Annotated in this window: 52 protein-coding genes and 1 pseudogene (1 of these 53 running past the window's edge); 31 read left to right on the top strand and 22 right to left on the bottom strand. The window is 31.8% G+C overall.

The window, feature by feature from the left end; all coding sequences use genetic code 11:
* A pseudogene (locus tag FOF46_RS32575) lies at window positions 1–108 on the top strand (IS982 family transposase); the annotation flags it as partial.
* Between the two features lie 28 nt (window positions 109–136).
* Here the strand turns inward: FOF46_RS32575 and FOF46_RS17845 are convergent.
* From FOF46_RS17845 to FOF46_RS17870, 6 genes are all read right to left on the bottom strand, one after another.
* The gene (locus tag FOF46_RS17845) at window positions 137–2,683 is read right to left on the bottom strand and encodes a TonB-dependent receptor domain-containing protein (protein WP_244299650.1); all 2,547 of its coding nucleotides are present in this window, start codon (window positions 2,681–2,683) and stop codon (window positions 137–139) included.
* Window positions 2,625–3,989: an HTTM domain-containing protein gene (locus tag FOF46_RS17850; RefSeq protein WP_143917402.1), complete on the bottom strand. Its 1,365-nt coding sequence runs from the start codon at window positions 3,987–3,989 to the stop codon at window positions 2,625–2,627. The genes FOF46_RS17845 and FOF46_RS17850 overlap by 59 nt, the downstream gene beginning before the upstream one ends.
* The gene (locus tag FOF46_RS17855) at window positions 3,979–5,121 is read right to left on the bottom strand and encodes an imelysin family protein (protein WP_143917403.1); all 1,143 of its coding nucleotides are present in this window, start codon (window positions 5,119–5,121) and stop codon (window positions 3,979–3,981) included. Before FOF46_RS17855 ends, FOF46_RS17850 begins: the two co-directional genes overlap by 11 nt.
* Window positions 5,122–5,232: 111 nt before the next feature.
* Window positions 5,233–6,546: a DUF4856 domain-containing protein gene (locus tag FOF46_RS17860; RefSeq protein WP_143917404.1), complete on the bottom strand. Its 1,314-nt coding sequence runs from the start codon at window positions 6,544–6,546 to the stop codon at window positions 5,233–5,235.
* 132 nt (window positions 6,547–6,678) lie between these two features.
* Window positions 6,679–7,140, bottom strand: a complete 462-nt coding sequence (locus FOF46_RS17865) for a heme-binding domain-containing protein (RefSeq protein ID WP_143917405.1) — start codon at window positions 7,138–7,140, stop codon at window positions 6,679–6,681.
* Window positions 7,141–7,156: 16 nt separating this feature from the next.
* Entirely contained in the window at window positions 7,157–8,023 is an 867-nt protein-coding gene (locus tag FOF46_RS17870; RefSeq protein WP_143917406.1) for a hydroxymethylglutaryl-CoA lyase, read from the bottom strand.
* A 275-nt stretch (window positions 8,024–8,298) separates the two neighbouring features.
* Here FOF46_RS17870 and FOF46_RS17875 point away from each other — a divergent pair, with 275 nt between their 5' ends.
* From FOF46_RS17875 to FOF46_RS17905, 7 genes are all read left to right on the top strand, one after another.
* Entirely contained in the window at window positions 8,299–11,271 is a 2,973-nt protein-coding gene (locus tag FOF46_RS17875) for a hybrid sensor histidine kinase/response regulator transcription factor (protein WP_143917407.1), read from the top strand.
* Window positions 11,272–11,620: 349 nt separating this feature from the next.
* Window positions 11,621–11,974, top strand: coding sequence for a hypothetical protein (locus FOF46_RS17880; RefSeq protein WP_143917408.1), 354 nt, complete (start codon window positions 11,621–11,623; stop codon window positions 11,972–11,974).
* Between the two features lie 33 nt (window positions 11,975–12,007).
* Window positions 12,008–13,045, top strand: coding sequence for an OmpA family protein (locus FOF46_RS17885; protein ID WP_143917409.1), 1,038 nt, complete (start codon window positions 12,008–12,010; stop codon window positions 13,043–13,045).
* Window positions 12,997–13,263: an OmpA family protein gene (locus FOF46_RS17890; protein ID WP_244299653.1), complete on the top strand. Its 267-nt coding sequence runs from the start codon at window positions 12,997–12,999 to the stop codon at window positions 13,261–13,263. The genes FOF46_RS17885 and FOF46_RS17890 overlap by 49 nt, the downstream gene beginning before the upstream one ends.
* 9 nt (window positions 13,264–13,272) lie before the next feature.
* Entirely contained in the window at window positions 13,273–14,526 is a 1,254-nt protein-coding gene (locus FOF46_RS17895) for a hypothetical protein (RefSeq protein ID WP_143917411.1), read from the top strand.
* A gap of 51 nt (window positions 14,527–14,577) precedes the next feature.
* Window positions 14,578–15,261 (top strand): TapB family protein, encoded by a 684-nt coding sequence (locus FOF46_RS17900; RefSeq protein WP_109438030.1) that lies wholly within the window; start codon window positions 14,578–14,580, stop codon window positions 15,259–15,261.
* Between the two features lie 24 nt (window positions 15,262–15,285).
* A complete protein-coding gene (locus FOF46_RS17905; RefSeq protein ID WP_109438029.1) occupies window positions 15,286–15,765 on the top strand; it encodes a hypothetical protein in 480 nt (159 codons plus the stop codon).
* Between the two features lie 281 nt (window positions 15,766–16,046).
* On the opposite strand, the gene FOF46_RS17910 is transcribed toward FOF46_RS17905, so the two are convergent.
* Entirely contained in the window at window positions 16,047–17,984 is a 1,938-nt protein-coding gene (locus FOF46_RS17910; protein ID WP_143917412.1) for a histidine kinase, read from the bottom strand.
* A 57-nt stretch (window positions 17,985–18,041) separates the two neighbouring features.
* Here FOF46_RS17910 and FOF46_RS17915 point away from each other — a divergent pair, with 57 nt between their 5' ends.
* Window positions 18,042–18,779 (top strand): LytR/AlgR family response regulator transcription factor, encoded by a 738-nt coding sequence (locus FOF46_RS17915; protein ID WP_143917413.1) that lies wholly within the window; start codon window positions 18,042–18,044, stop codon window positions 18,777–18,779.
* A gap of 175 nt (window positions 18,780–18,954) precedes the next feature.
* Window positions 18,955–19,134, top strand: coding sequence for a hypothetical protein (locus tag FOF46_RS17920; RefSeq protein WP_109438026.1), 180 nt, complete (start codon window positions 18,955–18,957; stop codon window positions 19,132–19,134).
* A 58-nt stretch (window positions 19,135–19,192) separates the two neighbouring features.
* On the opposite strand, the gene FOF46_RS17925 is transcribed toward FOF46_RS17920, so the two are convergent.
* A complete protein-coding gene (locus FOF46_RS17925) occupies window positions 19,193–19,825 on the bottom strand; it encodes a LysE family translocator (protein ID WP_407933701.1) in 633 nt (210 codons plus the stop codon).
* Window positions 19,826–20,854 (bottom strand): quinone-dependent dihydroorotate dehydrogenase, encoded by a 1,029-nt coding sequence (locus tag FOF46_RS17930; RefSeq protein ID WP_143917414.1) that lies wholly within the window; start codon window positions 20,852–20,854, stop codon window positions 19,826–19,828. It abuts the gene before it with no gap.
* Window positions 20,855–20,943: 89 nt separating this feature from the next.
* Here FOF46_RS17930 and pepT point away from each other — a divergent pair, with 89 nt between their 5' ends.
* Window positions 20,944–22,179: a peptidase T gene (gene pepT, locus FOF46_RS17935; RefSeq protein ID WP_143917415.1), complete on the top strand. Its 1,236-nt coding sequence runs from the start codon at window positions 20,944–20,946 to the stop codon at window positions 22,177–22,179.
* A 126-nt stretch (window positions 22,180–22,305) separates the two neighbouring features.
* Window positions 22,306–23,184 carry a mechanosensitive ion channel family protein gene (locus FOF46_RS17940; RefSeq protein ID WP_109438023.1) on the top strand — a complete coding sequence of 293 codons (879 nt, stop codon included), beginning with the start codon at window positions 22,306–22,308 and terminating at the stop codon, window positions 23,182–23,184.
* Between the two features lie 84 nt (window positions 23,185–23,268).
* Here FOF46_RS17940 and yajC read toward each other — a convergent pair whose 3' ends face one another.
* The 4 genes from yajC to FOF46_RS17960 all read right to left on the bottom strand — a co-directional run bounded on the left by yajC (window position 23,269) and on the right by FOF46_RS17960 (window position 26,336).
* Complete coding sequence (gene yajC / locus FOF46_RS17945) at window positions 23,269–23,562, bottom strand: preprotein translocase subunit YajC (protein WP_109438022.1); 294 nt, start codon at window positions 23,560–23,562, stop codon at window positions 23,269–23,271.
* 4 nt (window positions 23,563–23,566) lie between these two features.
* Window positions 23,567–24,046 carry a DUF1573 domain-containing protein gene (locus tag FOF46_RS17950; RefSeq protein WP_109438021.1) on the bottom strand — a complete coding sequence of 160 codons (480 nt, stop codon included), beginning with the start codon at window positions 24,044–24,046 and terminating at the stop codon, window positions 23,567–23,569.
* A 49-nt stretch (window positions 24,047–24,095) separates the two neighbouring features.
* The gene (nusB, locus tag FOF46_RS17955; RefSeq protein ID WP_109438261.1) at window positions 24,096–25,007 is read right to left on the bottom strand and encodes a transcription antitermination factor NusB; all 912 of its coding nucleotides are present in this window, start codon (window positions 25,005–25,007) and stop codon (window positions 24,096–24,098) included.
* Between the two features lie 231 nt (window positions 25,008–25,238).
* A complete protein-coding gene (locus FOF46_RS17960; RefSeq protein WP_109438020.1) occupies window positions 25,239–26,336 on the bottom strand; it encodes a Glu/Leu/Phe/Val family dehydrogenase in 1,098 nt (365 codons plus the stop codon).
* 141 nt (window positions 26,337–26,477) lie between these two features.
* Between FOF46_RS17960 and FOF46_RS17965 the strand changes: the two genes are divergently transcribed.
* The 3 genes from FOF46_RS17965 (at window position 26,478) to FOF46_RS17975 (ending at window position 31,308) form a co-directional block, all read left to right on the top strand.
* The gene (locus tag FOF46_RS17965) at window positions 26,478–28,235 is read left to right on the top strand and encodes an ABC transporter ATP-binding protein (RefSeq protein WP_109438019.1); all 1,758 of its coding nucleotides are present in this window, start codon (window positions 26,478–26,480) and stop codon (window positions 28,233–28,235) included.
* A 78-nt stretch (window positions 28,236–28,313) separates the two neighbouring features.
* Entirely contained in the window at window positions 28,314–28,703 is a 390-nt protein-coding gene (locus tag FOF46_RS17970; RefSeq protein WP_109438018.1) for a PUR family DNA/RNA-binding protein, read from the top strand.
* Window positions 28,704–28,794: 91 nt separating this feature from the next.
* Window positions 28,795–31,308: a M14 family metallopeptidase gene (locus FOF46_RS17975; RefSeq protein WP_143917416.1), complete on the top strand. Its 2,514-nt coding sequence runs from the start codon at window positions 28,795–28,797 to the stop codon at window positions 31,306–31,308.
* Window positions 31,309–31,329: 21 nt separating this feature from the next.
* Here the strand turns inward: FOF46_RS17975 and FOF46_RS17980 are convergent, their stop codons facing one another.
* Complete coding sequence (locus FOF46_RS17980; RefSeq protein ID WP_143917417.1) at window positions 31,330–32,196, bottom strand: alpha/beta fold hydrolase; 867 nt, start codon at window positions 32,194–32,196, stop codon at window positions 31,330–31,332.
* A gap of 151 nt (window positions 32,197–32,347) precedes the next feature.
* On the opposite strand from FOF46_RS17980, the gene FOF46_RS17985 reads away from it, so the two are divergent.
* Together FOF46_RS17985 and FOF46_RS17990 are read left to right on the top strand one after the other, a co-directional pair.
* Window positions 32,348–32,905 (top strand): thioredoxin family protein, encoded by a 558-nt coding sequence (locus tag FOF46_RS17985; protein ID WP_109438015.1) that lies wholly within the window; start codon window positions 32,348–32,350, stop codon window positions 32,903–32,905.
* A 3-nt stretch (window positions 32,906–32,908) separates the two neighbouring features.
* A complete protein-coding gene (locus FOF46_RS17990; RefSeq protein WP_109438014.1) occupies window positions 32,909–33,436 on the top strand; it encodes a GNAT family N-acetyltransferase in 528 nt (175 codons plus the stop codon).
* Here the strand turns inward: FOF46_RS17990 and FOF46_RS17995 are convergent.
* The 3 genes from FOF46_RS17995 to FOF46_RS18005 all read right to left on the bottom strand — a co-directional run bounded on the left by FOF46_RS17995 (window position 33,433) and on the right by FOF46_RS18005 (window position 36,002).
* Window positions 33,433–33,948, bottom strand: a complete 516-nt coding sequence (locus FOF46_RS17995) for a YfiT family bacillithiol transferase (RefSeq protein ID WP_109438013.1) — start codon at window positions 33,946–33,948, stop codon at window positions 33,433–33,435. The two genes, FOF46_RS17990 and FOF46_RS17995, sit on opposite strands and share 4 nt — an antisense overlap.
* A gap of 11 nt (window positions 33,949–33,959) precedes the next feature.
* Window positions 33,960–34,754 carry a hypothetical protein gene (locus FOF46_RS18000; protein WP_109438012.1) on the bottom strand — a complete coding sequence of 265 codons (795 nt, stop codon included), beginning with the start codon at window positions 34,752–34,754 and terminating at the stop codon, window positions 33,960–33,962.
* Between the two features lie 315 nt (window positions 34,755–35,069).
* The gene (locus FOF46_RS18005) at window positions 35,070–36,002 is read right to left on the bottom strand and encodes a peptidylprolyl isomerase (RefSeq protein ID WP_109438011.1); all 933 of its coding nucleotides are present in this window, start codon (window positions 36,000–36,002) and stop codon (window positions 35,070–35,072) included.
* A gap of 349 nt (window positions 36,003–36,351) precedes the next feature.
* On the opposite strand from FOF46_RS18005, the gene FOF46_RS18010 reads away from it, so the two are divergent.
* Both FOF46_RS18010 and FOF46_RS18015 read left to right on the top strand, forming a co-directional pair.
* Window positions 36,352–36,564 carry a hypothetical protein gene (locus FOF46_RS18010; RefSeq protein WP_109438010.1) on the top strand — a complete coding sequence of 71 codons (213 nt, stop codon included), beginning with the start codon at window positions 36,352–36,354 and terminating at the stop codon, window positions 36,562–36,564.
* A gap of 420 nt (window positions 36,565–36,984) precedes the next feature.
* Window positions 36,985–37,167, top strand: a complete 183-nt coding sequence (locus tag FOF46_RS18015) for a hypothetical protein (protein ID WP_109438009.1) — start codon at window positions 36,985–36,987, stop codon at window positions 37,165–37,167.
* 65 nt (window positions 37,168–37,232) lie between these two features.
* Here the strand turns inward: FOF46_RS18015 and FOF46_RS18020 are convergent, their stop codons facing one another.
* Window positions 37,233–39,437 (bottom strand): ATP-dependent DNA helicase RecQ, encoded by a 2,205-nt coding sequence (locus tag FOF46_RS18020; RefSeq protein ID WP_208746792.1) that lies wholly within the window; start codon window positions 39,435–39,437, stop codon window positions 37,233–37,235.
* A 235-nt stretch (window positions 39,438–39,672) separates the two neighbouring features.
* Here FOF46_RS18020 and FOF46_RS18025 point away from each other — a divergent pair, with 235 nt between their 5' ends.
* The 4 genes from FOF46_RS18025 to lptB all read left to right on the top strand — a co-directional run bounded on the left by FOF46_RS18025 (window position 39,673) and on the right by lptB (window position 42,646).
* The gene (locus FOF46_RS18025) at window positions 39,673–40,641 is read left to right on the top strand and encodes a KpsF/GutQ family sugar-phosphate isomerase (RefSeq protein WP_143917418.1); all 969 of its coding nucleotides are present in this window, start codon (window positions 39,673–39,675) and stop codon (window positions 40,639–40,641) included.
* On the top strand, window positions 40,641–41,474 hold the full coding sequence (gene tatC, locus FOF46_RS18030) for a twin-arginine translocase subunit TatC (protein ID WP_109438007.1): 834 nt from the start codon (window positions 40,641–40,643) through the stop codon (window positions 41,472–41,474). Before FOF46_RS18025 ends, tatC begins: the two co-directional genes overlap by 1 nt.
* Window positions 41,475–41,825, top strand: a complete 351-nt coding sequence (locus FOF46_RS18035) for a carboxymuconolactone decarboxylase family protein (protein ID WP_109438006.1) — start codon at window positions 41,475–41,477, stop codon at window positions 41,823–41,825.
* An 80-nt stretch (window positions 41,826–41,905) separates the two neighbouring features.
* A complete protein-coding gene (gene lptB, locus FOF46_RS18040) occupies window positions 41,906–42,646 on the top strand; it encodes an LPS export ABC transporter ATP-binding protein (protein WP_109438005.1) in 741 nt (246 codons plus the stop codon).
* Between the two features lie 14 nt (window positions 42,647–42,660).
* Here the strand turns inward: lptB and FOF46_RS18045 are convergent, their stop codons facing one another.
* Entirely contained in the window at window positions 42,661–43,422 is a 762-nt protein-coding gene (locus FOF46_RS18045; RefSeq protein ID WP_143917419.1) for a CDP-alcohol phosphatidyltransferase family protein, read from the bottom strand.
* 154 nt (window positions 43,423–43,576) lie between these two features.
* Between FOF46_RS18045 and lnt the strand changes: the two genes are divergently transcribed.
* The gene (gene lnt, locus FOF46_RS18050) at window positions 43,577–45,157 is read left to right on the top strand and encodes an apolipoprotein N-acyltransferase (RefSeq protein WP_143917420.1); all 1,581 of its coding nucleotides are present in this window, start codon (window positions 43,577–43,579) and stop codon (window positions 45,155–45,157) included.
* Window positions 45,158–45,243: 86 nt separating this feature from the next.
* On the opposite strand, the gene FOF46_RS18055 is transcribed toward lnt, so the two are convergent.
* Window positions 45,244–46,704 carry a C-type lectin-like domain-containing protein gene (locus FOF46_RS18055; protein ID WP_143917421.1) on the bottom strand — a complete coding sequence of 487 codons (1,461 nt, stop codon included), beginning with the start codon at window positions 46,702–46,704 and terminating at the stop codon, window positions 45,244–45,246.
* Window positions 46,705–46,871: 167 nt separating this feature from the next.
* Between FOF46_RS18055 and FOF46_RS18060 the strand changes: the two genes are divergently transcribed.
* The 4 genes from FOF46_RS18060 to FOF46_RS18075 all read left to right on the top strand — a co-directional run bounded on the left by FOF46_RS18060 (window position 46,872) and on the right by FOF46_RS18075 (window position 51,758).
* Complete coding sequence (locus FOF46_RS18060) at window positions 46,872–48,740, top strand: ABC-F family ATP-binding cassette domain-containing protein (protein ID WP_143917422.1); 1,869 nt, start codon at window positions 46,872–46,874, stop codon at window positions 48,738–48,740.
* 103 nt (window positions 48,741–48,843) lie between these two features.
* On the top strand, window positions 48,844–49,353 hold the full coding sequence (locus FOF46_RS32350) for a hypothetical protein (protein ID WP_208746793.1): 510 nt from the start codon (window positions 48,844–48,846) through the stop codon (window positions 49,351–49,353).
* A gap of 103 nt (window positions 49,354–49,456) precedes the next feature.
* Entirely contained in the window at window positions 49,457–50,503 is a 1,047-nt protein-coding gene (locus FOF46_RS18070; RefSeq protein ID WP_143917423.1) for a helix-turn-helix domain-containing protein, read from the top strand.
* A 130-nt stretch (window positions 50,504–50,633) separates the two neighbouring features.
* On the top strand, window positions 50,634–51,758 hold the full coding sequence (locus FOF46_RS18075; protein WP_109437999.1) for a nuclear transport factor 2 family protein: 1,125 nt from the start codon (window positions 50,634–50,636) through the stop codon (window positions 51,756–51,758).
* A gap of 127 nt (window positions 51,759–51,885) precedes the next feature.
* Here FOF46_RS18075 and FOF46_RS18080 read toward each other — a convergent pair whose 3' ends face one another.
* Window positions 51,886–52,482 (bottom strand): PAS domain-containing protein, encoded by a 597-nt coding sequence (locus FOF46_RS18080; RefSeq protein WP_109437998.1) that lies wholly within the window; start codon window positions 52,480–52,482, stop codon window positions 51,886–51,888.
* Window positions 52,483–52,725: 243 nt separating this feature from the next.
* Here FOF46_RS18080 and FOF46_RS18085 point away from each other — a divergent pair, with 243 nt between their 5' ends.
* Window positions 52,726–53,412 (top strand): ABC transporter ATP-binding protein, encoded by a 687-nt coding sequence (locus tag FOF46_RS18085; protein ID WP_109437997.1) that lies wholly within the window; start codon window positions 52,726–52,728, stop codon window positions 53,410–53,412.
* 66 nt (window positions 53,413–53,478) lie between these two features.
* Window positions 53,479–54,936, top strand: a complete 1,458-nt coding sequence (locus tag FOF46_RS18090; protein WP_109437996.1) for a sodium:solute symporter — start codon at window positions 53,479–53,481, stop codon at window positions 54,934–54,936.
* On the opposite strand, the gene FOF46_RS18095 is transcribed toward FOF46_RS18090, so the two are convergent.
* Window positions 54,913–55,275 carry a CoA-binding protein gene (locus FOF46_RS18095; RefSeq protein ID WP_143917424.1) on the bottom strand — a complete coding sequence of 121 codons (363 nt, stop codon included), beginning with the start codon at window positions 55,273–55,275 and terminating at the stop codon, window positions 54,913–54,915. The genes FOF46_RS18090 and FOF46_RS18095 overlap by 24 nt on opposite strands.
* Window positions 55,276–55,713: 438 nt before the next feature.
* Between FOF46_RS18095 and FOF46_RS18100 the strand changes: the two genes are divergently transcribed.
* Window positions 55,714–57,671, top strand: partial view of a TonB-dependent receptor gene (locus tag FOF46_RS18100; RefSeq protein ID WP_143917425.1) — the 5' portion only. It continues 412 nt past the right edge of the window; the window shows 1,958 of its 2,370 coding nt (coding positions 1–1,958); the start codon lies at window positions 55,714–55,716; the stop codon falls past the right edge of the window.

Consider the following 57,671-nt stretch of genomic DNA (forward strand, 5'->3'; position numbering starts at 1 on the left):
TTTAAAAATAGAATCTTATCAAAGATCACAGCAATGACCATTATTCAATATATCAATAGGTTTGAATTCAACAGAAATATAAACAACCTAAAAATTAATATTAACTAAATGCACAACGGGTTATAATAATTATTTCCTACCATTTAAACTGTAAAGTTGTATACCAGGTTAATGGTTCTGAAGGTATAATTCCTGGACCAGGATAACCTGTAGCCCTTCTTGTAAAATAGCTGTTATCTAATACATTGTTAACTCCTGCTTCAAGTTTTATATTTCTTGAAAATGTATACGACGCCGATATATCTAATATATCATAAGAAGGAATAGCACCGTCAACTCTATCCTCATTTTCTGGATTGTACTGAGAATTTGTTGCGTCGGTAAACTGTTCTGATAGATATGTGTACTGTAAAGAAGTTAAAAAATTCTTATACCCAAATGAGATACCGGTTTTTAAATTTACTTCTGGTATAAATTCTACTTTATTGCCACTAACACTTGTTGATATACTACTTGTATATTCAGAAGTTGTCAATGCAAGATTAGAAAACGCATCCAACTTCAAGTTATCATTCCCTTTAAAGAATGTTTCCTTAAGGCTCCACTGTATTAATGATTCTAAACCTATTATTCTGGCTTTTCCTATATTACCTCTAACCCATTGTGCTCTGAACGGAGGATCATTTCTAAAAGCCTGACCTAATCTATTGTCATACAACAATGAAAATACATTTACATCATAAGAAACCTTTTTCTTAAAAGTTCCCCTTACCCCTAAATCTATCGTATACCCAGTTTCGTCCTGTATACCTGGATCTACTGCAAATGAAGGATTTACGGTTCGAATATCTGAAAATGTAACTGATCGATAATTTTGAGAAAAGTTAAAATAAGATTCAAAATATGATGTTGGTTTATAACTTAAACCTACACCTAATAATAAAAGGTTTCGTTCTCTAACCTCATTATCTGGTGTAAAAATTATCGTAGGATTACTTCCTTGTATACTTGGTCTATTCAAAAATTCTCCAACAGACTCTGTTCTTATATATTCGAATCTGAAACCTGGTGTTACCGAAAAATGATCTGTTAAATTAAAAATATTTTCACCAAATAAAGCTAGGTTTAAGTTTGGATACTTAAAATTATTTTGGTTTGGATAAAAAGGAAATTCGTCTGTTTTAAAGGTAAAATCAGCATCAGTCCCCCTACTTCCTGGTCCTTGTTGAGAAGTATTATTTGCCTTATAAAATTTTGCTCCTAAAAGTAACACTGATGGTTTATCTTTAATAGTATATTCTGTGATAACTCTGGCTTCTGCTCCGAAATTTTTAAATGTCCCTATTAATAAATCTCTTTCAAAATCAAAATTTCCAAATTCATCCGTTTCATCAGGTCCAAAGACATTTGGGTTTTCATTTAATATTATATTACCATCTCCATTAACAAATGATTCAGCCCTTCTAAAACCAATTGCCTTTCTTGAGGCATCAAGCGCAAAAACACTTAATGTCCCATTAACATTATCAGAAAACTTATGATTTAATTTTAAATTGAATAAGTTCCAATCTACACCAAACCAGTTTCTTGTCCTGTTGCTTTGTCTTGGATCTTGTAAAAACTGAACATCTGATAACCCTCCTGCTTGTTGTGCCAAATAATTCAGATGTGTTACTTCAGCTTCAATTTTAGTCTTCTGATTGAATTCGTAGCCAACATGTGCATATGCATTTTTTGAATCAAAACCAGAATTAGGTCTAAATCCATCTCCTTGTTTATAATTGTAATACCCATAATAACTTAACTTATTTGAGGTACCACTAATACTCGTAAAATTTGTAAATAAATTAAAACTACCGACTGAACTTCTAGAAATTATTTCTAAAGGTTTATCTTTATTTGGTTTCTTCGTTACAAAATTTACCAAACCCCCAAACTGAGTTCCATATTGTAAAGATGCAGCACCTCTTATCACTTGAATCTGCTCTAAACCTTCTGTCGGCGGTGTATAGTAACTTTCTGGATACCCTAAAACATCAGCGCTAATGTCATAATCATTTTGACGTGTATTGAAATTTGCTGTTCTGTTTGGATCTAATCCACGTCCACCAATATTAAGCTGCAAACCTCCATCATTACTATCATAAATATTTAAACCTGCCACTTTTGCATATATCTGACGAGCATTATTGGTTGCCTTGTTTGTCAAATCTTGATCGAGCAATACTACTTCGGATTTTTTTCCTGCATAAATATGTGTTCCTTCTACTGGTTTTAATGTTCGTAATCCGAAAGCTTGCTTTTTCTTGTAGTTTAAAACTACTTCAGATAGAACATTACTAAGAGGAACCATTTCAATAGTAAAATTACTGTTATCGCTTAGGTTTATATCTATTTCATAAGTTTTGTAGGAGTACTCAAAAAATATCAATGAATGATTAGAATCTTTACTCAAGGTTGACAAACTCAAACTACCTGTATCATCTGTTTGTCCAATTAACTTTCCTGATTTTGTGTACACTTGTACACCTTGAATTGGCTTCTTTGTATCTGCATCTAAAACTCTTACATTAGCAATTTGTACAGCATATACAGATATTGATACTAAGAAAAATATAAAAAAACTATAACCCTTTAATTTCATCTTCAAATGGCAGGATCCATGTTTTATGCTGGAATCCATCTTTAACTTTTAATAAATCTACTCTTGGGTCTATGTATGGCTGGCTTAATCTTCCGTTTAAGGAAATATACCCTTCTACAAAAACCCCAATATTTTCGTTTTCCAATTCTTTTTTATAATGATCTCCTAAAAAATGTGCATACTCAACAATAAAATCAGGTTGAGTGGACATTTGTTTATTTTGAAAAGCATTTAAAAAATGTTTGTTATCTACAGTAAAGCTATTCCCAGTATCATATTTTACAATTCTAAATGAAGTATACCCTGCTTTTTCCATTAGCATTACCCTCCATGAAAATCGATATCCTTCTTCTGTCCAAAACAATTCACCAGGATACAGTACATAACGAAATGGTAATACTAGTTGAATACTCAAAAACAAACAGACAACCAAAAATACTTTTCTATAAATTCTCGGCAAATATACGTTTCTTACATCATTAACTTTCGATTTAAGTTTTAATATATTTCCTAGCACACGTAAGAATTTTTCATGCAATTCTCCACTAAAAAAAATGAGTGTTGCACAAATCATTACATAAGGGAACACTCCTATAGGAAAAAGTACTCTTGTAAATACATGAAAAATCACAACCAGAATAAAAGCAAAAGGTCTCGTTTTACGAATTAACAATAAGAATGGGATCGTAAGATCATAAATGGCTCCGCTCCAGCTCATCAAATAATGAAACCAAGTATCGTTCATAAATTTTCCTATAATCGGAAAATCAGTTTTAGAGGAAAGCCAAATTTTTAAAGGCTGAGCTCGGAATAACCAATCTGAATTTAATTTAGCCAAACCGGCATAAAAATAAACGACCCCTATTAAAACTTTAATAGCATCTACAGTCCATTTAGGTACATTTTTATAAGACTTATTTTTATAATATGAATCTAAAGAAAAAGTTACATTAAGTGGTAAAAAACATAGCAAAAAACTTAAAATGCTAATGAAGTAATAATGGTTTAGATAAGTTGTTTTATCAATTAATTCTATATAGGTGAATGATAAAAAAAACAAAACTATAGATAGCCTATATTTATATCCAAGAATAATTCCGACACAAGAAATAATTGCAACAAAAAATAGAATATAGGTGTATTCTCCCCAAGTTACTACCCATGAAAATCCGTAGTATTTAAAATGGAAAATTGGTTCTATATAAAACTTATTCACCCAACCTTTAGATAAAAATCTAACAAGACTCATTAGCATTAACATTCCAAATAAAATACGAAAAGCGGCTAGTGTAGCCGCTCTCGATGTCTTATTTAGATATACGTTAATAGCTTGTTTAATCTCCATCACTATCTACAAAGTCAATTGTAAGATTAAATGCATTAATAGCATTTGATTTAACCGCAACTACAAATTCCTGGATAGCATCAAAAACTGCATCAAAATTAGGGTTGTAGTCTTGTGTTTGTTGATAAAAATTATCTGTTATATTATTATTAGCAGCATCAATATTACCAAACAAACTAATGATATAATCATCCAAAAGGGTTTCATTACCATTAATTAATATGGTTGTTCCCAAATTTTGTAGATATTCTTGTAATCCTACGGTATTATTATTTGTATAACTTCTTCCATAGTAAAAATCCTGAATGGCATCATACGCTTCTAAATATAAAATCTTAGAATTTTCTGGACTATATAATGACTCAACAAAATTAGGACTTGTAGATACAGAAATTGTTGGAAAAATTTCTCTATTTCTTGTCCCAGAAGGTGTAGCAATTTTTGCCTCTCTAAAAGATTTTTCAGTGTATTGTACAAAATCATTTACCTGTCTACTGAAATAAGAACTAATTGAATTATCTACACTATTTATGTTACTATCTTTAGTAGTTTCAAAATCATTCAAAGCAGTAGTCGTTATAGTTACCATTCTTTCAGATAATAATTTTAAATAGTTTTTGTACTTAGCTTCTCCATATCTAGTAATGATATCATTGTCTGTTGACTCCAAACCATTTAACAAATAATCCATAGCTGGTAAACCTTGAGTTGGATTTAATACCGTTCTATTTAAATCTACTGGAGTAGCACTATTTATATTCTCTGTTATTTTAGTAACATCGGTAGGGTAAGTATTCATATCTAATGAATATCCTGATGCATAGAAAAACATTTCCACATGTTGCCATACTTTATAGGCTTCGAATAAGTCTGCTCTAACTGTAGCTAATTTAGTCGCATCAGGTACATCTGTAAACAATGTAACAGAATTATTTAATGTTTCTAGTTTACTCTTTAGATCACTAGTGGCTGGTGATAAAAGGTTATTAACCCAACTGGTTGTTAAATTAACTCTATCAAAATTATCATCTGTTCCTCCTGTTCCTCCTTCTCCAGAAGAACTATCATCACTCGAACAAGAAACCAAATAGAGTAATGTTAGAATTGGAATTATATATACTATTTTTTTCATAAAAAACTTAAAGTATAATTAAAATTAAAAACACAAAGGGATAAATATTTTTCTCCCTTTGTGCAAATATAATTGTATGTATTGTTTTCGTTAAATACATTTCATCCTTATCTAAGGATTTACATCATCTAAAGTCCAAGATAGTCCTCCAACACTTTTGGCTGCAATTGCATCAGCAGTATCTCTTAATTGAGTTGAAGTTACATCCCACAATCCATTTCCTGCATCTAAAGTTGATAAGAAACCATCAACTTCAGCATCGGTAAAGTATTTAGCTCCAGTAGCATTTACCAAGTAACGTAAACTATTTACGAAACCATATCCTTCACAAAGATCATGGAAAGCATCTTCTCTTTTTCCAGGGCCAGCTCCAGCCGCGTCAATAATTTTTGCACCAGCACTTAAATAGTGCACAGCTCTTACCGCGATAACCAATCCTAGTTTTTCACGCAAAACTCCGATTTGAGTATCTCTCAGTGTATAATTTTTCTCTGCAATTGCAATTCTTCCTGTTACGAAAGCTTCAAAGATTTGTCTTTCTGTACCAGCAAACTTAGATAAACCATCTACGTTATCAATATATTTGTAAATTAAGTTCTGGCTAGAAGTGTTACCATAAATATAACCAAAAGCTTCATCCCAATGGTGTTCCATTGTAGTATAACTTTTATCTTCAGCTACAGTTCCTGCATCATTTAATGCACGGTAATCACCGTTAGAAGTATCTCCGTTTTCATTATCCAAACGGTTTAAGTAATGATTTACAGCTTGATCATAAGCTAGAGCACCAGCTAAAGACTTTGTAAATAATTGATCTAACTCACGACCTTTTGCATCTACATATCTTGTAGAGCCATCACTATCTCCAAAAGTACCTGCTTGACCAGAAGCTGCAGTTGTCATCCAATTATCTAATACGTCTTGATGACCAGTGATAAAAGCATCGATAGCATTTACATTTATCTGACCCTGACCAGAAGCATTAGATCCATTAAATAAATCAATGGAAGAAGAAGATTTCGATCTTACAATTTTAGTAGTTCCATTTAAACTAGTATCTGTAAATCCAGCACTTTCTCCATCTTGACCTTCAAATTTTAATCTTATATCTGCAACACTAGTCTCAGATTTTAAATTTTTCCCTATTTCTACAGCTTGCATTAAACGAGTAGTTTGTCCACTAAAACTTACTGTAGAGTTCCCATCTCTAGTAAACAAAGTAGAATAATTACTGATATAATCATTATTGTAATCTCCATTATCAGCTCTAGAAAAATCATCACCGGTAATGACCTGCTCTAAATTGGGAATATTCAACACTGGTCCAGCTGGCTCTGCTGGCCCATTATCATCATCTGAAGAACAAGATCCCAATATAAAGGCTCCTGATAAACATATTATTTTAAATAAACTTTTAATTTTCATCACTTTTTTATTTAGACTTAATATCAATAACTAATAAGTTTGCAAATATATTCATCAAAATAGAATTGACAAACTTTATTTGTAATAAATCTAAATAAAATTAGAGAAATAACATTTACATAAGGTAAACGCTTATTCTGTAGTATATTGAGTCCTTAATGTATTAACCCAATTGATTAGAATTTCCTTTTCCTGATCATTTATGTTTCCATGAAGCCAGGTATATGAGGAAAGAGGCATTTCTTCCTCTTCTACTTCCTCGACTAGCTCTTCTAGTTTATGATCTTTCTTTTTATTAGAATATTGCTCCCAACCCGAAACATCAAAATGTTCTTTACCTTCATCAATATGATCTGATAACCAATATGACACAGGAGCTATTTCTGCATACCAAGGGTATTTGGTATGATTACTATGGCAGTCATAACAATTATTTCTTAATATCGACTTTACCTCTTCATTAGGTTGTGTTTCTTTTTCAAAAAAAGCTACGGCTGTTGCATAATCAGACTCATTTTTATCAGGCCTGATAAACTGCATAATAACTAATGCCAATAATGCTAATAAACCTACAATTCTGATACTTTTTTTCATTCTAAAAATTCGTTGTTTAATGATATGTACTAAAAATCTTTGTTGCTTCATTATAAGAGGACTCAAAACTTAACGGTCTGATATTAGTATCTGCCTTTAACGTTGTAAAATACGAAACCATACGTTCTGTAGGCATGTTACCTGTTAATTCGTCTTTTGCCATAGGACATCCTCCAAATCCTTGTATAGCTCCATCGAATCTTCTGCATCCAGCTTTATATGCAGCATCTACTTTTTCAAACCAAGTCGTTGGAGTAGTATGAAGATGTGCTCCAAATTCTATATCTGGATATTTAGGAATCAAATTGGAAAACAAGTACTCAATAATCTCGGGAGTCGATGTTCCTACGGTATCAGATAAAGAAAGGATTTTTGCTCCCATCTTACTAAGTTTTTCTGTCCACTCACCTACGATATCTACATCCCATGGATCTCCATATGGGTTACCAAACCCCATAGATAAATATGCTACAACCTTTTTATTTGCTTTATCAGCGATATTGAGTATTTCTTGTAACGTAGCAACAGACTCAGCAATAGTTTTATGTGTATTACGCATCTGGAAGTTTTCAGAAATAGAAAAAGGATATCCCAGGTAATCAATAGCTTCATGTTGTACTGCATCATTTGCACCTCTAACATTTGCAATAATAGCTAACAATTTACTTTTTGTATCACTAAGATCCAGCCTAGACAGAACCTCTGCTGTATCCACCATTTGAGGGATTGCTTTTGGAGATACAAAACTCCCAAAATCAATGGTATCAAAACCACATCTTAATAAAGATTGAATATATTGAACCTTTTTCTCGGTAGGAATAAACTCTTTTATACCCTGCATTGCATCTCGCGGGCATTCAATTATTTTTACATTTTCTGTCATTTTAGAATAGCAAACTAAGAAATATTCAATTCTGAGTATAAAAGTATGATTATTTTTCAGAATCAAGAGCATTAAAATAAATCGAACTTCTTAAGAATATTTTTTCAGATAAATACTCGGTCCCAAAACATACTCATTATTACCATAAAGAAATTAAGCAGTTCTATATTTCTTCTAGAGCATATGTAACATCAATTGGTTACATATCTTACACATATAAGTATTTGATTTATTTATAATTGCTATATTTATTACAACTAATCAAATCGTATTTTATGCGAAATATAATATTATTCTTTTCGCTCTCTTTTTCGTGCTTTATTTTCGGACAAAAAACAAAAAAAACCGACTCCTTAAAAACAGTCTTATTAAATGTAAAAAACGATAATCAACGCTTAGAAGCATTAAATTCTATTTTACTCGAATATCTATTAATAAGTCTTGATTCAGCAAAAGTTTATAAAGATAAGGTTATAAAATTATCAAACAGGATTGAAAACAAAGATCTCGCTATTAAAGGTTATAACGGATCTTCAAACTATTTTTATTACAACTCAGAAATCGACAGCTCATTATTTTACGTAAAAAAAGCACTTTCACTGCTCAATAATTCTGATAATTACAAACTACAATCTGACTTATATAGAAAACTTGCTATTTTAAGTGTTACTAACTCAGACTTTAAGAACTATGAAAAATATAGTCAATTAGCCTTAAAACAAGCCATTTTAGCCAATGATTGGACGTTGCAAAGCTCTGCATTAGTTGTTATTGGAAATCAATATTATAGAAAAAATGATTACTCTAATGCTCTAAAGTATTATATAAAAATTGATTCCCTACATTCTGCAAATGATAGTATTACACGAAATCTTTCAATTGCTTATGAAAACATTTCACTAATTTATATTGATTTAAAAAATGAAAAGGCCATAGAGTATCTCGATAAGAGTCAGGAAGTTCATAAAAAAATGAAAAATGAAGTGGGGATTAATAATACTGATCGTTTAAGAGCTAATTATTATAACAAGATAGAAGACACTGAAAAAACAATATTTTATCTAAACAAAGTATTACCTTTTTATGAGTCTTATGGTGAACCCACTAAACTTGTCGAAGTCTATACCGAATTAGCTCGGTATTATTCTTACATAGGAGAATTTGATAAAGCAGAGCCGTTATTAAAAAAAACAAAATTGATTACAGATAATAACTCTAATAGAATTTCTGAAAATCAAATGCAATATAGTTATGGTGTTTTTTATCTTAGAAAAAAAATGTTCAATGAGGCTATAGAATACTTTAATGCCGCACAAACTACAGCTCCTCCCAATGGAACTGAATATTATCTGGGAGAGCGCAAAGAAATTTCTGAAGGATTGTCAGAAGCATATGCAGGTATAAAAGATTATAAAATGGCATATGATATTAATAAAAGACTACTATCTCTCAATGATAGCATAAATATTCAAAATAAGAAAAAAATAACGTTTGAACTCGAAACCAAATATCAAACAGAAAAAAAAGAACAAGAAATAGCGTTGTTAAAATCACAAAAAGAACTTGCAGAACAACAAAAAAAGAGTCAGCGTAATCTGTATATGGGAGGAATGGGCATTACTACTTTAGTCGGAATCTTTCTCTTTGTATTATATCGAAATCGACAAAAAACAAACAAGAAATTAAAGAAACTTGACAAAGCAAAGTCACACTTTTTTTCAAACATATCACACGAACTTAGAACTCCACTTACCTTAATATCTGGTCCCATACAAAATAAATTAGACGATAAAAACCTCACAGATAAAGATCGATCTGATTTTGAATTGGTATTGAATAATAGTAATAGGATTTCTGAGCTTGTCAATCAATTATTAGACATTTCCAAAATTGAAGCTGGTAGTATGACTTTATCCCTACAAAAGGTACATCCCATGCAACAAATAAATGCTATTATTAAAGATTTTGAATATGCCACAGGCCTAAAAAACATTAATTTCCTAACCTATATTAATAACCATGAAGAGGAAGGATGGTTGGACCGGGATGCAGTACACAAAATTGTAACAAATTTAGTTTCGAACGCCATAAAATATACTCCAGAGAACGGATCCATTATATTTAATGCACATATTAAGAAACATAAACTTTTTATCGATATAAAAAATACAGGCGATGGTCTAACCAAAGAACAACGTCAATTAGTTTTTAAACGATTTTATCAAACGCATAGTGAACAATCAGGATCGGGTGTTGGCTTAGCTTTGGTTAATGAACTTATCAAATTGCATGAAGGAAATATAACCGTAGATAGTAGACTAAATGAATGGACAAGTTTTAACCTATCTATATCTCTGGATAAGAAATCAATCAAAAATGCAGAAGTTATAGAAGATAATACGAATATAGATAATGCATCTCCATATCAGAATCATTATGAAGTCACTAATACCTCTTCAAACAAAACTGACACCGATCATACCAATGAAGAACTTCCTATCGCATTAATTGTTGAAGACAATAAAGATCTTAATCATTTACTACAAGAAAATTTCAAAAATCACTATAAAGTCATTAGTGCACAAGATGGTTTAGAGGGGTATGAATTAGCTTTGCAGTACATTCCTGATATTATCATTTCTGATATTATGATGCCCAAAAAAGATGGTATTGAACTTACAAATGAGCTAAAAAATGATGAACGCACCAGTCATATTCCTATTATTTTACTAACCGCCAAAGCTGGTGAAGAAAATGAATTATCAGGATTACAGATTGGAGCTGACGAGTACATTACAAAACCTTTCAATCAAAAAATACTCACTACAAAAGCTTCTAATCTTATAACCATTAGAAAGAAACTACAATTGCGCTATAGCCAGGAAGTTATTTTAACTCCTAAGGATATAGCAATTACTCCAATAGATGAGAATTTCTTAAATAAAGTACAGAAAGTATTAGACAAACAGCTTATAGAATCTTCTTTTAGTGTAGAAGAATTTAGCAAAGCTATAGGCATGAGTCGTATGCAATTGCATAGAAAACTAAAAGCATTAACAGGTCTTACCTCTTCAGAGTTTGTAAGATCTCAACGTCTCAAACTTGCAGCTCAACTACTTCAAAGTTCTGATACTAATATATCTCAGGTTGGCTATGCTGTTGGTTTTAATGATCATTCATATTTCACTAAATGCTTTAAAGAAATGTATGCTTGTACGCCAACAGAGTACGCTATAAAAGATAGCTAATAGCTATTATTCCTCCTTTTAGTAAAACATAATGCAATAAAACCTTTATGAAAACAAGGGGTATTCACCCTATTCAGGCTATGTTACATAATTCATAGCCTTTGTTACATACCTCATAATCAACTGCTTTTACATATTCTAGTTTTACCATCACATCTAAATCCCAAACCTGATGTATCGATCGTGTTTGTATGAATAAGAAATTAAAAAACTATAAAGGCAACATAAATCGCATCCCTAATAACAATATATACTTAAATATTAATCATTTAGAAACTGGAACCTACACGCTAAAAATTATACATAAAAACAAAGTAATTAAGAAAGTGGAATTTAAAAAGTAAAAAACATGAAAACAATACAAATTTTAGTACTAGGAATAGTCTTTTTCACTATCCAATTAACAAATGCTCAACAAACAAGCACTACCAAAACAGAAAAGAATAATCTAAAGCAAGATAACCTTTTGGATATGCAAACAAACGTATTATCGGGTTTGTTTGGGGAAAATTTAGATGGAAAAACGAATGGGAAAACGATAGGTTTTTTAGAAATACTAGAAAAGACAGACCTCCCTGCCGAACAAAAATTAGAATATAAAAACATGTATTACTTACAAGCTAAAGAACTTACTCAAAAACAAAAAGATTCATTAGGCAAAGCAATTGAGAAAAAAATATTGGAAGCTCAACGAGATTATTAAGAATTATTAAGGGGAATAAAAAACAAAAAAAAGATGAACACTACAAAAACACTTTGCATTCTTGTTGCACTATTTAGTATTGCCACAAGTAATGCTCAATTATTAGAGAAGCTAGGTAAAAAGGCCGAAGAAGCTGCAAAACGTACGGTTGAAAGACGTGTAGAGCGAGAAACAGAAAAAAAAACCGATAAAGGTCTTGACGGAATTTTTAAAAAGAAAAGAAAAAAGAAGAAAAACAAAAAACAAAAAGAAACAAAAGATAAAGCTCCGATCATAAGTTCAGAAGGGTATAAAATTAATCGAGCTTCGGATTTTGTAACCGGGAATACTATTGTTTTTCAGGATAATTTCACAAACGATCTTCAAGGTGATTTCCCTGTCAAATGGGATACAAATGGTTCAGGTGAAATTGTAATCATCAATAATAGTAAATGGTTCCGTTTAGGTGGCAATTCCAAGTATGTTCCAACAACTAAAGAAGCTTTACCAGAGGATTATACGATCGAGTTTGATCTTCTTACCCAAGGATTAGATAAAAAAACCAGTTCTCAGGCTTGGATTAGACTTCTTTTAGAAGATAATACAGGTTTTCAAAGATCAGAAAACTGGTGTATGGTAGAGCTTTCGCCTTGCCAATTTATACAATCCCCGGGAGTTGTAGAAAAAGTAGCAAATGGACAACGGCAAATTCGCAATGCTATAGGTAAAGATTATCGTACTCAAATAGATGGAAAATCACATATTGCTATCGCTATTAATAAAACACGTATGCGGGTTTGGATGAACGAAAACAAAATAGTGGATGTCCCAAGATTGGTTCCGCAAGGGGCTAATGTATTTAAAATTCATACTAAAGGACTGAGAGATGCCAATGACAAAGACGAAGTATACATTTCTAATTTCAAGATTGCCAAAAGTGGAGAAGACAATCGAAGTAAACTTGTCACAGAAGGACGATTATCTACCAATGCAATCCTTTTAAAACAGGGTCTGCTACCATCACTGGAGGCTCTGAAACTGTCATCAAAGAAGTCGCTAAAGCCTTACAAAGTGTGTCAGATATGCAAATAAAAATTATAGGTCATACAGATTCAGATGGAAATGCTGAAACGAACAAAGTATTATCTAAACAAAGAGCTAAGGCTGTTAAAATGATGCTTGTTGAGCAATATGATATACGCTTTAGTCGAATCCAAATAGAAGGAAAAGGGGAAGCAAATCCGATTGCAGATAATAATTCAGCACAAGGAAAAGCAAAAAACCGAAGAGTCGAATTTGTAAAACTTTAAACTTAACTCATGAAGAAGTCAAAACACATTGTATACACCTTATTATTTTGTTTATCAATAAGTACATTCCTGTCTTGTTCTAGCGATGACAACAATCCTGGAATAGATCTAAATCAAGAAATCGTATTAGCGACATTTGATTATTCTAATCTTAGTGTAAACAGTTTACCCAATATGATTATAGCCAACGATGCTAATGGTGAGTTATTAACTAGTATAGAAACCAATAAAATTCCAGGGGTTTATGCACTGACCGCAAAGGGATATTCAGCGAGTAGTTTTATGCTGACTACATTGCTAGAAACAGATCGCTATAAAAGTCTCTCAACCATCAAAAATGTACCTGTTGGCAGTAAAGGTACTGCTCCTAATCGAAGCCTTACTTCAAATGGTACTTTAAAGGTCACCTTATCTCTAACATCTGATATACAGGTAAACAGTTTTTTTATTGATGGATTAAGAGGTATTTCTGATAGCACTAACGATATTGATCCTTCTTCAGGAACCATAACAAGAACATTTGCATACAACAAAGAAGCCTCTGCCTCTAAACTTTTTTTAAAAATAGAGTATAGAACGAGTACAACTCCTGCAACCTTTACCTACAAATGGTTAGAGAATTATAAAGAAACAGATGATGTGACATTAACACTCGAAGATTTTACAATAGCTTCGAGCATACCAATAGTTGTAGATGATGAAGCCGATTTCTCATCTGTTAGGGTGCTTGGTATCTATGAAAATAATTATACTGTAAATCTAAGAGGTAATTTTTCTGAACGCCTACAAATCACAACAGGTATTGATGAGTACATTGTTAACTATGACGGAGAGTACCCAAATTCAAATCATAGTAAAACATTACGATCAAGCACTTTTCCCGATAATATATCTATCACAAGACCAGATTGGGATTTTAACTATGATTCGAGCTCAGAAAATTTACAATTACAGACATCTGGGGATTACCTTTTTAGCAATATATATACTGAAATGATTAGAGAAGGAGAAAAAGATTTAGAATGGTTTATTGCAATTCCAAATAATGAAGATAAGACTTTTGTTGTACCTCAACTTCCCGAAAGTCTTTCTGGTTTTGAGAACTATTTTGAGGACACTTCTAAATTCGATTCTCATTCTGCCGACATAATTGATTTAGCAAACGACAATGGTTATGAAGATTATATCAAAAGTTCAATCGATAGAACCTATGATATTTTTGATCAAAGTAATGAGATCATTTCAATCTATTTTAACCGATAACTTCAAGAGAGAAAAATCTCTTTAAACACATTACATCAATAATATAAACTCATGAAAAACATTTTAATACTAATTGCATTGTTGATGTTAACATCGACATATGCCCAGGATAACTGTAGCAAATTTTATGCTACTCAAGAAGGTAAAAAATTAACCATATACCAGTATGACAAAAGAGAAAATCTTGAAATCATTAGCGAGTATAGAGTCAAAGAAGTAGAAAGTACTGGGGGGCAAAGTATCATTACTATTGCAATGGACTTAACAGATGGTAGAAATAATAAACACATCATTTCTTCATCATTTAAAGCTCGTTGTTCGGGCAGAACTACTCACTTGGATCCAGAATCTTTTATTGCACCAGGAATACTGGATCAATATAGTGATATGGAATATAGTATCACAGGTGATGATATCTCCATCCCCAATCATCTTGAAGTAGACCAGGAGCTTCCTAATGCATCTGTACATATGTCAGTAAATGCTGGTATTATGAATATCAATACAACCACAACTATGTCTGACAGAAAAGTAATTGCCAAAGAGGAGATTACCACTCCTGCGGGAACTTTTGATTGTTATGTCATTACCTATACAAATACCTTGACTATGGGCATGGCTAAAACTTTTTATTCTAAACAGTGGATTTCAGAAGGTGTGGGTATGGTCAAAGAAGAAACTCGAAAATCAAACGGAAGATTAGTTACCAGGAGTATTTTACATCAAATCAATTAATATAAATAATTAAAATTCTACATCATGAAAACAAAAAAAGTAAAATCACAGTACATTTTTTTAATCCTTATTGTTTTATTCACATTTAGTTGTTCAGACGGAGAAGATGGTGCCATTGGACCAGTTGGTCCACAAGGTGAACAAGGAGTTAACGGACAAGATGGTAATGCCAACGTAGTTAATGTTACAATTGATGATTTTGATCTAGAAATAGGAAATAATGTCATTGATATTCCAGAATTAACACAAGAAATATTCGACACAGGCTTTGTTTATGGTTATGTTACAGTACCTGGTAATACTTTTTGGGAAACTTTACCACTTTCCCTTGCTACGGATGTAGCTTTAGAAATTGACCGAATTGAAGTTGGACAACTTACCTTACGCTCTACTTTTGCTCAAAATCTAAGGTTTAGGTTTATATTGGTCGAGAGCAGTAATGTAAATAGTGTAGATTTTTCCAATTTTCTAGAGGTCAAAGAATATTACAATCTAAAAAATTAACTTAAGTCAAAAGGGATTTACATTAATGGTTATTATGCTGTGATAAAACACTTTGATAAGGGAAAATAATATTAGCAACTTGTTGATCATTTAATAGAATCCTATTACACTACATTATCTATATAAAACCAAGGCTGCGATGTCTTGGTTTTATTTCGTTATTCCTATTTCCCAGAAAACAGAATAAAAATTCCTATGCCAACAAAAACAATAATACGAAGCCGTTTTAAAACTACTCCTACCTTTTAGTCTTTTTTTTAGACAACAATCTTTACATAAGATCATTCCAAAATATATGGAAGATAAACATCAACCCTAGACCCTTTATTATCGGTGTTTTCAATAACATCAAACCTCGCATCAACCTTAAAAGATCTTGAATATATTTTAAATCTATCTTTTAAGATCGAACCTGATAGTGATTCATATCCCGAGTTTTTAGCTTTTATTTCCTGTCCTTTGGCATAACCAACCCCATTATCTATGATACTACTTTTTATTAGTTTTTCGTTATCATCCATGATAATCTTTAATGTTATTTCACCATCCTTAACAGCTGCAATACCATGCTCTATCGCGTTCTCTACAAAGGGTTGTATAAACATAGGAGGCACCAAAATATTCTGAACATTCAACCCTGGATCGATCTCTACTACATGATCAAATTTTTGAGAAAAATTAGATTGCAGCTCTAAGTAATCCTTCACCGTTTGTATTTCTTCTTCTAAAGAAACAAACTCTTCTCTGGAATTTTCTAATATGGATCGTAATAGATTACTCAATTTTAAAGTATAAGGTATTACATTTTTAGATTCGTTTGAAGTTAAAGAAACAATTGTACCCAATGAATTGAACAAAAAGTGTGGATTAAGCTGTGAACGAAGTAAACGTTGTTCTAAAATTGTAGTTTTATATTTACTTTTTAATTTATTTTGTCTGAACAATACAATGCCTAATATTAGAAATGAAAGAAACAATCCGATAATGACCCAATTGATGATATTCCTTTGTTTAATAATAGTTTTTTGTTGTGTGGTTATTTTTTCTAGCTTAGAGATAGAAGCATCTTTTTCTTTTAATTCAAATTCAGAAGCATATAGTTGCAGTTGCTTAGCTATACTTTTTTCATGATATGTTATTAGATATTCATTCAGTTCGCTTAGGATAGATGTGCTTTTTTCGTGTGCTCCTTGTTTAAAATACACCTTATTCAAAAAATCACAAACTCTTATATACAAATTCCTTTCATCTCTAGTATAATTATATTTTTTTCTCAGAGAATCTCGAACCCTGTTCAATACAGTTTCAGACTCATTAAGGTTATCTTGATAAAAAAGCATGTAACCATAACTAATTAGTGGGCTTAATTTAGACTTACTAGACAATAAATCAGAATTGATCAATTCTTTATCTAAAAAAATTTTATTTGCTTTTGAAAAATTATTATATGCCGAATCTTTTTGATTTTGGTACAAAGCAATATCGCCCAGAGCATCCAGTGCTCTAACTTGATTTATAAAAAAAACGTCTTTATCATAATTATCATTATCAAGTAATATTGTATCCTTATACATTCTTAAAGCTTCGTTAAAATGCACTTTTGCAGAATCATACTTCTTTTTGTGTTTATATAAATAACCAATATCTAACCTATTATTAATTACCTCAAATCTATAATTAGCCCATATTGAATCTCTAAAAGCTTCTTTTCTTGCTCTCAATGCCAGGTCTATATCTCCTAAATCTATATGGATATAAGATATTCTTTCTAAAATATAAAATCGCCATGATTTTTTGTCTGGTGATTCTGGATACTGGGATGTGAGTTCTAACCCTCTATAAAGCGTCTGTAAAGCGGTAAGTGGTCTTGTTGCAAAATACTCTCGTAAACCTTTAATGTAATATGCTTTATGCGCTATACCATCTGCTCCCGGATGCCCCTGTTCTAATGATTCATACGCTTTAATAGCTTTATGAGCATTTGACAATGCAGAATCATTTTCAAGCTTAAATAAATGTACATAGCTTTTAAAAGTATAATACTTTGTCCATCCCTTAAGAGATTTATCCTTGTTCAGACTATATTTAATCTTACTAATGTATGGTCGATTAGTTTTGGCAAAAGAAATAGTATCAATAGTATGTTGAGAAAGTATTTCTTGTGAAGAAGAATCAAAACTTAAGAATACAAAAACTAAAATAAAAAAAAGTCCTTTCAAGGTTGTATTATTTGCGTGGTAAACATAAATTTAGTGCACGAATTTACATTTATTTTTATGATTAATGTTGTTATTATTGAAAATGATAAAGATGCATCAAATTATCTCTCTAAACTTCTGAAAAAAAATGTTTTAGAGCTAAATATTGTAGGTTCGGCAACAACTGTTAAAGAGGGTATTTCTCTTATTTCTTCTTCTTCTCCAGAATTGGTTTTTCTAGATATACATTTAGACGATGGCATGGGCTTTGAAATTCTAGATGCGATACACTCTAAAGATTTTGAGGTTATCTTTATTACCGCATATGATAGTTATTATGAAAAAGCTATGGAGCATTTTGCTTTTAACTATTTGTTAAAACCAATTGATCCTATACTTCTTGAAAAGGTAATTAGCAGATATGAGCAAGTCAAGTCTCGCCATAGTAATCACAATAAATACGTTCACTTTCAAGAATTTATACGAGAGCAGAACTCAAAAATTCTTATACAAAGTGGTCAATATTATAAATCTGTATTTCTTGAAGAAATAATTTCATGTAAAGCAGACGGAAACTATACAACCATTGTCTTAAAAGACAAAAAAGAAATCTTAGCAAACAATATCTTGAAGCATTATGACAAATTACTGTCTAGTCGTGGTTTTTTTAGAGTAAACCGTTCTTGTCTTATAAACACTTCTCATATTGATTCCATTTTTAGGAAAGAAACGATTATTTTGACAAATGGGGATAAGATTCAAGTTGCTTTTAGAAATAGGGAGCAATTATCTTATCTCTTAGATACACTTAAATAATAACTCTATACGCTTATCTTAAAATCCTTTTTACTTATTTATTTCTTTATTTATTCACCCTTAATTCAATCTAATTTTGAATATCATCTTACAACTGACAGTAGGTTATGATAGACATAATTGTGAATGTCTCTAAAGGATCGCAAATAATCTAATTTTCGAAAAATAAACCATTATGTTAAAAAGCATTTTAAATTTAGAAGGAGCAAAAGAATTAAACAGAAAACAATTAACTACTCTTAAAGGAGGTGGAACTGGTGGAGGAAATGGTGCTGGAGATTTTAACGCGTATTGTTGGGAAAATGGAATACTGCACCCTTGCAAAGAGGATGAAAGCGAAGACGATAAAGCTTAAAAGAAATCTTTCTTATTAGAAAAAAATAGACTCTCTTAAAATTAAGACAGTCTATTTTTTATTTTTCAGAAAGAAGAATAAAAATTCCAATTCCAATAAATACTATAATCTGAAGCCATTTTAAAACCACTCCAACTTTTGAACTCTTTTTTAAATAGCCGGATATTGCACCAGCCAGGACAGCTATAGATCCAAAAACAAAAATTCCGGTAAGTACAAACAGTATACCTAGGACATAAAACTGTACTACATTACTTATCGTTTTACTGAACAAGAATCCTGGAAAAAATGCCAAAAAGAAAATAGAGACTTTTGGATTTAGAACATTCATAATAAATCCTTGTTTAAATAATTGACTTAAACTCTTTTTTTCTACTGTTTCAGCTTCCAAATTCAAAGCATCATCACTTCGAAATACTCTAAATGCAAGAAAAAACAGATATAAAGCACCAAAAAGTTTTATGATAAAAAACAACAAGTCACTTTGTTTAATTATTGCTGAGACTCCAAATGCTACTAAAGTAGTATGCACAAAACACCCTGCCATTAATCCCATGACGGTCGCAAATCCGTATTTCTTACCATTTACGATACTCTGCATGAGTACATAAATATTATCTGGACCCGGAGAAATTGCTAATGCTGTAGACGCAATAATAAATGTATAGAGAATGTCGTAGTTTATACCCATCTATATGGTTTTGCGTAGCAATGTTTTATTTATATCCTTTATCAGCTTGGGCCCCTCATAAATAAAACCAGTATACAATTGTATTAAACTTGCCCCGGCCTCTATCTTTTCTATAGCATCCTGAGCACTATGTATGCCTCCTACTCCAATTATCGGGAAGGCTTTATTACTTTTTTCTGATAAAAACCGAATAACTTCTGTAGAACGGTTTGTTAATGGCTTACCGCTTAACCCTCCATTTTCTTTTATTAATTTAGCATCAGAATTTAAGTCCTCTCGTGAAATTGTTGTATTAGTTGCAATAACTCCTGCTATTTTGGTCTCTTTGACAATATCAATGATATCGATGAGTTGCTCATCGGTTAAATCTGGAGCTATTTTTAGTAAAATGGGCTTTTGAGAAGCTTTTTGATTATTTTTTACCTGTAGTGTATTTAATAATGTTGTTAGAGGTTCTTTATCTTGTAGCGCTCTTAAGTTAGGTGTGTTTGGTGAGCTCACATTCACTACAAAATAGTCTACATGATCAAAAAGAGCATCAAAACATATCTTGTAATCCTCTACCGCTTCTTCATTAGGAGTAATTTTATTCTTGCCTATGTTACCACCTATCAAAACTCCTTTATTCTTTTTTAGTCGTTGTACCGCATCTTCTACTCCTCCATTATTAAATCCCATTCTATTAATAATAGCACTATCCGACTTTAATCTAAACAATCTTTTTTTAGGATTACCACTTTGTCCTTTTGGAGTCAATGTTCCGATTTCTATAAAACCAAAACCAAAATTATGAAGTTCATTGTATAATTTTGCATCTTTATCAAAACCAGCAGCTAACCCAACGGGGTTTTTAAATGTTAATCCAAACACTTCTCTTTCTAATCTGGGATCATTAACCTTATACATTCCTCTAAAAACAGATGACATTAAAGGAATTTTGGATAAAATTCTAATCATTTTAAAAGTAAAATGATGCACATTTTCTGGATCAAATAAGAATAATATAGGACGTATGAGGAATTTATACATTAAATATAATTTTGCGCAAAAATAAGTCATACAAGGTTCTAATAAAAACGTATTTTTGAATTCTTCAGATATATAAAATATTGATTGTTATGATTTCAAAACAACATATCATTGATCGGTTTATTAGTTATGTAACTATTGATACTGAAAGTGATCCAGAAAGCAATACCACTCCCAGCACAAAAAAACAATGGGATCTCGCCAATAAATTAGCAGAAGAGTTAAAAACTATAGGTCTTGAAGACGTAACTATAGATGAGAACGCATATATTATGGCGACTTTACCCTCTAATGTAGATCATGAAGTTCCTACAATTGGTTTTATATCTCATTTTGATACTAGCCCAGATTTTACAGGAGCAAATGTAAATCCACAGATTATAGAAAATTATGATGGTAAAGATATTATACTCAATTCATCACAAAACATAGTCCTTTCACCAGAGTATTTTGAAGATTTGAAGCAATATAAGGGTCAAACATTGATTACTACTGATGGTACTACCTTATTAGGAGCAGACGACAAAGCGGGGATTACTGAAATTGTAACCGCAATGGAATACCTCATCCAACATCCTGAAATTAAACATGGAAAAATACGAATTGGTTTTACTCCAGATGAAGAAATTGGACGTGGTGCGCATAAATTTGATGTAACCAAATTTGGAGCTGATTGGGCATATACTATGGATGGTAGTCAAATAGGTGAACTCGAATATGAAAATTTTAATGCTGCAGGCGCAGTAGTAACCGTTAAAGGAAAGATTGTACATCCTGGGTATGCTAAAGGAAAAATGATTAATAGTATGTATATCGCCCAGGATTTTATCAATTCCTTACCAAGGATGGAAACTCCAGAACATACCAGTGGACGAGAAGGGTTCTTTCATTTACACAATATAAAAGGTGATGTGGAAGAAACTCAATTACAATACATTATCAGAGATCATGATAAAAAACATTTTGAAGCAAGAAAAGAAGTAATGAATAAACTCGCTTCAGAAATTAATACACAGCATGAAAAAGAAGTGATATCTATAGAAATTAAAGATCAATATTACAATATGCGAGAAAAAGTAGAGCCTGTAATGCATATTGTTGATATTGCCGAGGAAGCTATGAAAGCTTTGGGCATCACTCCACTTATAAAACCCATTCGGGGAGGAACAGATGGATCTCAATTGAGTTTTATGGGGCTTCCTTGTCCTAATATCTTTGCAGGAGGGCATAATTTTCATGGAAGATATGAATATGTCCCTCTAGAAAGTATGATCAAAGCTGTAGAAGTGATTGTTAAAATTGCAGAGTTAACTACTAATAAGTAAAATAAAACGATTTATCGGTTTTTATTTACTTTAGACGATTTTATTCATTTTTATTGAGATACCCTGCCTTAGGTGATTTTATGATTGTAGTAGATTTATTTTATTAACTATTTAATCATATAAATCATGCAAAGTACAGAAAAAGTTTTGGATACCGCAGCAGATGTTACTGCAGAAACGGGAAATACTATTATGGGTTCTCTCACCGGTTTTTTTAATTCTATACAAGAAGGTGTAGGACAATATGGATTAAAAATTGTCGGAGGAATTGTTGCTCTAATTATTGGTCTTTGGATTGTAAAAATGATCATGAAAGCGATCAAAAAAGGGTTTGATAAAAGTAAAGTAGATCACACTTTAAAACCATTTCTTGTAACTCTAGTCAATTTTTTATTAAAAGTTCTGTTATTTATTTCGATAGCTGGTATAGTAGGAATTCCTACCGCAACATTTGCGGCTCTATTAGCTGCTGTCGGATTAGCAATCGGGGGAGCTTTTAATGGTTCATTAGGTCACATGGCAGCTGGTGTTATGCTTCTTGTATTTAGACCATTTAAAGTTGGAGATCTTATAGAGACAGGAGGCAAATTAGGATTTGTAAAAGAAATTTCTGTATTTGTTACTATTTTAGAAACGTTTCAGAACAAAACTGAAATCATCCCTAACGGAGCAATCACTGCAGGAACAATTACCAATCTTACTACTATTGGGAATCTTAGAGTCGATATGCCTTTTGGAATTCAATATGGGTCTGATATAGAAAAGGCTAAAAAGATTGTATTGGATGTTATGCAAGAAGATGATAAAGTAATGCAAGATCCTGCTCCCAGAGTAGCTGTAAACAATCTGGGACCAAATGGTGTAGAGCTATTAGCATTGCCGTATTCGACTTGTGATGATTATTGGGATGTATATTGGGATACAAGGCAAAGAATCGTTGAAGCTTTGGGTAAGGCTAATTATGACGCTCCTCTTCCACAACGAATTGTCACCATGAAAAGTTAACCTTTTAAAATTGTTTTTTATTAAATAGAAAAGCGCGATAAGACTATACTAGTTTTATCGCGCTTTTAACAAGTAGGCTAGTTATTACTTCTTATCCGCAGCCGGTTGGTTTAATTTTTGACTCATCTCCAATGAAATTGCAGACCTATCATAAGTTAGTTTACCCGATCCTGTTTCAATAATAACAGCATTGTTTTTTTCACTGAAGTCAAAGACTTTTCCATGAAGACCGCTTTTTGTAACTACTCGATCTCCTTTCTTAAGCTCTTCAGCAAATTTTTTCTCCTTTTTTGCTTTTTGCATCTGTGGGCGAATCATAAAGAAATACATCACCACAAATATTAATATAAAAGGTAGAAATTGTTTAATTTGATCCATAAAATTATTCGCTTACTGGTGTTCCACTTACAGGTTTAGCCTTTGGAGTAACCATAGCTTTAATCTTAAGTGTTTCTTTACCAGACTCAGTATTAGCAGTTATAGTAACTTGCTTAGTTTGCTGATTTGGTTTTCCATTAGAATTAAATTTAACCAACATCTCTCCTGTTGCTCCTGGAGCGATTGGTTCTTTTGGCCATTCAGGAACTGTACATCCACAGCTACCTTTTGCACTTACTATTACCAATGGAGCTTTACCTGTATTGGTAAATGCAAATTTGTGTTCTACCACGTCTCCTTCATTGATAGTTCCAAAATCGTGCTCGATTTCTGAGAAAGTCATTACAGGAAAATCTGCGTTTTTTGCATCACGATCTGCTGCTATCTCTACATTTTCTTCTTTAACTTTTTCTGCCGCATTGTCTTTACAAGAAACAAATGTCATCGCAAAAGCTCCGGCCAAAATTAAGATTCCTTTTTTCATTACTTGGGTTTTTAATTATTTGAGGTTAAAAATACTATTTTTTCTAATATTACATAAGTCCACGGCCTACTTTGTTTAATTTGCCGTTTTCTTTATACTCTTTGGAGATTTTATCTAAAATCCCGTTGATAAAAATACTACTTTTAGGAGTACTATATTCTTTTGCTATTTCTAAATATTCGTTAATTGTTACTTTTACAGGGATCGACGGGAACTTTACAAACTCACAAATGGCCATTTTTATAATTGCTTTATCTAGTTCTGCAATACGATCCTGGTCCCAATTTGGGGTCTTACCATCAATTTCCTTAGCAAACTCTGCTCCATTAAGTGTTGTTTTTCTAAAAATATCGATAGCAAACTTTTTATCATCTACATCCTTGTATAGTTTTGGCAATACCATATGTTCATCATGCGAGGCTTTGATTTTGCGTAGCATTTTGATAATTGAAGTATTTACCAAAGGTAAGTCATCTACCCATGTTAATTTTTTATCCTCTATATATTCATAGAGTTTATCATTGGGCGCTACGATTTCCTTAAAAATATCTAGTACAAAATCCTTATCCTCTTTAAACGAAGTAAGCTTTGTACTCATATATGTTTTGTAGATATCGCTTTCTTTAATTTCTTTCCATAATATAGCTACGTACTCATCATCCAATTCCCAACAATTCATCTTTTTCTTCTCAAGCTCTGTTTTGAGCTCAATATTTTTCTCTAACAACAATAATACTTCGTTGTTTATGAATTTGGTATTTGGATTTTTTTCTTCGGAAGTAGCAAGGTATTTTTTTTGACTTTTTTCTAAAAAGTCAGTAGCTTGTTTTCTAATTTCTACCAGTAGTTGAATATTTATAAGAAATAATTCATACATCTGATCAATACTGAAAAGAAGAAATTTTTCTTCTTTTCCTAGGTTGTCACTTTGCGTCTGCTCTATCGAATAGAGAGACTGCATAACTTTTACTCTAATATGTCTTCTGGTTAACATAGAAAATTACAAAGAACTTTATATTAAAAAAGGGCAAAAGTCATTTTAACTTTTGCCCTGCAAAAATACTATTATTTTTAATCTACCAATCGTAAAATTTTATTTTTATCCAGTAATATTTTTAAAATTTTACTTTGTCTTATAACTAATAGGTCAGAACAAGATCTCTTTAAATCTATCTAACCATTATAAATACATTTACTGTTTATTTTTTCCGGCAGTAATTCTATCTTCGGCAATACTGATTGCTGCAGCATTTGTAGTCATATTAGTAGCTTTTGCTTTATTCAAAATATCCAAAGTAGTATCGTAGATATTCTGTGTTTTAGCCATGATTTGGTCTCTTCCATATCCTTCAATCTCTGCATATACATTTATAATCCCTCCAGCATTAATCAAAAAATCAGGAGCATATACTATTCCTTTCTTTTGCAATAAAGAGCCATGAATATTTTCATTTGCCAATTGATTATTTGCTGCACCTGCAATGACCTTTACTTTTAGTTTATCTATAGTATCATTATTTACCGTTGCTCCAAGAGCACAAGGCGCATAAATATCTGCTGTTTCGGCGTATAAATCGTCTCCTCTATAAATATCTGCACCATATTTGCTACTAACTTCTGTTAATCTTTCTTGATTAATATCACTTATTACCACATTAGCACCTTCTTCTGATGTTAAACGAACAAGTTCTTCACCTACATGACCTATTCCCTGAACCAAAATTCTTTTTCCTTCTAATCCATCAGTACCGTATGCAAATTTTGTAGCTGCTTTCATTCCCATATACACTCCATAAGCAGTTACTGGAGACGGATTACCTGCACCTCCCTTTGCTTCAGAAATTCCTGTTACATATGGTGTAACTTCTCTTACGGTATCCATATCAGAAGTTTCCATACCTACATCCTCAGCAGTATAGTATGTTCCGCCTAGCGTATGCACAAACTTCCCAAAGCGCTTCATTAACTCAGGAGTTTTTATTTTTTTAGGATCTCCTATAATAACTGCTTTTCCTCCTCCAAGATTTAAACCAGTGATTGCCGCTTTGTAGGTCATACCTCTAGATAATCTTAGTACGTCATTAAGAGCATCCCATTCTGTTGCATAATCATACATTCTGGTTCCTCCCAATGCAGGTCCTAAAATTGTGTTATGCACACCAATTATTGCCTTCAATCCTGTATCTTTGTCTTGACAAAAAACAACTTGTTCGTGATCATCAAAAGATAGTTGACCAAATACAGGAGCTTCTTTTTTTAATTGGTTTGCAGTAAACACTTCTGTTATCATGTTATGAGAATTTTAAAACGTTATGATTATATTATATTCAAAATCAGGATGCTAAAATAGCATATTTTTATCAATTTCAAACCTAAAGCTATTAAATTTTACGAATTTATTAATAAATAGATCTCAAAACACCTCTCCTTTATGCGCGCATTACGCCATCTAAACAAATACTTTTTAAAATATAAATACAGACTTATTATTGGCTTGGTAATTACCATAATTGCAAGAATTTTTGCTACAATGGTTCCTACCTTAGTTGGTGACTCTGTAGATGTTGTAGAACAATATATAAATAATGATATAACAGATATTGCTGAAGTAAAAAGCGGATTAATCCTTAATATTCTCTTAATTATTGGGGCTGTACTGATTTCTGCTTTTTTCACATTTCTAATGAGGCAGACTTTTATTGTTGTATCAAGATTTATAGAATTTGACTTAAAAAATGAAGTATTTCAACATTATGAAAAATTATCACTTAATTTTTATAAGAAAAATAGAACGGGTGATTTAATGAACCGAATTAGTGAAGATGTATCTAAAGTTAGAATGTACGTTGGCCCTGCTATAATGTACAGTGTAAATACGATCACTTTATTTGTGGTAGTAATTGGATATATGATTAGTATTGCACCAGAACTCACATTGTATACTGTAGCACCGCTACCTATATTATCAATATCAATCTATAAATTAAGTGTTGCTATTCATAAACGTAGTACAATTGTACAAGAGTTTTTATCGAAATTAACCACTTTTACTCAAGAATCATTTAGTGGTATTACTGTAATCAAAGCATATGGTATTGAACCTCAAACTCAAGAAAATTTCACAAAATTATCTAATACCAGCAAAGATAAAAATTTGGATTTGGCTAAAGTTCAAGCGTTATTTTTTCCACTAATGGTTTTATTAATAGGGTTTAGTAATATTTTGGTTATTTATATTGGAGGAAAACAATTTATAGATGGCACTATACAAGATCTAGGGGTAATTGTAGAATTTATCATATTTGTAAATATGTTAACTTGGCCAGTAGCGACTGTTGGATGGGTAAGCTCTATTGTGCAACAAGCTGAAGCTTCTCAAGTAAGGATTAATGAATTTCTAAGCCAGGAACCAGAAATTACCAATACAGTTTCACAAAATACTCCTATTATTGGAGATATTAGTTTTGATAATGTTTCTTTTACCTATGATGATACCAATATAACAGCATTACAAAACTTAACTTTTGAAATTAAAAATGGAGAAACAATAGGTATAATTGGTAAAACAGGTTCTGGAAAATCGACAATATTAGATCTTATAGGCAGATTATATGATGTTTCTTCTGGCGAAATACGTATCGACGGAACTCCCATAAAAAACCTAAATTTAACCGATGTAAGAAAACATATTGGGTATGTCCCACAGGATGCTTTTTTGTTTAGTGATACCATACAGAACAATATTAAATTCGGTAATGAAAATGCCACTGATGATGAAGTTCACGAAGCTGCAAAAAATGCCGTGGTACATAAAAACATAATAGATTTTAGCAAAGGATATCAAACTGTACTTGGAGAACGAGGAATAACACTTTCTGGAGGTCAAAAACAAAGGGTTTCTATAGCTCGTGCAATAATTAAAAACCCTTCAATATTGCTTTTTGATGATTGTTTATCTGCTGTAGATACCGAGACAGAAGAGCAAATTTTGAATAATCTTAACAAAATTTCTAAAGATAAGACCACATTTATAGTAAGTCATAGAGTATCTACTGCTAAAAATGCAAATAAAATTATTGTATTAGAAGATGGTAAAATAACACAGCAAGGTACTCATAATCAACTAATAAGCACCGAAGGCTACTATAAAGAACTTTATCTAAAACAACTTAGCGAAAAAGAAACTTGAGTTTTTTTTGTGCGATTAACAATTTTTTTGGATTTTTGAAACCATCATAACATATTAATTAATTAATAAATACGGATTATGAGTGATAATGAAATGATGGATAAAGAAGAAATTTTCTCAAAAGTTTTACGAGCAGGAAGAAGAACATATTTCTTTGACGTAAGAGCTACTAAAGCGGGGGATTATTATTTGACAATAACTGAGAGTAAAAAGTTCACCAATGATGATGGATCTTTTCACTATAAGAAACACAAAATCTATCTTTACAAAGAAGATTTTGTTGGCTTTTCAGAAATCTTAGAGGAGATGACTAGCTTCATTGTTGAAGAAAAAGGAGAAGAAGTTATCAGCGAAAGACACCAAAAAGATTTTCAAAAATCATATGAAAAAGACACAGATAACAGTAACCGAGAAGGAGTTACTGCATCTACAGAAAGCTTTACAGATGTAAGCTTTGATGATATCTAGAAAAATATAACTTACTTAAGTTAAAGTTATGTAAACCGCTTCATTCACTGAAGCGGTTTTTTTTATATTCACGCATCAAAAAATAACTCAAATGAAATATATCTTTACGATTTTTTTTGCGATTACCAGTATATCATCTTTTTCTCAAAATGATATTTCTTTAGCGTATTATCTTCCAAAGAACACAACGTATAATCCTGAAATCCCCACTCCTCAAAGTGTTCTTGGATATGTACCTGGAAAATGGCATGTAACGCATGATAAACTTGTAAGCTACATGAAAGCTTTAGCAAAAGCTTCACCAAGAATCACGATTGAAGATAGAGGGAGTACATTTGAAGACAGACCAATACTATTACTTACTATAACATCACAACAAAATCATCAGAATCTTCAAGAAATTCAAAAAAAACATATTCAACTCACAGAAAATGGGTCTGAAGGATTAAATCTGGAAAATCTTCCAGCTATTGTATACCAGGGGTTTTCTATCCATGGCAACGAACCTAGCGGCTCTAATGCATCGCTAATAGCAGCATATCATTTGGCAGCAGCTCAAGGATCAGAAATCGATGAGTTACTTAACAACGTTGTCATCCTGTTCGACCCTTCATTAAACCCTGATGGTTTACAACGATTTGCATATTGGGCAAATACGAATAAAAGTAAAAATATTAATTCGGATCCTCAAGATCGCGAATATAGCGAAATATGGCCTGGAGGCAGAACAAATCATTATTGGTTTGATATGAATCGAGACTGGCTACCCGTTCAATTACCAGAGTCTAGAGCTCGTATTAAAACTTTTCATCAGTGGTATCCTAATATTTTGACTGATCATCATGAAATGGGATCAAATAGCACCTTCTTTTTTCAACCAGGAATACAATCCAGAACTCATCCATTAACCCCTAAACTAAATCAGAAATTAACAAAAAAAATTGCCAATTACCATGCAAAAGCATTAGATAACATAGGTTCATTGTATTATACAGAAGAAAATTTTGATGACTTCTATTATGGTAAAGGATCTACTTTTCCTGATATTAATGGAGGTATCGGTATTTTATTTGAACAAGGTAGTTCTCGAGGTCATGCACAACAAACCGATAACGGACTCCTTACTTTTCCTTTTACTATAAGAAATCAATTTACAGCTACACTTTCTACATTAGAAGCTGCAAAAACGATGCGTAAAGAATTACTAGATTACAAACGTAGTTTCTATAATGATGCTAGAAAAGAATTGTCAAAAGATGCTTACATCTTTGGTAATGAAAAGGACGCTGCATCATCCTATCACTTAGCAGAAATTCTTAAAAGACATCAAATCAAAATACATGAACTTAAACAAGATATAACAACTCAAGGCAAAACATTTAAAAAAGGATACAGTTATATTATACCAAAGAACCAAAAGCAAAAACGATTACTTAAAGCCATTTTTGAAAAAAGAACTACTTTTCAGGATAGTCTTTTCTATGATATTTCTGCATGGACATTTCCACTTGCTTTTAACCTTGATTATACAGATAATGCCTCTGTATCTAATTTAGGAACTGAAGTATCAAACCTATCTCATCGAAGAGCAAATGCGGTCAACAAAAGTAATTATGCATATTTAATAGAATGGCATGAATACTATGGGCCAAAAGCATTATATCAAATATTAGCAAAAGGATTACGAGCAAAAGTTGGGATGAACCCTTTTTCTTTAGAAAACAAGAAATATGACTATGGAACAATACTAGTTCCTGTTCAAAATCAGAAACTAAACAAAGAAGAACTACATGCATTTTTACAAAAAGTGTCCACAAATAATCACATTGATATCACTGGTGTTTCTACAGGATTAACTAAAGGTATAGATCTGGGGAGTAATCAATTTAGAGCATTATCTTTACCTAGGATTGGTTTATTTACAGGTACTGGGATCACGCCCTATGATTCTGGTGAAATCTGGCACTTAATGGATCAACGTTATGATATTCCAATTACAAAATTAACTACAGATAATTTTGGAAGAACTGATTTATCCAGGTATACGCATCTCATACTTCCTAATAGCTGGAGACAAAGTTTTAATAAAGAAAAATCAGAAAAACTTAAAACATGGATTCGAAATGGGGGAACATTAATAGGATACAGAAATGCTGCTCAATTCTTTAAGAATAACGAGTTTATGAAAATTGAATTTACCACACCAGAAAATGATGCCAAAAACATCTCTTTTGAGCAAAAGCGAGACTTTAGAGGAGCTCAAGTAATTGGTGGAGCTATTTTTGATGCGAAAATCGATCGCTCTCATCCTATTAATTTTGGATATAAGAACAATAGAATTTCACTATTTAGAAATACAAAACTATTCATAAAACCAGATAAACAGAGCTATAATAATCCGATTCAGTATACAAAAAAGCCTTTGTTAAGTGGATATATCAGCAAAAAGAATCTAGATTCATTATCAGGCACAGTACCTTTCAGACATAACAATTTTGGAAAAGGAAATGTAATTTTATTTACTGACAACACTAATTTTAGAGCGTTTTGGTACGGTACAAATAAGCTACTAATGAATGCCATCTTCTTTAGTGACGAAATGTAAAGAGGATACAAAAAGAATAAATTATAGCTGTTCTCTAAAAGAATAATAATGGGACAATACTTCATCAGGAGCTTCAACCTGTGGGTAATGTCCTATTTTCTCTAACATAACCACATCTGCATTGGGAACTATCTCTTGATAAAATTCTGCCATGTGTTTTCCAGAAATCGGATCAATACCACCATCTATAAGTCGCTTTGGTACTTTTGTATGCTGTATAGCCTCTCTCCATCTAATTTTATAAATATCTCTTTCTTTTAAGTATCTTATCAATTTATGAATAATATTTTTGCCAGAATTGTAATCTATTACTTCCCAAAACTCGTCGATTTCTAATTCACTGGGTTGTGTTTCTCTTCCGAATATTTTTTTAAAATTCTTAGCTAACGTATTTCTACCCATAAAATGTTTTAGAACACTCCCCAAAGGTGTCAATAATAATTTTTGAGTAAAGGTTGGAAAGTTGGTCTCCGGAAACATGCCTCCATTTAAAAAACAAACGGATTTAATATCAAACTCATATGTCGGATTTTCTTTAAACCTTGCTAGCATCTCCTGCACAACAGTATCCCCGTAATCATGAGCAAGGATATGAAATGAAGTAAGGTTTTTCTCTTTAAAAAAAACCTCCCATAAGTCTACCTGAGCTGAAATTGTATACTCAAAATTTGTTGGTTTTGCAGAAAAACCAAACCCCATCATATCCAAGGTATAAACTTCATATTTTTCGATAAGAGACTCCCACATTTTACACCAATCCCAGGATGATGTTGGAAACCCATGAATAAGCAATAAAGGCTCTCCTTCTCCATCTACTTTATAGAATATTTTGTGTTTTTTTTTATACAAAAAATGAGTCCCTGAATTTTTCCAATCTTGTAGTGTCATATTATTTCTTACCAAACATTTTTTGAATCACCTAAACGGGTACAATATTTTATTGCATAAAGTTCAGTTCAGTTGTAACTAAGATACCATTTTTTAGACTTATTAGTATAGAAAATTGTAATTTGGATCCTTTCAAAAAATAAAAAATATTATGGCACGTACTCCTTCAAATATGCTACCTCTTGGCACAATAGCACCAGATTTCACGCTTGTTGATACCATTACTAACGACAACGTTTCTTTAAAAGATATTAAAGGAGAAAAAGGAACTGTTGTAATGTTTATTTGCAATCATTGTCCTTTTGTTATTCATGTGAATGAGGAAATTGTTAGGATTGCAAATGATTATCGAGCTCAAGGGTTTGGTTTTATTGCCATTAGCAGTAATGATATTGAAAAATATCCGCAGGATGCTCCTCAAGAAATGTGGAAGACAGCACGTAAAAACAATTACACATTCCCATATGTATTTGATGATACTCAAGATGTTGCAAAAGCTTATGATGCAGCATGTACTCCTGATTTTTATTTGTTTGATGCTGAATTAAAACTAATTTATCGAGGACAACTTGATGATTCCAGACCTGGAAATGGCATTCCCGTAAATGGTCGTGATTTGCGTCAAGCATTGGATGCTGTGCTTCGTAATGCTAAAGTTTCTGAAAATCAAAAACCAAGTATTGGTTGTAATATCAAATGGAAAGAATAGTTTATGCCTTCAGAAATTGTTTTTAAAACATGCTCCAAACATGATATCGAACGTTTAGTTTCAGTAAGTCAACAGTTTTACCCAGAACATTATACTCACATCTGGAAAAACGATGATCCAAGCTATTACATCAATTTAAGTTTTAATCGAAATGCTTTTCGAGAAGATTTTAAAATTGATAATATCATTTATTTTCTAATTGAACAAGCAAACAAAACACTTGGCATGTTAAAAATCAGAACCCATGAAAACGTTGAAGGGTTTGATGGTTCTGAAGCTCTTCAATTAGAAAAAATTTACCTCTTAAAAGAATCTATAGGGTTAGGGATTGGTAAAAAAGGAATTGAATTCATTAAGAATTACGCAAGAGCTTTGAACAAAAAAGTAATATGGCTTGATGTAATGACGACAAGTCCTGCATTATTATTTTATCAAAAATTAGGGTTTCAGACCATTTCTTTTTACAACTTAGACTATCCTGGTTTAAAGGATAATTATCGAGAAATGCAAAGAATGATATTAACTCTTTAGAGTTCTGCTATAATCTGCAAATGTGCCAAATGATGATTTCCATGCCAGGCATATATACCTATATCTTCTGCTAATGAGATACTCACATTTCCTTCTGGATGTATAAATTCTTTTTTCATATCATCAGAAGACAGTCCCTTTAAAAAATAAACCCATTTAGCGTGCAAAGCACTTATTACATTTACTGATAAATAAATTGGTGCCGATTTAGTGTCGAATAATTCAGCCCATAATTGCTCATTATATGCCTTAATTAGTGGTTTATTTTCTGTCAGAGCCCACTTAAATCTTATGTACCCATTATGATGACTATCGTGTATATGATGTATAACTTGTCTTGCAGTCCACCCCTCCTCTCTATAGGGCGTTTCTAATTGTGCTTCTGTAAAATCAGAAACGAGCTTAGATAACTTCCCTGGGAGTTCTTCTATATCAGATATCCATTTTTGTATGTGATCAGGAGTTATAATTTCTGGGCATTTAAATTCTCCTATAGGATATCTTAGATTCATAATTTTAACATTTAATCTACTTTTGCGTATACAAACTCTTCTTGTGAAGAAAGATCGATTAAAGTAAGTACATTGTTGTCTATGCTTCCTATTTTATATCGATAAATTCTATCATCCATCGGAAAGAAACAAATTAAGACATCTTCTTCAATTCTTGTTTTTAAACGGTTTGCAAACTTACCATTATAAAAATTGAAACGTATAGTACCTTCAAAGATTATATAATCTTCAGTATTCTGAATAAACATCCATTTCCCTTGTAAGTTTTCATAGATATTTCTATTATAAAACTTATTGTCCAATAAGGATTTCATTTTATTAGCATACTTCACAAATTCTTCTTCTGTAGTAATCTCTTCTAAAGATTCTCCTATCTTTTTTGTTTCAACCTCTTCACCATTATTAAAATAATGTTTTGATTCATACTTTGTATAGGCATTAGAATAATCCAAAATCCTCTGACCATTTGCATTTTTGGATTCTGTATATGGTCTTTGTTTGTAGTTCACATAGATTAACTGATCATTCCAGAAATAAAATTCGGTCACAACATCTGCTGTTCTGGTACCTACTTTTCTAACAATTTTCTTAAGTCTTTCATGTTCGTAATATCCATTAAGCTCTGCTCCATGGTCAGCCATTTTATCTAAAAACTCTTCAGGGTCTAAATAAAAGGTTTCAAATTCTATATAACTATCAATGATCTCCATCTGATCTTTGACATTTTCCAGAATTTCTTCTTTTCCCTGTCCCAAGGCAAGTTGGAGCGTACAGAGAAAAATAAATGTGATAAGTCCTTGTTTCATATCTAGGGGGTCTAGCAATTGGGGGTTAAAATATAAATAAATTAGGGGATTTTACTATTCAAATATTATTTTTTAACAGAAACACTTTTAATATAATTAAAAAAAATTTGTTAAAAAAAATATAAAAAGTTAAAAATAAAGCTTTCACTGTTAAAATCTACTATTAATTTAATAATTTACTGTGTTAATTTCATGCCTTTTTTGATAAAAAATAAATATTCATAACTTTAAATACATTTTACATAAAAGATAATACTAAAAAAGTCCCTGAAATAGTCAGGGACTTTTGAAAACTTTTTTATGATAGATATAAATCTACTTTACCGCTACTAACTCGACGTCAAAAATGAGCGTTGCATTTGGTGGAATAACACCACCGGCACCACTTTCTCCATATCCGAGATAAGGTGGAATCACAAATCGTGCTTTATCTCCCACCTGTAACAAAGCAATTCCTTCATCCCATCCAGAAATTACTTGTCCTACACCTAATGCAAAATCAATAGGCTGGTTACGCTTATAAGAAGAATCAAACACCGTGCCATCTGTTAAACTTCCTTTATAATGTACTGAAACAGTTTTTCCTTTTTCGGCCTTAACTCCATCTCCTTTTTGGATTACTTTATAACGTAAACCACTCTCTGTTTTATCAAATCCTGCTGCTAGTTCTTCTAATAATTCTTCAGATTTTTTTCTAGCTGCTGCCTCTCGCTCTGCTTTTGCTCCATTAAAACTTCTAAATGTTTCAACTGCATTAAAGTTTTCTGCTTCTGCACCAACTCTTTCTATTTCTAAAGATTCAATTTCATCACCTTGTTCTATAGCATTTACCACATCTAATCCTTCTACAACTTTACCAAATACGGTATGTTTTCCATCTAACCATGCTGTTTCTACATGTGTAATAAAAAACTGACTCCCATTTGTTCCTGGGCCTGCATTAGCCATAGATAAAACTCCTGGTCCGTCATGTTTAAGATCTGAATGTATTTCATCATCAAACTGATATCCAGGACCACCAGCACCGGTTCCTTGTGGATCTCCTCCTTGAATCATAAAGTCAGCAATTACTCTATGAAATTTAAGTCCATTATAATATGGCTTCCCTTGTGGAATAGCTTCATTTTCTATAGTTCCTTCCGCAAGGCCTACAAAATTACCAACCGTTCCCGGTGTCTTTTTGTATTCTAAATTAACAAGGATACTTCCTTTTGTTGTATTAAATTTTGCGTATAATCCGTCTTGCATAGCAATATCTTTTTTAACGTTTTAATTTTTGAGTTGCAAAGATAAGTAAATGCTATTCTTTTATTAAACAAAAGGTTATTATAATACTCCCTCTATTTCCAACTTAGTATTTTTAAAGATCAACATCTTCTTGAAAGGGTTTAATTTTTTATAAAAAACCTAAAAATACGTTCTGAATCTTCAACTTCCTGAATATCCAGAACCTCTATTTGTTATTTACAAATTATATTCATCTTACCTATAAATAGCTCCATTCTAGAAACGATTAACAAAAAAGAAGCTTATCAGACATATGCCTTGAGTGTCTATAAATGTTCGAGGAGTATATTAATTATTAAACAATTACAGCATGTTAAAAAACATTTTAGAATTAAATCACGCAAAAAAATTAAACAAAGAAGAACAAAAATCAGTCAAAGGAGGTTTTAAAGAAGAGTTAATATCTGTTGATACTCCTTGTGGTGATACAGGAGGAAGGGTTCGCACTCATATAAGTTCTTTTTTATGTGCACAATATGGCGGAGTGTATTTAGGTAATAATACTTGTATGATTTGTCATTAAACGTTTAATCTTAGATTAGTTTAATAAAGCACAAGCCACTCATCAGAAGTAGTTTGTTGCTTAAAAACTTTTTTAAATCTCGGACATATTCCTTGAGTGCCTATAAGTATTCAAGGAACATACTAATTATTAAACAATTACATCATGTTAAAAAACTTAATACGTTTTTAATTAAGAGAATAGTTTATCCTATCTATATGAATAAAACTCTCTAATAAACATAACGCTTTATTTATTTTTCTACTGCGTTCACATCTTACTTGTAAACGCTTATCAGTTTATAGAAAAAGAATCTAAATATTGTAAATAAATTGAAGTGGTTATTTAATTTTTTACTTGAGTATTTTGAGACTAATATAATTTAAGTATACATCTAAAATTTATCAAAAAGAATCGTTAATCCTTAAAAACCTAAAAATTATGCTACAAAACATTTTAAATCTAAAAGGTATTAATTCAATAAAGAAAAATGTCCAGAAACAAATTAATGGCGGATTACCTCCAGAGTGTGGCGCAGGACCATCAACAGGTTGTTTTTCTGGACCATTTTATTGTAACATCCATGGATTACCTATTTGCAATCCATTAGATCATGAAGCTTAAATCATTATTCAAAAAGAGGCAATCTAAAAAGGTTGTCTCTTTTAAGTATTAAAAATACTGAATAATTAATTCGCCACCTCACTAATAAACTTTATGCGATATAAACGAAGTTCTTCATCATCATAATCTCCATCAAATTCTTCTATTGCAGTATCTATTTTATCACTTTCTGCTTCAATAAAATATTCATGAATTTCTTCTTGCTGATCTTCATCTAGAATTTCATCAATCCAATATCCTATATTAAGTTTTGTACCACTATATACTATAGCTTCCATTTCTTTAATAAAAGCGGTCATATCCATACCTTTTGCAGCAGCAATATCATCCAATGGTAGCTTACGATCTACGTTTTGTATAATATATAGTTTAAGACCACTATTAGCACCTGTGCTTTTAACGACAAAATCATCAGGTCTCATAATATCGTTTTCTTCTACATATTTTGCGATCAATTCTACGAATGCAGAACCATATTTTTTTGCTTTCCCTTCTCCAACTCCATGAACATTTGCTAGTTCTTCTACACTAATTGGATATTTAAGAGCCATATCATCAATAGAAGGATCTTGGAATACTACAAATGGTGGTACTCCTAATTTTTTAGCTACTGTTTTTCTTAAATCTCGTAACATTCCAGCTAATTTATCATCACCACCTCCTTTTGCTCCTGATTTTGCTGCTGTTACTATAGAATCATCATTAGTTTCATCATAAATATGATCTTCTGTCATCATGAAACTTGTCGGTTTTTTTATAAAGTCTTTACCCTCTTTAGTAATTCTAATGACACCATACGTTTCAATATCTTTACGAAGATATCCAGAGACTAATACCTGACGTACAAGAGCCATCCAATATTTCCCATCTCTAGATTTCCCGCTTCCAAAGAAAGGTTGTTGGTGTGTTTTATGAGAGATAATCAATGCATTACTTTTACCAATAAGTGTATTGACCAGATCTTTGGATTTATAAATTTCTCCTGTCTTACTAACCACTTCTAGAAGTAATTTTACTTCGTCTTGTGCTTCATGTTTTTTCTTTGGATTGCGGATGTTATCATCCATATCTGCTCCTTCTCCATTGACCTCATCGAATTCTTCTCCAAAATAATGTAATATAAATTTACGCCTGGAGATAGAGGTTTCTGCAAAAGCAACTATTTCCTGTAACAGAGCATGACCAATCTCTTGTTCTGCAACAGGTTTTCCGCTCATAAATTTTTCTAGTTTTTCGATATCCTTATAAGCATAATATGCAAGACAATGCCCTTCTCCACCATCACGTCCTGCACGGCCGGTCTCTTGATAATAACTCTCTATACTTTTTGGCATATCATGATGGATCACAAAACGTACATCGGGTTTATCAATTCCCATTCCAAAAGCAATTGTAGCTACTACTACATCCACGTCTTCCATCAAAAACATATCTTGATGTTTTGCCCTGGTTTTAGCATCTAATCCAGCATGATAAGGAACAGCTTTTACTCCATTAACCTCTAATGTTTGTGCAAGTTCTTCTACTCGTTTTCTACTAAGGCAATATACAATACCACTTTTACCGCTATTTTGTTTTACAAAGCGAGTAATATCAGCATCTACATTTTTTGTTTTAGGTCGTATTTCATAAAATAAATTTGGTCGATTAAATGATGCCTTAAATGTATTGGCATTACTCATCGCTAAATTTTTAAGAATATCTTCTTGCACTTTTGGGGTAGCCGTAGCAGTAAGACCGATAATAGGAATATCTTCCCCTATTCTTCTAATAATATTACGGAGATTACGGTATTCTGGTCTAAAATCATGACCCCATTCGCTGATACAATGAGCCTCATCAACAGCTAAAAAAGAAATTTTCTGGGATTTTAAAAAATCTACATATTCTTCTTTGGTTAATGATTCTGGAGCTACATACAATAACTTAGTAACACCGTTCATTATATCTCCTTTTACCGTTTTCACCTCTGATTTATTGAGAGATGAGTTAAGCACATGTGCTATACCTTCAACCGATGAAATACTTCGAATAGCATCGACTTGATTTTTCATTAGTGCAATTAACGGAGAAACCACGATAGCAGTTCCTTCACACATCAAAGCAGGCAGTTGGTAACATAGGGATTTCCCTCCGCCTGTAGGCATTATAACAAATGTATTTTGTTTCTCTAATACACTTTGTATTACCTTTTCCTGTAGTCCTCTAAATTGACTAAACCCAAAATGTTTTTTTAAAGCACTTTGTAGGTCAGTTTCGCTCAAATTCATTAAACTTTTTAACTTTTATATACCAATTAAATAAAGATTAACTATCACTAAAATCTGTTTCCCCAATACAGATCCAGTGGATATTTTCGTTTCAATTTTAGAATGTCAAAGATAAACAATGTATAATTTAACATGCTTTTTTTTGACAGTATTTAAAATTAATAAGGTATTGTATACCTTTGCGTAAATTAAAGATAATAAAATCTTTATTTATAACACGCAAATTTTTTAAATTTTGAACACCCAAGATACTATAATCTCATATGCCAAAAAAACTATTGCCGAAGAAGCCCGTGCAATAGCCCATTTAGAAGAACTAATTGATGAAGAATTCTCTAACGCAGTTGAAAGTATTCTTCACTCTAAAGGTAGAGTCATAATAACAGGAATAGGCAAAAGTGCTATTATTGCTTCAAAAATTGTTGCCACGATGAATTCTACGGGTACTCCCGCCGTATTTATGCATGCCGCAGATGCTATTCATGGAGACTTAGGTAATATTCTTGAAGATGATGTTGTCATTTGTATTTCTAAAAGTGGAAATACTCCAGAAATAAAAGTATTGGTACCTTTAATCAAAAGTTTTAAAAATACATTGATAGGTATTACTTCGAATAAAGAGTCTTTTTTAGGTACAGAAGCTGATTATGTATTACATGCCTTTGTTGAAAAGGAAGCATGTCCAAACAACTTAGCTCCAACAACTAGTACTACGGCACAACTTGTTATGGGAGATGCTGTTGCTGTTTGCTTATTATATCTACAAGGGTTCTCTAGCCGTGATTTTGCTAAATATCATCCTGGGGGCGCTCTGGGGAAAAAACTATATTTACGAGTAAGTGATATTACCTCTAGAAACGAAAAACCAGAAGTATCTCCTAGCTCAAATATAAATGAGGTAATTGTAGAAATGACAGAGAAAAGGCTGGGAGCTACAGCAGTTACAGAAAACGGTACTATTGTAGGTATTATTACTGATGGTGATTTACGTAGAATGCTTACAACAAATACATCTTCTTTTGAAGGTTTGACTGCTAAAGATATTATGTCTCCTAACCCCAAACGTATTAATAATGAAGCTATGGCTGTAGATGCTCTAGAACAATTGGAAGGAAATTCGATAACCCAATTATTAGCCGAAGAAAATGGAAAATATGCTGGTTTTATTCACATTCATGATCTAATGAGAGAAGGCATTTTATAATGAAAGACAGCACTCAAAAAGACCCTCAATCCATGTCTTTTCTAGATCACCTAGAAGAGTTACGTTGGCATTTAATTAGAGCTACTGTAGCTGTATTAATTGCTGCAATTGCAGCATTTATGGCTAAAGAATTTATTTTTGACGTATTAATTTTCGGCCCAAAAAAAGCAGATTTCCCAACCTATAATGGACTCTGCAATTTATCAAAACTATTAGGTCTAGATGAAAGCCTATGTTTTAAAGAATTACCATTTAGTGTACAAAGTAGAAAAGTAGCCGGACAATTCTCTGTTCACATCTGGACTTCTATAACTGCCGGGTTTATTGCAGCATTTCCTTACGTACTTTATGAATTTTGGAAATTTATCGCACCAGCATTATATGACAATGAAAGAAAAACTTCTAAAGGTTTTATTATCATTTGTTCTTCTTTATTTTTCTTAGGTGTACTTTTTGGGTACTATGTAATCACACCATTATCTATTAATTTTTTAGGAGGATATCAAGTAAGTAAAGAAGTGCTTAATGAATTTGATATTGATAGCTATATTGCCTTGGTAAGAGCATCTGTCATAGCATGCGGATTAATATTCGAATTACCTGTTATCATGTTTTTCCTTACCAAAGTAGGTCTGGTCACTCCAGAATTTTTAAAAAAATACAGAAAATTTGCTTTAGTAATTGTGTTAATATTATCTGCAATAATTACGCCTCCTGATATCGCGAGTCAAGTTATTGTAACTATACCCATTTTAATATTATATGAAGTTAGTATTATAATTTCTAAAGTTGTTATAAAAAAAGAAAAGCAAAAACTTCAAAAAACCGCATAAATGAGTGATTTAATTGATGATTTCAACGCATATAGAGAGAAGATGAACTCTCGCATCCTTGAAGATAATAATAAAGTAATTAAAAGAATCTTCAATCTTGATACTAATGCCTATATGGAAGGCGCTTTGAATGTAAAAACTAAAGAATTGTTAGGGTTAGTAGCTTCTGCTGTATTACGCTGTGACGATTGTGTACGTTATCATCTAGAAACTTGTCATAAAGAAGGGCTAACAAAAGAAGAAGTAGTTGAAGCACTTAGTATTGCTACCTTAGTTGGAGGCACTATAGTTATTCCTCATTTACGCCGTGCATATGAATTTTGGGATGCCCTAGAAGCAAAAAAATCTTAAGTTTAGAACGGTTCAAAAGAATAATGTAAATTTACGAGCTCATTTTAGCAACACCCCTATTGTAACGAAGTCATTCTAATATGAAGTTGAAAGCAGACAATCTTATAAAATCCTATAAAGGTAGAAAAGTAGTAAAAGGAATTTCTCTTGAAGTAAATCAAGGAGAAATTGTTGGACTTTTGGGACCAAATGGTGCTGGTAAAACAACCTCTTTTTATATGATCGTTGGTTTGGTAAAACCAAATGGTGGAAAAATAACATTAGACAGTACCGATATTACCAAATATCCAATGTATAAACGTGCTCAAAATGGAATTGGCTATTTGGCTCAGGAAGCTTCTGTATTTAGAAAGCTTAGTATAGAAGACAATATTTTGAGTGTATTACAGCTTACATCTCTTAGTAAAAAAGAACAATTACATAAGATGGAAGCGCTCATTGAAGAATTTAGCTTGGGGCATATTCGTAAAAACCGTGGAGATTTATTAAGTGGTGGAGAGCGTCGTCGTACAGAAATTGCTCGTGCACTAGCTACAGATCCTAACTTTATACTTCTGGATGAACCTTTTGCTGGTGTAGATCCTGTTGCTGTAGAGGATATACAACGTATTGTTGCACAACTTAAAAACAAAAATATCGGAATTCTAATTACTGATCATAATGTACAAGAAACACTTGCAATAACAGACAGGACCTACTTGATGTTTGAAGGTAGTATTCTAAAAGCGGGTATTCCAGAAGAGCTTGCAGAAGATGAAATGGTGCGTAAAGTATATCTAGGTCAAAACTTTGAACTTCGTAAAAAGAAATTAGATTTTTAAATATTACCTAGCCTCTATTCACTTACAGATTTTCCTTTAGAAAATAAAGACATTAATACATATAAGAGTATTATGCATGGTATTGCCATAAATTTCAATACTACAATTAACAGTATTGTGCACAAAAGAAAAATATACCTAACCTTATTTTCTGTGAATCCCCATGTTTTAAATTTTAAAGCAAATAAAGGAATTTCAGCATTCAAAAGATAACAACTAATAAAAGTTAAGCTTATTAAAAACCATTTATTAAGTAAAATTGCAACAATCCAAGGGTCTGATTGAAATTTAAGAATAAGAGGTAAGCTCATAATCAATAGTGTATTTGCCGGAGTTGGCAAACCAATAAAAGATGTAGTTTGACGAGTATCAATATTAAATTTAGCCAATCGATATGCAGAAGCTAATGTTACAAATAGACCTATTAAAGATATGTACGACATGTCAAAACTAGCAAAAGTTTGTCCAAAATCCCAGGAATTAGGAACTACATAAAAAGGTTTTCCAAAAACTTGAGAAAGTAATTGATACATTATTATACCTGGCGCAACTCCACTTGTCACCATATCTGCCAATGAATCTAATTGTAGTCCTAATTCACTTTGCGCATTTAGAGCTCTAGCGGCAAAACCATCAAAAAAATCAAAGAAAATTCCTAATCCAACAAATAAAGCAGCTAACTCCAGATTACCACCGACTGCAAAAATTACCGCAATACATCCAAAAAAAAGATTAAACAATGTAATGATATTTGGAACCTGCTTTTTAATCCACATATAATTTGATTTTGTGTAAAAATAGCAAACTATTTTGGTCTGTTCATATAGATTTAAAATATGAAGTAATAAGCTTAACAAAAAAGAAGTATTCAATTTTATTAATTGTAACTAAATAAGTTTAATTTCGTCTTTAACAAGGAAGTCTTTTTTTATGAGAAACATTGTATTGTCCATTATTTCCGGACTCCTACTTACTATCGGATGGCCTACTTATGGTTTTCCTTTATTTTTATTCTTTGGATTTATCCCTCTACTTATTGCTGAATCTAATATTCGTAAAAATAAATATAGTAAAAGTCAGGTTTTAGGATTGGCATATCTCACATTCTTTACCTGGAATATCATCTCTACTGGATGGCTTTATAATTCTACGGCCTTTGGAATGTGGTTTGCAGTTCTAGTAAATAGCTTAGTCATGTCTCTTGTTTTTTTGACATACCATATTGTAGCCAAAAGGACCACATTTATGATAAGTAGTATCTTTTTGGTTTGTCTTTGGATGAGTTTTGAATATCTTCATTTACGATGGGAGTTTTCATGGCCATGGCTTAATTTAGGAAATGGATTTGCCAGTTTTACTTCATGGATCCAATGGTACGAATATACCGGAAGTTTTGGTGGGTCTCTTTGGATATGGACTGTAAACATGATTACTTTTAAAAGCATCTTACTTTTCCTAGAGCACAAGGACAAAACTATTCTCTATAGATCTGCAATTCGCAATGGGATAATCATTTCAATACCTATTATAATTTCGATAATTATTCTAAACACCTATGAAGAAAAAGGGCACGATGTTGAAGTTGTAATTTTACAACCAAACATCAACCCATATACTGAGAAATACAATACTAATGATACTCGTATCGGTATTTTATTAGACTCATTAACAAGATCTGCTGCTACTTCAAATACAGATTTTATTATTGCACCTGAAACTGTTTTTGCTGATAATAATAGGTTAAATAACTTCTCCAGATCTATTGCAAAAAACACTGGTAAAAAATTACTTGACTCTTATCCTAACGCTCATTTCTTATCGGGGATATCAATGATCGACGTTTTTAATAATCCAAATAAAATTCGTAAGCAGACCAACACGTATAAAGAAGGTATTTATTATGATGATTATAACTCAGCTTTTTTTGTTAGACCAGATGGAAGCAGTGAATTATATCACAAAAGCAGACTTGTGGTTGGCGTAGAAAATTTTCCATATCAAAGCTTATTAAAACCAATCGTCGGAGATGCTATGATTGACCTAGGAGGAACAGTAGCAAAAAAAACCACTCAAGAAGATCGAGAAGTATTTTTCACAAACGATAGTATTGGGGTAGCTCCTATTATTTGTTATGAAAGCGTATATGGAGAATATGTAACTGGTTATGTTCGAAACAAAGCAGATTTTCTAGCCATTATCACAAATGATGCATGGTGGGGTAATACCCAAGGGCATAAACAACATCTTTCTTATGCAAAACTAAGAGCCATAGAAACCCGAAGAAGTATTGCCAGAAGTGCAAATACAGGTATTTCTGCAATAATTAATCAAACAGGAGATATTGTTTCCTCTTTGGGTTATGAAAAACAAGGAACATTAAAAGGAACATTAAAAGTCAATGAGAAAATTACATTTTATGTAAAGGCAGGAAACTATATTGCTAGAGTTGCTATTTTCCTTTCAATTTTTATATTTCTATTTTCTGTTACCCGACGTAAGCAAAAAAAATAATACTAAGAATTGATCAGGATACTATCTAAACGTATTTATAAAATCAATCAACATATTCTTACCTATCAATCAACTATAAATAAACACTAATTATTTACACGATACGTTTTACTTCTATTTGTAATGACTGAACAACTTATTCGCAATCTAGTAACACCTGAGATCTGAAGTACAGGATCTCCTGGAAGCCCGCCATATTCAACAATATATCCCTGGGCTTGATATGCTCCTCCCCCTCCTGTAATAGGTAAGTCGTTCCATGAATTTTCAATACCAATAGTATTATCAGTTATATGAGCATAGTTTTCTTCTCCATTTGTCCCCGAACAACAATCATTAGGCTCATTATTATTCCAAAATGCAAATTCACCAGGAGCTACAGCTCCTGTTTGATTTCCATTCCAAAAAACTGTCCCTGCTTCTGGTCCTGTTTCCCAACGCCATTCTCCTTCTCCTGTTCCAAAATTATCACTAGCACCAATCCATCCCGTTCCCGTTATTTGACTTCCTGCAAATGTTGCTTCTATAACACTAGTAAGGGTTGTTAAATATCCCTGAAGACCAAAAAATGTTCTTAGTGCTGCCTCATCTCTTGCATCGTCCCATCGAATGCCCAAAGAAGGAACAAATTCATAATAATGGCCAGTTTCTGGCAAAAACAAAGGAGAACCTAAAACCACAGAAAATTCGCGTAAACCAGTTACAACTGGAGGTGTAGAAGAAAACTCAACTGCTAAAACAGCAGCCTCAAACTCAGCCAAAGTAGTCGGACCTGTTAATGTTAATCTACCCTCGACAACATCCCAACTATCAGTAATATTTGGATGAACTCCTGTTAATGTCAATACATCTTGTCCATTTTGATATCCTGTAGAAACTTGTATAGTTACTTGGTCCAACTCTGTATCATCAACATCAGTAATACTAACTGTTTGTACTACAGGTATAGAATTTGTGGCGTTTGGACAAAAATGTTGATCTCCAGAAACTGTAATAACAGGTGCCATATTTACAAAAGTTTCTATTTGTAAATTATCTACAAAAAAACGATCATTTCCTTGATTCCAATCATTATTAGTATTGATAAATCGTATGGTGGTATTTGCTGAAATAAATCCTGAAATATCTTGAGTAAAAGTATCTGTTGTATTTACTCCATTTCCAAAACTAGCCAAGGTAGTAAAAGGAGCTCCTCCTGTACTTGATATTTGAACATCAATTGTCTCACCAGCTTCTAGACTAAATGTTTCCCAATCAAAAGAAAGCGTAGCAGTGGCAGCACCAGTAAGATCAGCTGTTCGTTGAATTTGCTCATCTCCCGCAAATATAAAGCTAAACCGTAATCTATTACCAGTAATCCTTATAAATCCACCAAATGGATCGTCATCGGTAGCAAAGGGCTCTATTTCTGCCCAATTGCCCGCCCAATTTGCAGTCCCATCATTATTTGCATAAGAAACCGTACCGAAATTATCGATATACGTTTCCTGTGCTTCTAACAGAAATATAGTACTAAATAGTACTATTATGATTAGATAAGAACGCATAAGTAGGGGTTTGGGGTTTGTTAATACCACCACATCATCGATGTAATGCTCATAATAACCGATGAAAGTTAAGAATTCTTATCCACAAAAAGTAATTAAACCACAAAAATCTTTTCTAAAACAGAATCTATTTCTATTTATCTTTGCGTCAATTTTAAAATCAATAAGTGAATTACGTATCGGTAGAAAATATAGCTAAAGGATTTGGTGAACGTATTCTTTTTAAGAATATCTCTTTTGGAATTAATGAAGGGCAGAAAATTGGTTTTGTAGCCAAAAACGGAACAGGTAAAACGTCATTATTAGATATTGTTGCAGGAGATGAAGATCCTGATGAAGGACAAGTCGTATATCGTAAAAACCTAAAAGTGGCCTTCTTACCTCAAGAACCTAATCTGGACCCTAATCTTACTATTGAAGAAACTATTTTTGCTTCAGACAACGATATTCTCCAAGTGATTAATGCTTATGAAAAAGCATTACTAAACCCAGATGATGTAGAAGGTTACCAGCAAGCTTTTGAACAAATGGATGCTATAAATGCCTGGGATTTTGAAACCCAATATAAACAGATACTTTTCAAACTTAAATTAGAAGATCTAAGTAAAAAAGTAAGCGAATTATCAGGTGGACAAAAAAAGAGGTTAGCCCTGGCTAATATTTTGTTAAGCAAACCTAATCTTCTATACCTAGATGAACCTACTAACCATTTGGACCTAGAAATGATAGAATGGCTAGAAGAATATTTCGCAAAAGAGAACTTTACATTATTCATGGTTACTCATGACCGCTATTTCCTAGAGAACGTATGTAACGAAATTTTAGAATTAGAAAATGGTCAATTATACAGCTATAAAGGAAATTATGCATACTACTTAGACAATAAAGAAGCTCGTGTTATTAACGAACAAATAAGTACGGATAAAGCAAAACAACTCTATAAAAAAGAACTGGATTGGATGCGACGTCAACCAAAAGCACGTACAACAAAATCAAAATCCAGAATTGATGACTTCTATGAAATCAAGGATAGAGCGCATAAACGCCGTAATGACCACGAAGTACAACTCGAGATTAATATGGAGCGAATGGGAAGTAAAATCCTGGAACTCCACAAAATATCCAAAAGTTTTGATAACAGAGTTCTCCTTGATAAATTCGAATACGTATTCAAAAAAGGAGAACGTATTGGTATAATTGGTAAAAACGGAACCGGAAAATCTACTTTTCTAAATATGATTACAGGATCAATACTTCCTGATCATGGAAAAATAGTTAAAGGAGATACTATAAAATTTGGATATTATACCCAAAGTGGTATATCAATTAAAGAAGGTCAAAAAGTAATTGATGTCATTCGAGAGTTTGGAGATTATATTCCTTTAAAAAAAGGAAGACAAATTTCTGCTCAACAATTATTAGAACGTTTTCTTTTCGATCGTAAAAAGCAATATGACTTCGTAGAAAAGTTAAGTGGTGGTGAGCGTAAAAGATTATATCTCTGCACTGTGCTGATTCAAAATCCTAACTTTTTAATTTTAGATGAACCTACCAACGACCTGGATATTGTAACTCTTAATGTCCTGGAAAACTTTTTATTAGATTTTCCTGGTTGTCTCATCGTTGTATCCCATGATCGTTATTTTATGGATAAAATCGTAGATCATTTGTTTGTTTTTAGAGGTAACGGTATCATTCAGGATTTCCCAGGAAATTATACAGATTATCGTATCTATGAAAATAGTAAAGAACCAGAAGTAACAAAATCAGAAAATACCGAGGTAAAAGCAAAAAACACCTGGAAAAAAGATAACAAAGCAGCACTTTCTTATAACGAACAAAAAGAATTTAATAGAATTGAACGCGATCTTAAAAAATTAGAAATTCAAAAAAAGGAAATTGAAAATTTATTTGCTGAAGGAACGTTACCCGCAGAAAAGATTAATGAAGAATCATTGAAATTGAAAAACATTATTCAGCAAATAGAAGAAGGGGAAATGCGTTGGTTAGAACTTTCAGAAAAGATGGAAGGATAATATGAAAAATATAAATCTTAAATTATAAGGTTTTTGATTTAGAATGTACTTTAAACTAAAAACATACCTCAGATACCTTTTAAAATCTACAAATCAACACGGAGTGCATTCTCCATTTGTATATACTCTGGTTACCAAATGTTTTTATGACAAAAAACACAAATCACTATACCCGGCAATCAAATCTATTTATAAAAAAAACTGTATAAATGCTAACATAAGCTTCAAAAACCTGAAACTTATTGATCGATTAATCACATATTTAAACTATAAACAAATTGCTATACTTGAAAACACTTCTCCTCTTCCCTATCAAACATTATTATTAAACGATTCATTGTCCATATCAAAAGATATAAGTAAAAGCAATTATGATTTCATATATATGAATATAAAAGAATATAATAACCATAGTCTGGAAGTTATACTTTCAAACATTCATAATGATTCTTTGTTACTCATTAATGGCATACATCTATCTTTACAAAACATATCTACCTGGGAGCAAATAAAGAATCACCCAAAAGTAACAGTAACTATAGATATTTTTGATCTGGGTTTTGTTTTTTTTAGAAGAGAGCAGGCTAAAGAACATTTTGTAATTAGAGCATAAAAGGTTTTCTAATTGATATATAAATACCGAACTCATTTTCTTTTACTAGTTTTTCTATTTAATTTTATCATTCCTATAAATATTAGTTTATCGTCACCTATATATGAATTTCGACAGTCAGTTTTTATTCTTTTTTAGTGCAATTGGAGTTTTTAATAGTACACTTCTAGCTATATATTTTTTCTTTTATGCTAAGCCTAAACACATTTCTAATTATTTTCTGGGAACATTATTAACGGTATTAAGTATTAGAATTTGGAAATCTATATTTTATTACTTTAATAGAGAGCTTTCTAAAATCTATCTTCAAATAGGGTTATCTGCATGTTTTCTTATCGGTCCTTCTTTATTTTTTTATTTGAAATCTATACTAAATCCTTCTTCAAAAAAGATCGACCATTCCTGGAAATATCACTTTCTTTTCTTGTTTATTATTATACTCGCTATTGGTTATAGCTATCCTTATGAGGATTATCCTGACCTTTGGAGGTTCTATATTGTAAAAGTAATTTATTATCAATGGTTAGGATACATTTTAGCTTCAGGTTTTCTTTTAAGAAAAGTGATCAAAAAAATGTTTACAAAGCACAATAAATTAAACAGTGCAGAAATATGGATAACAAGTGTTTACTTTGGTAACCTCATCATTTGGATTGCATATAAAACAGTATCATACACTTCATATATAGTAGGTGCGCTTTCATTTTCTTTTGTATTCTATTTATTACTTCTAATATTATTCTTCCGTAAAAAAAAATACGCTATTCTCTTTAGGGAACCGTCAAAGTATGCAGACAAAAAAATAGAAGAAGCTGAAGCCAAAAGACTTTTTGAAGTATTAGAAGAAACAATGAAGTCCAAAAAACTATATAAAAACCCTAATCTTAAATTACCTGATCTGGCAAAACAAATTCATATACAAACACATCTTTTATCTCAGTTCATAAATGATAATTTGAATAAAAGTTTTTCTTTATTTGTTAACGAATATCGAATACATGAAGCTAAAATATTATTATCAAATAAGGATAAATTTACTATAGAATCCATTGGTTATGAATGTGGCTTTAATTCTAAATCAACTTTTTATTCTACATTCAAAAAACTCACAGGCATGACCCCTACACAGTACAAATCTGCACAGTCTTAACTAGTAAACAAACCCTGTTTTTTTTATTTTCTAAGTCCAATATTATAAAACCGTACACCTGAATTATAAAATATTACTGATTTTATAACGATAGCCTATACTATTGTGGTTCTTTCAAAAAAATAAAAACATGAAGAATCTTTTTTGCACAATAGCCTGCATAGCATTTTTTGGTACAACCCAAGCTCAATCTGAAGAAAAACTCATTGCTGACGCTTTGACTCATTATATAGAAGGAACTTCTTATAGAAGACCTGAACAAATAAGTAAAGCATTTTATAAAGATGCAAAGTTGTATCTAAATAACAAAAATGATGAACTTTGGGTAGTACCCTCAAGTGAGTATATTAGTTGGTATGAAAAAGGAGAACAAAACAAATTTAGCGGAAGAACGGGAAGAATACTCAACATCGATCGAGAAAACGATATTGCCGTTGCCAAAGTAGAAATTTTAATTCCTGAGAGAGAACTACGTCTTACAGATCTTTTTTTAATGAAAAAATTAGAAGGATCATGGGTGATCATGAGTAAATCAGCTTCTAAAAGAACATTTGACAAAAATAATGCTGATCATATTTTATTCATTGTATCAAATGCTCATTTCTATGGAAACTCTAAACTTAACACAGGTAATAGTTTTTCTGAAATTGTTAATGCATATCACACCTTTCAGAAGGCTGGTTATACTATTGATTTTGTAAGTCCCGAAGGAGGCGCAATACCACTTGCATATATCAACACTTCTGATCAGTTACAAAAAGAATATTTATACAATAATGATTTTATGGCAGCATTAGAAAATACAAAAAAACCTGTACAAATAGATGCAAAAAACTATAAGGCTGTCTATTATGTTGGTGGTGGTAGCGCTATGTATGGCGTTCCAGAAAATAAGAATATTCAGGAAATAGCAATGGAAATATATGAACAACATAACGGTATCATATCTTCTGTATGCCATGGGACTGCTGGAATTGTAAATTTAAAAACAAAAGATGGAAAATATCTTGTGCAAGGAAAACGTGTTAATGGTTATCCAGACGGCTATGAAAATCCTAATAAAGAATACTATAAACAGTTTCCTTTTTTTATTCAAAAAACTATTGAAAAAAGAGGAGGAACATTTAAGTTTTCACCAAGAAATACACCTCATATAGAAGTTGATGGAAATCTTATTACAGGTCAGAATCATTTATCCTCAGAAATTGTTGCACAAAAAATCATAGAAGTATTATCCAGTAGAGATATTAAATAAGTGTATTGAAATTCATAAAGAGTCTCTTAAAAAGAAGCCCAAGCTATTTTATGATAGTTTGGGCCTTACGAATTAAAAGGTATTAAACCTTAAATCAAATATAATTCTATATCATATACCATTAATACTACCTAAACATTCTTGAAAATACAGTTCTACGTTTGTGGTATTGTAAGTCCTTTGGATCATACGTGCTTTTCTCTTCGGGTAAACAAATTTCTTCTATATATTCACCATAGGTCATATTTTTTTCTTCGAGAAAACCAATCAAATATTTTTCTGCCGTTTCGACACCGCTTGCCTGCTCTATTGATAATAGTTTTTTATACAGACTATCTATTGCTGTTATTGTATCTCTAGGTGGAGCTTTTCTTCTTGCAAAAAATGAAGCTATTTGCCCTTCATCATCTACTTTTACATCAAAATCGGTAATCACCCAATAATACCTTCCATCTTTTGCTAAATTTTTCACTAAAGCATGTATATTTTTCTTTGCTAATAAATGTTCCCATAACCATTTAAAAATCACTTTAGGCATATCGGGGTGACGTATCACGTTATGAGGCTGACCAATTAGTTCTTGTTCTTCATATCCACAAATTTGCATGAAATAGTCATTCGCGTATTCTATAATTCCTTTAGGATTGGTTTTACTCATTATAGTTTCATTAGGATCTAAGGCAATTTCTACATTGATAGGCTCAGGGCGTTTAAGTGCTTTCATATTTATTTATGTTAGTTATGTTTTGCGCAAAACTAATTTTAAGCTTCACCATGAAAAATGACAAAAATCATATTAATAATCAGAAAATAAAGGGCTATCAGGTTTTAACTCAGCTTTAACGCTAAGCCTATGCTTAAATCTTATCAGAAGCGAGAATATTTTGCACTTCATCATGTAACAACTTTTTACCTACTGCGTCATATAGTCTAAAATTGTATCTTAACCATTTGTAAATAATACTACATGGGAAATGTCATAGAAATCAGAGGAATTATAAGAAACTTTCAACTGGGTCAAGAAACTGTATATGTATTAAAAGGCATTGACCTGGATATTGCACGTGGAGAATACCTAGCAATTATGGGGCCATCAGGCTCTGGTAAATCTACTCTTATGAATCTTTTGGGATGTCTGGACACGCCGACCGATGGCACTTATAACTTAAATGGAAATGATGTTAGCCAAATGACAGATAATGAATTGGCAGATATCCGAAACCGGGAAATTGGTTTTGTTTTTCAGACATTTAATTTACTTCCTCGAACTACTGCTCTTGATAATGTTGCGCTGCCCATGGTATATGCCGGCTCTTCTAAAAAAGATAGAATAGTAAGAGCAGAAGAAGTATTGACAGATGTTGGACTCTCTGATCGTATGGATCACAAACCTAATCAATTATCAGGAGGGCAAAGACAACGTGTCGCTGTTGGACGGGCATTAGTTAATAAACCCTCTATAATATTAGCAGATGAACCTACCGGTAACTTAGACTCTAAAACTTCATTAGAGATTATGCAGCTTTTTGACGATATCCATGCTGCAGGCAACACCGTTATTCTAGTAACTCACGAGGAAGAAGTTGCAGCACACGCACATCGAGTAATTCGTTTGCGAGATGGTATGATCGAAAGTGATGTTAGAAATAAATAGTTTTAAATTTATACTCTAGGGTTTCTGGTTAATTTGTATTTTGGGAATCATTTTTAACCGAAATTCATGCAACCTTTACACATTCTACTCCTTATTGCGGCTTATTTTGGGGTCCTCCTTCTTATCTCATATTTTACAGGGAAAAATTCAGGAAATGATGCTTTCTTTAAAGCCAATAGACAATCACCATGGTATATTGTTGCTTTTGGAATGATCGGAGCCTCCCTAAGCGGAGTAACCTTTATTTCTGTACCTGGATGGGTAGAAGCTTCACAATTTGGCTATATGCAGGTGGTTTTGGGGTATTTATTTGGGTATTTTGTCATTGCATACATATTGATGCCAATATATTATAGATTAAATGTAACCTCAATATATCAATATTTAGAACAGAGATTTGGTATTGTAAGTTATAAAACCGGAGCATTTTTCTTTTTTATCTCCAGAGTCCTAGGGGCATCTTTCAGGCTATATCTTGTAGCTATAGTGCTGCAAAAATATATCTTTGATGAATGGAATATACCTTTTGAAATCACTGTAATACTTTCTATCATTCTTATCTGGATCTATACGTTTAGAGGTGGAATTAAAACCATAGTCTGGACGGATACTTTGCAAACATTATTCATGTTGATAGCTGTTGGAATGGCTATTTTTTACATCAATGATAAAATTGGGTGGTCTTTTTCAGAATTTTTAAACTCTGACGAATTAGACAACTATAATAAAATATTTTTCTTAGATAATTTTCTGGCAAAAGGGCATTTTTTAAAATCGTTTATAGGCGGTATGTTTATTACTATCTGTATGACTGGATTAGATCAGGATATGATGCAAAAAAACCTTACTTGTCGTAATTTAAAAGAAGCTCAGAAAAATATGGTTTCCTTTAGTCTGGTTTTAATAGTAGTTAATTTTATTTTTCTTCTTTTAGGTGCTCTGTTATTTATTTATTCAGATCAATTTGATGTAAGTACCCCCCTAATGGATGGAAAAGCCAAAACAGACTTGTTATTCCCAGAAATAGCTATAAATGGAGGATTGGGAATTATATTAGCTATATCATTCATTCTTGGCTTGGTAGCAGCAGCTTATAGTAGTGCAGATAGTGCACTAACTTCATTGACCACATCATTTTGTGTAGATTTTCTAAACATCGAGAAAAAAGACAAAGAGTTACAAACCGGAATTCGTAAAAGGACTCACGTTGGTATGAGTATACTATTGATTTTGGTCATTATTGTTTTTAAACATGTACTTACAGAAAATGTTATAAGTAACTTATTAACCGTAGCAACCTATACTTATGGACCTCTGTTAGGTTTATTTTCTTTTGGGATTTTTACAAAATATAAAATCCATGACCAATATAGCTGGATAGTAGCCTTAGCTTCAGTTTTGATTATAATCGGAATATCTAATATTCCTCCCGAATTAATTGGAGGATATGAAATAGGTTATGAATTACTACCTCTTAATGGTCTAATTACATTTTTTGGATTAATATTGATTCGTAGAAAGTAACACAAGAGTGCAAGCCACTTCTATCTCTATATTAGCTTCTCTAAGAATTTTATAAAATTCTGGATTTTCTGTCCCCGGATTAAAAATCACTCTTTTTGGATGTAGGTTAACAATAGGAATATAATAAGGTTGTTGTCTCTTAGGATTTAAATACAAAGTTACGGTATCAATATCATCTATATTCTGTATATCTGTATCAACTGGAACACCTGCTACCTCTCCTTTTCTCAAACCAACAGCAATAACTTTATGGTTATGACTTACTAATTTATGAATTGCAAAATTTGAATACCTATCTTCCTTTAAAGAAGCACCAAGAACTAATGTTTTTTTCTGCATAAAATAGTATTTGTTTTTTTGAACGAAAGGTATCTTTTAAGGCTTCAAATGTAGTAAAAAACGTTAAAAATGACTTGAAAAATGTTAAAAACAAAAGATGAGTGTAACACAAATCTATGTGGTACGTCTTACTTATAAAAGATATGAATTTTCATAAATTTAGTTAGTTAGTTACTTAAATAATAATCAAATTTTATTCATAGTTGATGGTTAGTGTTACTATTTGGTTATTATAGAAAACCGCCCTTTTTTCAAAGGGCGGTTTTTAATTATTTAATATAATGTTAAAGTCTAAAATTAGATGTAACAGAACTTAGACAAGGTCGTCTAACCTTTATACACGATTAATCACCGTGCTAATTTTAGTAAAAAATTCGCATCTGTATTATGTTATACAAAGTACAATGCATTGCATATATCAATCAAATAAACATTCAAATGAAAACACTTAATCAAAAAACTGTTTTATTACTTTTCTCATTATGGTGCCTTCTGCTTTCTGCTCAACCCAGTAATGAAGCTGTGGTAGGTACTATCCAAGGAAAAGTTATCGACAAGAACTTAAACCAACCTATCCCCTATGCCACTATTGTAATTAATGATGGAGCTAGTAAAGTAATAACAGGCGGAATTACAACAGAAAACGGAGATTTCCTAATTACCGATATTCCGAAAGGAAATTATACTTTAAAAGTTCAATTTATAGGATACACAACATATTCCCAAGGTATCGAGATTTCAAAAAAGAACAAAGATCTTAACCTAGGTACTATTACACTAGAGGAAGCCGCTGAAGCTTTAGACGATGTAACTATAGTAGCAGAACGAACTACTATCGAACAAAAAATTGATCGTAAAGTTATTAATGTTGGTAAAGATTTAACCACAACTGGAGGTAGTGCAGCAGAAATCATGAATAATATACCTTCAGTTAATGTAGACCAAGATGGTAATATTGCTTTAAGAGGAAATCAAAATGTTCGTATTCTTATTGATGGTAAGCCCACTAATATTGACGCTTCTCAACTATTAAGGCAAATTCCGTCAACTTCTATTAAGAAAATCGAATTAATTACAAATCCTTCTGCCAAATATAATCCAGAGGGAATGAGTGGTATTATTAATATTGTATTACATAAAAATAGCAACATAGGATTTAATGGTAATGTTAATCTAGGGCTTAATTATGATAAAAATGCTCGTTTTAATAGTTCTGTCGATTTAAATTATAGAACAGGTAAAATAAATTTTTATGGTAACTATGGTAATAATATTACCAAAAACCTAAATGCAGGTTTTGTTTTTAGAGAGGATCAAAATTACAGAACAGATTTTCAATTTTTAGATAATAATAAATCACATCTCTTTAAATTCGGGATGGATTTCTTTATTAATGATAACAATACTGTCTCTGTATATACCAATCAAAATCTATTTGATGGTTTAACAAAGGGATCCACAGACATTATTTTCTTAAATAATGATCAAAGCAACTTAACACAAGATTTAATAAGTGATAGTGATAATTTAGGCTCTACTTATAATTTTGACTATAAACATGACTTTAAGAAAGAAGGACATAATATAGAACTTGAAGTCGATTATAATGTTTTTGAAAGTGATAGTGATGATGATTTTCTTTTTATAGGAGGAAACAATTCACTACCAAACTATAATGATCTCATTAATAACGAAAGGAAAAATACGACAATTAACCTGGACTATGTAAATCCTTTATCAGAAAAGACCAAACTAGAAATAGGATACGAGACTCGATTAAGAAGAACCGATAATGATTATGAATCTACTCTTTTTCAGGATTCAAAATATAGTTATGATAGAGATATCCATTCATTTTACACAACATTTGGTCAGAATTTTGAAAAATGGTCATATCAATTAGGTGCTAGAATAGAGAACTATGAAGTAGAAGCTGTATTTAATGGTGAAAAAATATTTGAAGACGATATTTTTACTGTATACCCATCAGGATATCTTAATTATACTCCTGGAGAAAAGAACAGCTATCAGTTAAGTTATAGTCGTAGAATTGATCGACCTGGTTTAAATCAAATAAACCCAATACGAGAATGGAGCACCCCAAGAATTGTTTCTTTAGGAAACCCGTCTCTTGATCCACAATTTACTAATTCTGTTGAAGCTAATTATACACGGAAATTAGAAAAAGGCTCAGTTACTGGAGGAGTATTTTATCGATTAATCAATGATGAAATCAATCAAGTACTAATAGAGAATCCAGATGTAGAAGAAGGTCAAATATTAACTTTTGATAATTTTGAAAACAATTCTGCCTATGGTATAGAAATCTCAAGTAATTATAAAGTAACCAATTGGTGGAGTTTTAATGCAAGTTTTGATCTTTATGGGCAAACTCA

This window comes from Aquimarina algiphila (assembly GCF_007489275.1).
In the GTDB taxonomy this organism is placed as follows: domain Bacteria; phylum Bacteroidota; class Bacteroidia; order Flavobacteriales; family Flavobacteriaceae; genus Aquimarina; species Aquimarina algiphila.

Excerpts from the sequence above, each read along its gene's own strand:
- FOF46_RS17845 (WP_244299650.1), bottom strand. The coding sequence starts at position 2,683 with ATGGATTCCAGCATAAAACATGGATCCTGCCATTTGAAGATGAAATTA.
- FOF46_RS17850 (WP_143917402.1), bottom strand. The coding sequence starts at position 3,989 with ATGGAGATTAAACAAGCTATTAACGTATATCTAAATAAGACATCGAGA.
- FOF46_RS17855 (WP_143917403.1), bottom strand. The coding sequence starts at position 5,121 with ATGAAAAAAATAGTATATATAATTCCAATTCTAACATTACTCTATTTG.
- FOF46_RS17860 (WP_143917404.1), bottom strand. The coding sequence starts at position 6,546 with ATGAAAATTAAAAGTTTATTTAAAATAATATGTTTATCAGGAGCCTTT.
- FOF46_RS17865 (WP_143917405.1), bottom strand. The coding sequence starts at position 7,140 with ATGAAAAAAAGTATCAGAATTGTAGGTTTATTAGCATTATTGGCATTA.
- FOF46_RS17870 (WP_143917406.1), bottom strand. The coding sequence starts at position 8,023 with ATGACAGAAAATGTAAAAATAATTGAATGCCCGCGAGATGCAATGCAG.
- FOF46_RS17875 (WP_143917407.1), top strand. The coding sequence starts at position 8,299 with ATGCGAAATATAATATTATTCTTTTCGCTCTCTTTTTCGTGCTTTATT.
- FOF46_RS17880 (WP_143917408.1), top strand. The coding sequence starts at position 11,621 with ATGAAAACAATACAAATTTTAGTACTAGGAATAGTCTTTTTCACTATC.
- FOF46_RS17885 (WP_143917409.1), top strand. The coding sequence starts at position 12,008 with ATGAACACTACAAAAACACTTTGCATTCTTGTTGCACTATTTAGTATT.
- FOF46_RS17895 (WP_143917411.1), top strand. The coding sequence starts at position 13,273 with ATGAAGAAGTCAAAACACATTGTATACACCTTATTATTTTGTTTATCA.
- FOF46_RS17900 (WP_109438030.1), top strand. The coding sequence starts at position 14,578 with ATGAAAAACATTTTAATACTAATTGCATTGTTGATGTTAACATCGACA.
- FOF46_RS17905 (WP_109438029.1), top strand. The coding sequence starts at position 15,286 with ATGAAAACAAAAAAAGTAAAATCACAGTACATTTTTTTAATCCTTATT.
- FOF46_RS17915 (WP_143917413.1), top strand. The coding sequence starts at position 18,042 with ATGATTAATGTTGTTATTATTGAAAATGATAAAGATGCATCAAATTAT.
- FOF46_RS17920 (WP_109438026.1), top strand. The coding sequence starts at position 18,955 with ATGTTAAAAAGCATTTTAAATTTAGAAGGAGCAAAAGAATTAAACAGA.
- FOF46_RS17925 (WP_407933701.1), bottom strand. The coding sequence starts at position 19,825 with ATGGGTATAAACTACGACATTCTCTATACATTTATTATTGCGTCTACA.
- FOF46_RS17930 (WP_143917414.1), bottom strand. The coding sequence starts at position 20,854 with ATGTATAAATTCCTCATACGTCCTATATTATTCTTATTTGATCCAGAA.
- pepT (WP_143917415.1), top strand. The coding sequence starts at position 20,944 with ATGATTTCAAAACAACATATCATTGATCGGTTTATTAGTTATGTAACT.
- FOF46_RS17940 (WP_109438023.1), top strand. The coding sequence starts at position 22,306 with ATGCAAAGTACAGAAAAAGTTTTGGATACCGCAGCAGATGTTACTGCA.
- yajC (WP_109438022.1), bottom strand. The coding sequence starts at position 23,562 with ATGGATCAAATTAAACAATTTCTACCTTTTATATTAATATTTGTGGTG.
- FOF46_RS17950 (WP_109438021.1), bottom strand. The coding sequence starts at position 24,046 with ATGAAAAAAGGAATCTTAATTTTGGCCGGAGCTTTTGCGATGACATTT.
- nusB (WP_109438261.1), bottom strand. The coding sequence starts at position 25,007 with ATGCAGTCTCTCTATTCGATAGAGCAGACGCAAAGTGACAACCTAGGA.
- FOF46_RS17960 (WP_109438020.1), bottom strand. The coding sequence starts at position 26,336 with ATGATAACAGAAGTGTTTACTGCAAACCAATTAAAAAAAGAAGCTCCT.
- FOF46_RS17965 (WP_109438019.1), top strand. The coding sequence starts at position 26,478 with ATGCGCGCATTACGCCATCTAAACAAATACTTTTTAAAATATAAATAC.
- FOF46_RS17970 (WP_109438018.1), top strand. The coding sequence starts at position 28,314 with ATGAGTGATAATGAAATGATGGATAAAGAAGAAATTTTCTCAAAAGTT.
- FOF46_RS17975 (WP_143917416.1), top strand. The coding sequence starts at position 28,795 with ATGAAATATATCTTTACGATTTTTTTTGCGATTACCAGTATATCATCT.
- FOF46_RS17980 (WP_143917417.1), bottom strand. The coding sequence starts at position 32,196 with ATGACACTACAAGATTGGAAAAATTCAGGGACTCATTTTTTGTATAAA.
- FOF46_RS17985 (WP_109438015.1), top strand. The coding sequence starts at position 32,348 with ATGGCACGTACTCCTTCAAATATGCTACCTCTTGGCACAATAGCACCA.
- FOF46_RS17990 (WP_109438014.1), top strand. The coding sequence starts at position 32,909 with ATGCCTTCAGAAATTGTTTTTAAAACATGCTCCAAACATGATATCGAA.
- FOF46_RS17995 (WP_109438013.1), bottom strand. The coding sequence starts at position 33,948 with ATGAATCTAAGATATCCTATAGGAGAATTTAAATGCCCAGAAATTATA.
- FOF46_RS18000 (WP_109438012.1), bottom strand. The coding sequence starts at position 34,754 with ATGAAACAAGGACTTATCACATTTATTTTTCTCTGTACGCTCCAACTT.
- FOF46_RS18005 (WP_109438011.1), bottom strand. The coding sequence starts at position 36,002 with ATGCAAGACGGATTATACGCAAAATTTAATACAACAAAAGGAAGTATC.
- FOF46_RS18010 (WP_109438010.1), top strand. The coding sequence starts at position 36,352 with ATGTTAAAAAACATTTTAGAATTAAATCACGCAAAAAAATTAAACAAA.
- FOF46_RS18015 (WP_109438009.1), top strand. The coding sequence starts at position 36,985 with ATGCTACAAAACATTTTAAATCTAAAAGGTATTAATTCAATAAAGAAA.
- FOF46_RS18020 (WP_208746792.1), bottom strand. The coding sequence starts at position 39,437 with ATGAATTTGAGCGAAACTGACCTACAAAGTGCTTTAAAAAAACATTTT.
- tatC (WP_109438007.1), top strand. The coding sequence starts at position 40,641 with ATGAAAGACAGCACTCAAAAAGACCCTCAATCCATGTCTTTTCTAGAT.
- FOF46_RS18035 (WP_109438006.1), top strand. The coding sequence starts at position 41,475 with ATGAGTGATTTAATTGATGATTTCAACGCATATAGAGAGAAGATGAAC.
- lptB (WP_109438005.1), top strand. The coding sequence starts at position 41,906 with ATGAAGTTGAAAGCAGACAATCTTATAAAATCCTATAAAGGTAGAAAA.
- FOF46_RS18045 (WP_143917419.1), bottom strand. The coding sequence starts at position 43,422 with ATGTGGATTAAAAAGCAGGTTCCAAATATCATTACATTGTTTAATCTT.
- lnt (WP_143917420.1), top strand. The coding sequence starts at position 43,577 with ATGAGAAACATTGTATTGTCCATTATTTCCGGACTCCTACTTACTATC.
- FOF46_RS18055 (WP_143917421.1), bottom strand. The coding sequence starts at position 46,704 with ATGCGTTCTTATCTAATCATAATAGTACTATTTAGTACTATATTTCTG.
- FOF46_RS18070 (WP_143917423.1), top strand. The coding sequence starts at position 49,457 with ATGAATTTCGACAGTCAGTTTTTATTCTTTTTTAGTGCAATTGGAGTT.
- FOF46_RS18075 (WP_109437999.1), top strand. The coding sequence starts at position 50,634 with ATGAAGAATCTTTTTTGCACAATAGCCTGCATAGCATTTTTTGGTACA.
- FOF46_RS18080 (WP_109437998.1), bottom strand. The coding sequence starts at position 52,482 with ATGAAAGCACTTAAACGCCCTGAGCCTATCAATGTAGAAATTGCCTTA.
- FOF46_RS18085 (WP_109437997.1), top strand. The coding sequence starts at position 52,726 with ATGGGAAATGTCATAGAAATCAGAGGAATTATAAGAAACTTTCAACTG.
- FOF46_RS18090 (WP_109437996.1), top strand. The coding sequence starts at position 53,479 with ATGCAACCTTTACACATTCTACTCCTTATTGCGGCTTATTTTGGGGTC.
- FOF46_RS18095 (WP_143917424.1), bottom strand. The coding sequence starts at position 55,275 with ATGCAGAAAAAAACATTAGTTCTTGGTGCTTCTTTAAAGGAAGATAGG.